The 57,671-nt window shown below is 35.5% G+C and carries 57 protein-coding genes and 3 pseudogenes (2 of these 60 only partly in view); 20 read left to right on the plus strand and 40 right to left on the minus strand.

Annotated features, from left to right (window positions below):
- Window positions 1-1,896 carry the 5' portion of an aconitate hydratase AcnA gene (gene acnA / locus NST76_RS11785; RefSeq protein ID WP_036120887.1) on the minus strand. It extends 810 nt beyond the left edge of the window, so 1,896 of the gene's 2,706 nt are visible here — the first part of the coding sequence; it begins with the start codon at window positions 1,894-1,896; the stop codon falls past the left edge of the window.
- A 668-nt stretch (window positions 1,897-2,564) separates the two neighbouring features.
- Here acnA and NST76_RS11790 point away from each other — a divergent pair.
- Window positions 2,565-2,750 (plus strand): hypothetical protein, encoded by a 186-nt coding sequence (locus tag NST76_RS11790; RefSeq protein WP_342543896.1) that lies wholly within the window; start codon window positions 2,565-2,567, stop codon window positions 2,748-2,750.
- Window positions 2,751-2,861: 111 nt separating this feature from the next.
- Here NST76_RS11790 and NST76_RS11795 read toward each other — a convergent pair whose 3' ends face one another.
- The 7 genes from NST76_RS11795 to NST76_RS11825 all read right to left on the minus strand — a co-directional run bounded on the left by NST76_RS11795 (window position 2,862) and on the right by NST76_RS11825 (window position 8,544).
- The gene (locus tag NST76_RS11795; RefSeq protein WP_036116903.1) at window positions 2,862-3,284 is read right to left on the minus strand and encodes a hypothetical protein; all 423 of its coding nucleotides are present in this window, start codon (window positions 3,282-3,284) and stop codon (window positions 2,862-2,864) included.
- Between the two features lie 9 nt (window positions 3,285-3,293).
- Window positions 3,294-3,947, minus strand: a complete 654-nt coding sequence (locus tag NST76_RS11800; RefSeq protein ID WP_089932753.1) for a DUF4258 domain-containing protein — start codon at window positions 3,945-3,947, stop codon at window positions 3,294-3,296.
- Window positions 3,948-4,347: 400 nt separating this feature from the next.
- On the minus strand, window positions 4,348-4,902 hold the full coding sequence (locus tag NST76_RS11805; protein ID WP_342543899.1) for a M15 family metallopeptidase: 555 nt from the start codon (window positions 4,900-4,902) through the stop codon (window positions 4,348-4,350).
- 2 nt (window positions 4,903-4,904) lie between these two features.
- A complete protein-coding gene (locus NST76_RS11810) occupies window positions 4,905-5,270 on the minus strand; it encodes a phage tail tube protein (protein ID WP_170829827.1) in 366 nt (121 codons plus the stop codon).
- Between the two features lie 253 nt (window positions 5,271-5,523).
- Complete coding sequence (locus tag NST76_RS11815) at window positions 5,524-6,291, minus strand: hypothetical protein (RefSeq protein ID WP_058843688.1); 768 nt, start codon at window positions 6,289-6,291, stop codon at window positions 5,524-5,526.
- A gap of 66 nt (window positions 6,292-6,357) precedes the next feature.
- On the minus strand, window positions 6,358-6,594 hold the full coding sequence (locus tag NST76_RS11820) for a hypothetical protein (RefSeq protein WP_036116996.1): 237 nt from the start codon (window positions 6,592-6,594) through the stop codon (window positions 6,358-6,360).
- 1,098 nt (window positions 6,595-7,692) lie between these two features.
- Window positions 7,693-8,544 (minus strand): LysR family transcriptional regulator, encoded by an 852-nt coding sequence (locus tag NST76_RS11825; protein ID WP_036116998.1) that lies wholly within the window; start codon window positions 8,542-8,544, stop codon window positions 7,693-7,695.
- A gap of 134 nt (window positions 8,545-8,678) precedes the next feature.
- On the opposite strand from NST76_RS11825, the gene NST76_RS11830 reads away from it, so the two are divergent.
- The 4 genes from NST76_RS11830 (at window position 8,679) to NST76_RS11845 (ending at window position 10,414) form a co-directional block, all read left to right on the plus strand.
- Entirely contained in the window at window positions 8,679-9,647 is a 969-nt protein-coding gene (locus NST76_RS11830; RefSeq protein ID WP_036117000.1) for a DMT family transporter, read from the plus strand.
- 23 nt (window positions 9,648-9,670) lie between these two features.
- Complete coding sequence (locus NST76_RS11835) at window positions 9,671-9,805, plus strand: YrzO family protein (protein WP_080717008.1); 135 nt, start codon at window positions 9,671-9,673, stop codon at window positions 9,803-9,805.
- Between the two features lie 230 nt (window positions 9,806-10,035).
- Window positions 10,036-10,158, plus strand: coding sequence for a hypothetical protein (locus tag NST76_RS11840; protein ID WP_256375530.1), 123 nt, complete (start codon window positions 10,036-10,038; stop codon window positions 10,156-10,158).
- Window positions 10,159-10,297: 139 nt separating this feature from the next.
- Window positions 10,298-10,414 carry a YjcZ family sporulation protein gene (locus NST76_RS11845; RefSeq protein ID WP_080717009.1) on the plus strand — a complete coding sequence of 39 codons (117 nt, stop codon included), beginning with the start codon at window positions 10,298-10,300 and terminating at the stop codon, window positions 10,412-10,414.
- Window positions 10,415-11,429: 1,015 nt separating this feature from the next.
- On the opposite strand, the gene NST76_RS11850 is transcribed toward NST76_RS11845, so the two are convergent.
- The 6 genes and pseudogenes from NST76_RS11850 to NST76_RS11875 form a co-directional block, all read right to left on the minus strand.
- Window positions 11,430-12,305 (minus strand): cation diffusion facilitator family transporter, encoded by an 876-nt coding sequence (locus tag NST76_RS11850; RefSeq protein ID WP_058843684.1) that lies wholly within the window; start codon window positions 12,303-12,305, stop codon window positions 11,430-11,432.
- Window positions 12,306-12,659: 354 nt separating this feature from the next.
- Window positions 12,660-13,407: pseudogene (locus tag NST76_RS11855) on the minus strand (SDR family oxidoreductase).
- 238 nt (window positions 13,408-13,645) lie between these two features.
- Entirely contained in the window at window positions 13,646-13,852 is a 207-nt protein-coding gene (locus NST76_RS11860; RefSeq protein ID WP_342543901.1) for a hypothetical protein, read from the minus strand.
- Window positions 13,853-13,935: 83 nt separating this feature from the next.
- Window positions 13,936-14,301, minus strand: a complete 366-nt coding sequence (locus tag NST76_RS11865; protein ID WP_342543902.1) for a hypothetical protein — start codon at window positions 14,299-14,301, stop codon at window positions 13,936-13,938.
- A 46-nt stretch (window positions 14,302-14,347) separates the two neighbouring features.
- Window positions 14,348-14,821: a GNAT family N-acetyltransferase gene (locus NST76_RS11870; RefSeq protein ID WP_036117011.1), complete on the minus strand. Its 474-nt coding sequence runs from the start codon at window positions 14,819-14,821 to the stop codon at window positions 14,348-14,350.
- 331 nt (window positions 14,822-15,152) lie between these two features.
- Window positions 15,153-16,628, minus strand: a complete 1,476-nt coding sequence (locus NST76_RS11875) for a methyl-accepting chemotaxis protein (protein ID WP_036117013.1) — start codon at window positions 16,626-16,628, stop codon at window positions 15,153-15,155.
- Window positions 16,629-16,765: 137 nt separating this feature from the next.
- Between NST76_RS11875 and NST76_RS11880 the strand changes: the two genes are divergently transcribed.
- The gene (locus NST76_RS11880) at window positions 16,766-17,728 is read left to right on the plus strand and encodes an MBL fold metallo-hydrolase (protein WP_036117015.1); all 963 of its coding nucleotides are present in this window, start codon (window positions 16,766-16,768) and stop codon (window positions 17,726-17,728) included.
- A 245-nt stretch (window positions 17,729-17,973) separates the two neighbouring features.
- Here the strand turns inward: NST76_RS11880 and NST76_RS11885 are convergent, their stop codons facing one another.
- Window positions 17,974-19,791 (minus strand): DNA ligase D, encoded by a 1,818-nt coding sequence (locus NST76_RS11885; RefSeq protein WP_342543903.1) that lies wholly within the window; start codon window positions 19,789-19,791, stop codon window positions 17,974-17,976.
- Between the two features lie 107 nt (window positions 19,792-19,898).
- Between NST76_RS11885 and NST76_RS11890 the strand changes: the two genes are divergently transcribed.
- Window positions 19,899-20,720 carry a Ku protein gene (locus NST76_RS11890; protein WP_058843681.1) on the plus strand — a complete coding sequence of 274 codons (822 nt, stop codon included), beginning with the start codon at window positions 19,899-19,901 and terminating at the stop codon, window positions 20,718-20,720.
- Between the two features lie 30 nt (window positions 20,721-20,750).
- On the opposite strand, the gene NST76_RS11895 is transcribed toward NST76_RS11890, so the two are convergent.
- Together NST76_RS11895 and NST76_RS11900 are read right to left on the minus strand one after the other, a co-directional pair.
- A complete protein-coding gene (locus NST76_RS11895) occupies window positions 20,751-21,272 on the minus strand; it encodes an AAA family ATPase (protein WP_338651274.1) in 522 nt (173 codons plus the stop codon).
- Window positions 21,273-21,447: 175 nt separating this feature from the next.
- Window positions 21,448-21,978 (minus strand): dihydrofolate reductase family protein, encoded by a 531-nt coding sequence (locus NST76_RS11900; RefSeq protein ID WP_342543904.1) that lies wholly within the window; start codon window positions 21,976-21,978, stop codon window positions 21,448-21,450.
- 100 nt (window positions 21,979-22,078) lie between these two features.
- Here NST76_RS11900 and NST76_RS11905 point away from each other — a divergent pair, with 100 nt between their 5' ends.
- The 3 genes from NST76_RS11905 to NST76_RS11915 all read left to right on the plus strand — a co-directional run bounded on the left by NST76_RS11905 (window position 22,079) and on the right by NST76_RS11915 (window position 25,488).
- Window positions 22,079-23,029 (plus strand): YafY family protein, encoded by a 951-nt coding sequence (locus tag NST76_RS11905; protein WP_342543905.1) that lies wholly within the window; start codon window positions 22,079-22,081, stop codon window positions 23,027-23,029.
- A 97-nt stretch (window positions 23,030-23,126) separates the two neighbouring features.
- The gene (locus NST76_RS11910) at window positions 23,127-24,167 is read left to right on the plus strand and encodes a DUF418 domain-containing protein (RefSeq protein WP_342543907.1); all 1,041 of its coding nucleotides are present in this window, start codon (window positions 23,127-23,129) and stop codon (window positions 24,165-24,167) included.
- Window positions 24,168-24,609: 442 nt separating this feature from the next.
- The gene (locus NST76_RS11915; protein ID WP_342534872.1) at window positions 24,610-25,488 is read left to right on the plus strand and encodes a PhzF family phenazine biosynthesis protein; all 879 of its coding nucleotides are present in this window, start codon (window positions 24,610-24,612) and stop codon (window positions 25,486-25,488) included.
- 112 nt (window positions 25,489-25,600) lie between these two features.
- Here NST76_RS11915 and tnpA read toward each other — a convergent pair whose 3' ends face one another.
- Entirely contained in the window at window positions 25,601-26,074 is a 474-nt protein-coding gene (gene tnpA / locus NST76_RS11920) for an IS200/IS605 family transposase (protein WP_036129052.1), read from the minus strand.
- Window positions 26,075-26,356: 282 nt separating this feature from the next.
- Complete coding sequence (locus NST76_RS11925) at window positions 26,357-27,211, minus strand: hypothetical protein (RefSeq protein ID WP_036117030.1); 855 nt, start codon at window positions 27,209-27,211, stop codon at window positions 26,357-26,359.
- Window positions 27,212-28,050: 839 nt separating this feature from the next.
- Between NST76_RS11925 and NST76_RS11930 the strand changes: the two genes are divergently transcribed.
- Window positions 28,051-28,296: a hypothetical protein gene (locus NST76_RS11930; protein WP_036117032.1), complete on the plus strand. Its 246-nt coding sequence runs from the start codon at window positions 28,051-28,053 to the stop codon at window positions 28,294-28,296.
- A 54-nt stretch (window positions 28,297-28,350) separates the two neighbouring features.
- Here the strand turns inward: NST76_RS11930 and NST76_RS11935 are convergent, their stop codons facing one another.
- Both NST76_RS11935 and NST76_RS11940 read right to left on the minus strand, forming a co-directional pair.
- Complete coding sequence (locus NST76_RS11935; protein WP_342543909.1) at window positions 28,351-28,743, minus strand: RidA family protein; 393 nt, start codon at window positions 28,741-28,743, stop codon at window positions 28,351-28,353.
- 680 nt (window positions 28,744-29,423) lie between these two features.
- Window positions 29,424-30,437 (minus strand): alpha/beta fold hydrolase, encoded by a 1,014-nt coding sequence (locus NST76_RS11940; protein WP_342543911.1) that lies wholly within the window; start codon window positions 30,435-30,437, stop codon window positions 29,424-29,426.
- Window positions 30,438-30,566: 129 nt separating this feature from the next.
- Here NST76_RS11940 and NST76_RS11945 point away from each other — a divergent pair, with 129 nt between their 5' ends.
- Window positions 30,567-31,451: a LysR family transcriptional regulator gene (locus tag NST76_RS11945; RefSeq protein ID WP_340834398.1), complete on the plus strand. Its 885-nt coding sequence runs from the start codon at window positions 30,567-30,569 to the stop codon at window positions 31,449-31,451.
- A gap of 201 nt (window positions 31,452-31,652) precedes the next feature.
- Here NST76_RS11945 and NST76_RS11950 read toward each other — a convergent pair whose 3' ends face one another.
- The 8 genes from NST76_RS11950 to NST76_RS11985 form a co-directional block, all read right to left on the minus strand.
- A complete protein-coding gene (locus NST76_RS11950) occupies window positions 31,653-32,210 on the minus strand; it encodes a GNAT family protein (protein WP_342545274.1) in 558 nt (185 codons plus the stop codon).
- A 160-nt stretch (window positions 32,211-32,370) separates the two neighbouring features.
- Window positions 32,371-32,652 carry a hypothetical protein gene (locus NST76_RS11955; RefSeq protein WP_036117048.1) on the minus strand — a complete coding sequence of 94 codons (282 nt, stop codon included), beginning with the start codon at window positions 32,650-32,652 and terminating at the stop codon, window positions 32,371-32,373.
- Window positions 32,653-32,889: 237 nt separating this feature from the next.
- Window positions 32,890-33,075 (minus strand): hypothetical protein, encoded by a 186-nt coding sequence (locus NST76_RS11960; protein WP_036117050.1) that lies wholly within the window; start codon window positions 33,073-33,075, stop codon window positions 32,890-32,892.
- Between the two features lie 558 nt (window positions 33,076-33,633).
- Window positions 33,634-34,839 (minus strand): EAL-associated domain-containing protein, encoded by a 1,206-nt coding sequence (locus NST76_RS11965; protein WP_036117053.1) that lies wholly within the window; start codon window positions 34,837-34,839, stop codon window positions 33,634-33,636.
- 536 nt (window positions 34,840-35,375) lie between these two features.
- A complete protein-coding gene (locus NST76_RS11970) occupies window positions 35,376-36,479 on the minus strand; it encodes a hypothetical protein (RefSeq protein WP_342543912.1) in 1,104 nt (367 codons plus the stop codon).
- Window positions 36,480-36,493: 14 nt separating this feature from the next.
- A complete protein-coding gene (locus tag NST76_RS11975) occupies window positions 36,494-37,810 on the minus strand; it encodes an SPFH domain-containing protein (RefSeq protein ID WP_036117057.1) in 1,317 nt (438 codons plus the stop codon).
- Window positions 37,811-37,972: 162 nt separating this feature from the next.
- A complete protein-coding gene (locus NST76_RS11980) occupies window positions 37,973-38,347 on the minus strand; it encodes a DUF423 domain-containing protein (RefSeq protein WP_089932718.1) in 375 nt (124 codons plus the stop codon).
- An 11-nt stretch (window positions 38,348-38,358) separates the two neighbouring features.
- On the minus strand, window positions 38,359-38,784 hold the full coding sequence (locus NST76_RS11985) for a thioesterase family protein (protein ID WP_338651282.1): 426 nt from the start codon (window positions 38,782-38,784) through the stop codon (window positions 38,359-38,361).
- Between the two features lie 1,558 nt (window positions 38,785-40,342).
- Between NST76_RS11985 and NST76_RS11990 the strand changes: the two genes are divergently transcribed.
- Window positions 40,343-40,969 carry a DUF4352 domain-containing protein gene (locus NST76_RS11990; RefSeq protein WP_089932710.1) on the plus strand — a complete coding sequence of 209 codons (627 nt, stop codon included), beginning with the start codon at window positions 40,343-40,345 and terminating at the stop codon, window positions 40,967-40,969.
- Window positions 40,970-41,758: 789 nt separating this feature from the next.
- On the opposite strand, the gene NST76_RS11995 is transcribed toward NST76_RS11990, so the two are convergent.
- Window positions 41,759-41,992 carry a DUF3953 domain-containing protein gene (locus tag NST76_RS11995; RefSeq protein WP_036117066.1) on the minus strand — a complete coding sequence of 78 codons (234 nt, stop codon included), beginning with the start codon at window positions 41,990-41,992 and terminating at the stop codon, window positions 41,759-41,761.
- Window positions 41,993-42,444: 452 nt separating this feature from the next.
- Between NST76_RS11995 and NST76_RS12000 the strand changes: the two genes are divergently transcribed.
- Window positions 42,445-42,960, plus strand: a complete 516-nt coding sequence (locus NST76_RS12000) for a hypothetical protein (RefSeq protein WP_036117068.1) — start codon at window positions 42,445-42,447, stop codon at window positions 42,958-42,960.
- Window positions 42,961-43,272: 312 nt separating this feature from the next.
- On the opposite strand, the gene NST76_RS12005 is transcribed toward NST76_RS12000, so the two are convergent.
- The 3 genes from NST76_RS12005 to NST76_RS12015 all read right to left on the minus strand — a co-directional run bounded on the left by NST76_RS12005 (window position 43,273) and on the right by NST76_RS12015 (window position 45,659).
- A complete protein-coding gene (locus tag NST76_RS12005; RefSeq protein WP_308302777.1) occupies window positions 43,273-43,617 on the minus strand; it encodes an N-acetylmuramoyl-L-alanine amidase in 345 nt (114 codons plus the stop codon).
- A 605-nt stretch (window positions 43,618-44,222) separates the two neighbouring features.
- Window positions 44,223-44,732, minus strand: a complete 510-nt coding sequence (locus NST76_RS12010; protein WP_036117070.1) for a ClbS/DfsB family four-helix bundle protein — start codon at window positions 44,730-44,732, stop codon at window positions 44,223-44,225.
- A 207-nt stretch (window positions 44,733-44,939) separates the two neighbouring features.
- A complete protein-coding gene (locus NST76_RS12015) occupies window positions 44,940-45,659 on the minus strand; it encodes a hypothetical protein (RefSeq protein ID WP_340809108.1) in 720 nt (239 codons plus the stop codon).
- Between the two features lie 398 nt (window positions 45,660-46,057).
- On the opposite strand from NST76_RS12015, the gene NST76_RS12020 reads away from it, so the two are divergent.
- Together NST76_RS12020 and NST76_RS12025 are read left to right on the plus strand one after the other, a co-directional pair.
- Window positions 46,058-46,861, plus strand: coding sequence for a MerR family transcriptional regulator (locus NST76_RS12020; RefSeq protein WP_036117073.1), 804 nt, complete (start codon window positions 46,058-46,060; stop codon window positions 46,859-46,861).
- Between the two features lie 17 nt (window positions 46,862-46,878).
- Window positions 46,879-47,523, plus strand: coding sequence for a DUF1295 domain-containing protein (locus tag NST76_RS12025; protein WP_058843659.1), 645 nt, complete (start codon window positions 46,879-46,881; stop codon window positions 47,521-47,523).
- Window positions 47,524-48,086: 563 nt separating this feature from the next.
- Here the strand turns inward: NST76_RS12025 and NST76_RS12030 are convergent.
- On the minus strand, window positions 48,087-48,962 hold the full coding sequence (locus NST76_RS12030) for an aminoglycoside phosphotransferase family protein (protein WP_342543913.1): 876 nt from the start codon (window positions 48,960-48,962) through the stop codon (window positions 48,087-48,089).
- A gap of 630 nt (window positions 48,963-49,592) precedes the next feature.
- On the opposite strand from NST76_RS12030, the gene NST76_RS12035 reads away from it, so the two are divergent.
- Entirely contained in the window at window positions 49,593-49,928 is a 336-nt protein-coding gene (locus NST76_RS12035; RefSeq protein ID WP_036117079.1) for a helix-turn-helix transcriptional regulator, read from the plus strand.
- Window positions 49,929-50,122: 194 nt separating this feature from the next.
- Here NST76_RS12035 and NST76_RS12040 read toward each other — a convergent pair.
- The 6 genes and pseudogenes from NST76_RS12040 to NST76_RS12065 form a co-directional block, all read right to left on the minus strand.
- Window positions 50,123-50,403, minus strand: a pseudogene (locus NST76_RS12040) (hypothetical protein).
- 293 nt (window positions 50,404-50,696) lie between these two features.
- On the minus strand, window positions 50,697-51,065 hold the full coding sequence (locus NST76_RS12045; protein WP_342543914.1) for a hypothetical protein: 369 nt from the start codon (window positions 51,063-51,065) through the stop codon (window positions 50,697-50,699).
- Window positions 51,066-51,322: 257 nt separating this feature from the next.
- A complete protein-coding gene (locus NST76_RS12050) occupies window positions 51,323-51,802 on the minus strand; it encodes a GNAT family N-acetyltransferase (protein ID WP_342543915.1) in 480 nt (159 codons plus the stop codon).
- Window positions 51,803-52,381: 579 nt separating this feature from the next.
- Window positions 52,382-52,582: a cold-shock protein gene (locus NST76_RS12055; RefSeq protein ID WP_004225195.1), complete on the minus strand. Its 201-nt coding sequence runs from the start codon at window positions 52,580-52,582 to the stop codon at window positions 52,382-52,384.
- A 274-nt stretch (window positions 52,583-52,856) separates the two neighbouring features.
- Window positions 52,857-52,970, minus strand: a pseudogene (locus tag NST76_RS12060) (short-chain dehydrogenase); the annotation flags it as partial.
- Window positions 52,971-53,010: 40 nt separating this feature from the next.
- Entirely contained in the window at window positions 53,011-53,733 is a 723-nt protein-coding gene (locus NST76_RS12065) for an SDR family NAD(P)-dependent oxidoreductase (protein WP_101966723.1), read from the minus strand.
- A 296-nt stretch (window positions 53,734-54,029) separates the two neighbouring features.
- Here NST76_RS12065 and NST76_RS12070 point away from each other — a divergent pair, with 296 nt between their 5' ends.
- The 3 genes from NST76_RS12070 to NST76_RS12080 form a co-directional block, all read left to right on the plus strand.
- Window positions 54,030-55,451: a VanZ family protein gene (locus NST76_RS12070; protein WP_101966724.1), complete on the plus strand. Its 1,422-nt coding sequence runs from the start codon at window positions 54,030-54,032 to the stop codon at window positions 55,449-55,451.
- A 129-nt stretch (window positions 55,452-55,580) separates the two neighbouring features.
- Entirely contained in the window at window positions 55,581-56,093 is a 513-nt protein-coding gene (locus NST76_RS12075) for a hypothetical protein (protein WP_101966725.1), read from the plus strand.
- Window positions 56,094-56,976: 883 nt separating this feature from the next.
- Window positions 56,977-57,671, plus strand: partial view of a Ger(x)C family spore germination protein gene (locus NST76_RS12080; protein ID WP_036117094.1) — the 5' portion only. The gene runs 469 nt beyond the window's last position; the window shows 695 of its 1,164 coding nt (coding positions 1-695); the start codon lies at window positions 56,977-56,979; its stop codon lies beyond the right edge, outside the window.

Genomic DNA, 57,671 nt, shown 5'->3' on the forward strand with positions numbered 1-57,671 from the left:
AATTGCATTCCATTTTTCGTTCGCTGTGAATACTGTTTCGTATTCTTTTTGGAATAACTCACGGTTAACAACAGTACTTAATACTGCATTAACTTCTTCTGTTGATGGCCAAATATCCGCGAAGAATACTTCATTCCCATCTTTGTCTTTACCGAATGAATCTTTTTGTAGATCGATATCCACTGTACCAGCAAGTGCATAAGCAACAACAAGTGGTGGAGAAGCTAAGTAGTTAGCTTTTACAAGTGGGTGTACACGACCTTCAAAGTTACGGTTACCAGAAAGTACAGAAGTTACGAATAAGTCATTTGCTTTAATTGCATCTTCGATTTCAGGAAGTAATGGACCTGAGTTACCGATACATGTTGTACAACCATAACCTACAGTGTTGAAGCCGATTGTATCAAGGTACGTTTGTAAACCTGAATCTTCAAGGTAACCAGTTACAACTTTAGAACCTGGTGCTAAAGAAGTTTTTACCCATTTAGGCACTGTTAGACCTTTTTCTACAGCTTTTTTCGCCACTAAGCCCGCAGCAATTAATACGTATGGGTTAGATGTATTTGTACAAGAAGTGATCGCTGCAATTGCAACAGCACCTGTTGGAATTTCTACATCGCCTTCAGCGAATTTCGCTACAGAAGTTTTTGCGAATTCATCTTCTGTTAAACCGAAACCTTGTGTACCTTGTGGTGCCACCACTGCTTCTTTGTAACGAGAACGCATTTGAGATAGTGGAATTAAGTCTTGTGGACGTTTTGGACCAGAAAGGTTTGGTTCGATTTCAGCTAAGTTTACTTCTAAAACATCAGTGTAAACTGGCTCTAATGCTGGATCGAAGAACATGTGGTTTGCTTTAAGGTAAGCTTCAACAACCGCGATGTGCTCTTCGTCACGACCAGTTAAACGCATGTAGTTTAATGATTCTTCGTCGATTGCGAAGTAACCACATGTAGCACCATATTCAGGAGCCATGTTTGAGATTGTCGCACGGTCAGCTAGTGGTAATTTAGATACGCCAGGTCCGAAGAACTCAACGAATTTACCAACTACGCCACGTTGACGTAATACTTGTGTTACTTTTAATGCTAAGTCAGTGGCAGTTGTTCCGTTTGGAAGATCGCCAACTAATTTAACACCGATAACTTCTGGAATTGGGAAGTATGAAGGCTGACCAAGCATACCTGCTTCAGCTTCAATACCACCTACGCCCCATCCAAGAACGCCGATACCGTTGATCATTGTTGTATGAGAGTCAGTACCTACTACTGAATCTGGGAAAGTTTCGAATGTGCCGTCAGCATTTTCGTTTACGTGTACAACTGGAGCTAAGTACTCTAGGTTTACTTGGTGAACGATACCTGTTGCTGGTGGTACAGCACGGAAGTTATTGTAAGCAGTTTGAGCCCATTTTAAGAAGTTATAACGCTCAGCGTTACGTTCAAACTCAAGGTCCATGTTTGCTTGCAGTGCAGATGCATTACCGTATTTGTCAACTTGTACTGAGTGGTCAATTACAAGGTCAACTGGAATAGCAGGGTTGATTTTGCTTGGGTCGCCGCCCATTTCCTTCATTGCAGAACGAAGTGATGCAAGGTCAACAACTACTGGTACACCAGTAAAGTCTTGTAATACAACGCGAGATGGTTTGAATGGTACTTCTGCTTCAGGGTCAGCACCATTGCCCCATTTTGCTAATTCGTTTACATGTTCTTCTTTAATTACATACGCATCATATTGACGTAAAACAGATTCTAATAACACTTTAATTGAGTAAGGAAGGTTTGAAACTTTTGCAACGCCAGCTTTTTCAATCGCAGCTAAGTCATAGTAATTGTAAGTTTTACCATTCACTTCGAATGATGCACGGCTGTTGTGTAAATTACCTTGTGCCATTTGCGGATCCCCCTAAATATATCTTTTTGAAAAGGCTTTAAAAATGTGTAGCATCTTTTCTCCAATACCCATGATAGCGCATTTATATTCATAAGTAAATTACATTAATATTATCTTTTTTGATAAGCATAACTTATGACCTTGGTTTCTACCCTGATGTTTTTAATTTTTTAATGTGCATAATATCAAGGGTTTGTATTAATGTGGGTTTCTATACCTATCTAACGAAGCATATCTAAATGTATTTAACTGTGGTACAGATTGCGGTACGAGCTGCGGTACACGAACTTTTTGTAAAAAGTGTACCGCAGGAATAAATAGTAAATAAAAATTCATCCGGACACGTATGAGTAGTAGAAAAAATCAATACAACAACTTTTACTTTTAGATTATTAACTTCTTTATAATTAAACATTAAAGAAATGATGCAACTATTTTAATAACTATATAATATACATATACACATATGACAATACCTTACAATTTGTTTCTTTTTGGATAATCAGTTCTGCTTTAATAAAAAACAAACCAGGTGCACATTTGAGCGTCTGGTACCATTCATATGATTAACCAACAGTTTTTCAACTTGTGTTTTTTAAATGTAAATTGGGGAAAAATTTAGGTACTTCTTTTTAAAGACATCGTACTATATTAAAGAGGAGGATTTAATGAAGAAAAATCCGCAGACTGAGGCGAAGAATAAAGAACGTGCTAAATATCTTAGTGCACGATCTGGAGCACGTAGCTTTATAAGAGACCACGCCTTAGAGGAAGATTTAGACGAGCTCATGGAATTAATATTAGAACGTAAACAAGTATTATTAGAAATGAAAATAAACCAAGATGGCATGTAGCTGTCTTGGTTTATTTATTTTGGTTTGTATTTTATTAAGTAATTAATTTGTGGAAATAAAAAAAAACCAGGTACTCATTTTTGAATGAGCGCCTGGCCTTTGCTTTAAATCCTAATCAAATTCTTTTTTTATCTGTAATGCAAATTGTTCAATAGATTTTCTATCTTGATAAATTGTAATACCAATACCGGAACGAGTAGCTCTATGAGAGTTATATTCTCCTGCATCAATCCAAAATTGGAATTGATAAATCTGTTCATCAATTAGGTCACTATTATTCGCTAAAATAGCAAATGAAAAAGATGGATCCGTTGAGTCCCATACTTCTGCTTCCAATAATTCGTCCCAATTATTTAATATCAGCGTATGCAGCATTATAAGATCACTTCGTAAAACCAAAAACTTAAAATCTAAATGATGTTCACCACAATTAAATTTAATCAAAATATTACTGGAAACAGTATCACTCTCTATATTAACCACTTCTAAACTTGTCTTTGATGCATCAAATGATCTATCGTATAAGGTTGCCATAATTAAATCTTACCATCCCCAGTTACTACTAATAAATTTCTTAGCGATTTCCCCACTATCAGGTTTGTAAACCGTTACAACCTCTTTTGAATTCCCTATAAACACTACATTAATATTTTGATCTTTATCATAAATAGCTCTAGCACGTGTATGTTTATCCATGAATTTTTTTCCATTTACAATTGCATCAGCAACTTGTTTGGAAGAAAGTTGACGTGCATTAGCCTGTATAACTGCGTGTGAAGAAAATTTCACTGTTGCTTTTGGAATTTGTTTTACAACTAGTTTAACACATGTAGCTGCAACGAACCATACAATCGGAGCGACCCTCGGAGCAACAATAAATTGTTCAGATTCCAGTGAATTCATAAAAGGAGTTCGTGCAGTGTTAATAGAATCCCAAAAATATTGTCTTTCAACATCGGTAAATGATTCATATAGTTCTTTAAATTCTGGATGCTCATTTATATAATTTTCAGTATCTAAAATGTATTTATTATATTCCTCTGTATCTAGTTGAGGAACTAATAATTCAGTTTCCGAATATAAACTTTCATTTTGATCATTATCTGTGAATTCCATTGCTGAGGCAGCTGATGGAAATACAATGCTAATTAATAAAGTAAATGTTAGTAAAATACTAATAATTTTTGTATGTTTCATGATTTATCCCTTCAAACTTGTATTTGATTCACTAGCAAATCCTTACCTCGAGTTAATTATTATCCTATCATTGGTAACTTCCCCAATTCAATATTATGTTCACGCCACTTTTTTGACGGTGTGAACGCCATTAATTTGGCGCTACTCAAAGGAAATTCGTCAAGTCCGCCAAATCACGCCACTTATTCCCATCTTTTTTTAGTGGTATCGATATTTTTTTAGTGCTATATATACATTTATAGCGTTAACTCCATTTTATGCTTGATATTTTCAATAAAAACAAAAAAATATTGCTAATAACAAGTTCACTAATTTGACTATTGACATATTATTCACATTACTATTCTTATAATATTTTTATGAAATGCCCATTACCGATTAAGGTAACAGGCATTTGCTGTTAAACGCTACGTTGTGCAATGATAATCTTCAATCCTTCAAAATCACCACTTGTCATAGTTCCATTATCGAATTTTTCAAGCCATGACTTATCAATCACCTTTTTGTCTACGGCTTGTTGAATGTAATCACGTACTGCAGCTTTTGCGGTTGTGCTTGTGAATTTCATAGTATCATCCTCCTTTTGTTTTTGTGTATCCTCTACAATGAGTTGTACCTTTATGGCACTACTTGAGGGCACGATTACTTGTCCTTCAAATTTATAACCTGCAGGCATCTTCCATGTTGTAGGAATTTCAAAATGAGGTGCATCATACTGACCTACAGGCCAATAGCCTCCCCTAGTGATTCCTAGTTTTTTAGCTATTACCCCAACCTTTGAAAGAGTAGAAATATCATATAAATTTCTTGGCGGTGCTACAGCAATATCCCAAGCTCTACGCGATGTATGATTACTATTTCGTGTCCAGGTAACTACTTGCCCTGGTCTTGTTCTACCTTGCTCATATAGATAGTTTTGGCGAGCTTGGCTACGATATTTCTGTGATGAAAACAAAGTCAATACCTGCCTTGTAGCACTCTTGAAAGAGTAGTCGGCAGGCTGTTTGTGCCATCTTCTCCAGTGTCTTTATAACGCTTCAATAATTTACGGAAAATAGATGTATTGAAATAGAATGTGGCACTTTCTGGATACTCTGCACCTGTTGATCTATTCCCTTTAGCTACACGACCCATAATAGGGACTTGTGTTTTGGTTTTGTCCATACGTGCCTCTAGGTTGATTAGCTGTGCAAATAAATAACGTTTTCCTTCAACCCTCACATACGCTTTCCCTTGTGCACCATGAATAGCATCACGAGCATGCATGGTTGTGTCTGCAAAGTACTGAAGATTCAACGGAATCACTGGTTTCTTTTGTTCCAATTTATTGCCCTCCCCTCTGCTACTACCGTTGTGATATAGAGCTGAGATATAGCCCTGTTACGTTTACAACTTCGCTCGTAACAACAGATTTCAGACAACAGTAAAGTTGACGAATTTAATGTTTTGTTAAATGATTCTGTATTAAAATAGAAAAATAACCAGGTACTCATTCGAGCGCCTGGTTTTTTACGATAAGATGATACATTAAACAGTCATATTCAGTTAGTGCAGAGCTCTTAAAAATAAATGTTTCTTATCTCATAGGTTTATCTTGGAACCACCAATCGCCAACATTATCAACAGCAAAATCTATTTTCCAAGGTCCAATTGTTAGCGATGAATTAATATCTTGATAACGAAACTTGTATTGATATTGATTTATAGAACCTGGGTACCCAGTATTAAATTTATCTTTTGTTCTGACCAAATCCGCTTTCCATGTGCCGCTCACCTGTCTTTCTACTATTAGAGCTGTAACACCAATTGCGCCTAATGCTTTTGATACTTTATCAGATACTAATTTATTAGGAAGCTTTACTCCTAACCATGCACCTATAACAATTACACCTGTCATTAAAGTGGCTACATCACTAAATGATGTAGCTACACCTTTAAAAGAAAGACTGGCTGGAGCTACATAAACATAATCAGTAGCATAAACTGACATATCTGAATTTGTATCTGCATTAAAGTCAGGTTCAGTTATCTCAAGATTAATATCTTTACCATTTAAAGTAGCAATACCAGTAGAACTATTATAAATCAAAGTACTTTTTTCATTTCCGTTATTGAGTGAGTTTACTACAAAACCATCGTCAGTATATTCAACATTAATATCAATATTATTTAAAGAATTAACTAGATTAAAATTAAGCGAACTATCCGTAGTTACAGAATCTACTACCCTATACTCTGTTGGAGCAATTTCTGAGGCATATGCATTAGGAATACATACACTGCTACTTGCAAATAACATAGTTGAACAAAGAGCACTAGCAATTATTTTTTTTGAATTTAACATTTCATCACCTCATAATAGTATTTTTGGTACTATTTTACACCAACTTAATTAGGTATTTATGTAAAGTTATAATTTTCCGTCTCCTTTTTTTTCCTTTCTACTATAATAACTTCTAACAATTAAATTAAAGACAAAAGTCATGATTATCAAATATGCTGGAACTCCCCAATGACCTGTCGTAAATCTATCATAAAACCCCCAAACTAGGACGGATGTAAATAAAAAGACTACTGTTAGTCTTTCTGATTTTGGATAGATTTTATATTTATGCTTTTTTTCCACATCTTTAATATTGTTATTCATTTTTTCGTCACCCCTTTAAATTTTCTTATTAGTATTATATTCTCCAATTAGGGAAAAAATCCCTCTTTCATTTGTTTCTTAGTACTTGGATTCTTGTAGAAAAGCTTCACCCCGTGGATTTGCAACTAGTTATTCATTTATGCATTTTTAATTCAAATGGGGACATACTCATTCAACAAAGGTAGCCCTTCATGTAATACATTTTGTAAGACTACGAATTGAGCTGAAACTCCCCCACCCCTTTGATATCATAGAGTAAATATTTAATAAATACACATACCGATGATGGCTATAGACCCTTTTCAGAAGGGGCATATCAATTAAATTGGAAAGAGCCCAATACATTGGTCATAAGGTACGCGTTTGATTATACGTCTCTACACAGGTAGTTTCACTAAAATATAATTAGTACTTTTGAAGTTTGCACTAGAACTATGCTAGTAAAGGGTCACTACTCGCAGCGTGACCCTTTATTATTTTCTAACCCCACCATGAAACCCATTTAATGTACAATTTCTTTCAAAAACGATGCCGTTCATGCAATAATTCGATTTCATTATTAATTTTCATTCACATAGCCTGTTTTATCCTCAAAATGTGAAGTAACATAAAAGCTCTTAAATCGGAGAATATATTCAGTCCTTTGGGATGAATAATAAAAAAATTTGTAACATTAACATTCGTAACACCAATCATTTCAACTCGTTATCACGTTGATATAACTATTTTTTATCTACGGGGCTTGAAAATGGAAATTTATATGCGTTTAGAATTGTTTGTACAAAATTTGAAAAGGTCTATTGACTTTTATAAAAATACAATTCAATTAGAGTTATATCCACAAAATGAGACTAGCTTTAAATAGAAAAACCTTAATGTACTTTTAACGCAATAAAATATTCTTTCAAAGGACCATTATTTCAGCAATATTAATACCTGGCGAAAAGGATATACGCGCTCTTTATATTTATTCTTTCCCAATTGCTCCTGTATCTTTTAAATCTTGCGATTCACTTTGGATTCAATGCCCTTAAAATCGCTAATACTCTAAGGACACTATTTAAATCAGTATCGGGACGTCAAAACAAACCGTGAAAGTTATTGGTGCTCAACAATTTTTTTCAAAAAATATTCCATCGATTTTGTCATATATGCATCTTTCCGTCGTATAAAGACGGTTGAAATAATGCCGTATTTATCTGGGATTGGATGACAATAAACCTTGCCTGTAGTAGAAAGATGTTCAACAGTTGATCGCGGAACAATCGTAACTCCTAGACCAATTGCAACACTTTTTAAAATGGTTTCTAATATGTTAAATTCAATGATCCTTTTAGGGAGTAAGCCCTCGTCTTTAAGCCACTGCTCTAGCTTCGCTCGATAACCGCAACCTTGATTTGACATAAGAATTGGTGTAGTCATAAATTCCTCTATATGAAAAGTTTTTTTGGGGGTTATAAGAACGAGTTCTTCATTACATACATCGTATTGTTCTAAAAGTGGATGTTTAATGGGCCCGGTAATAAAAGCCCCGTCTAATTGGTGATCTGTAACTTCTTTAATGAGTTCTTCAGTTAAACCAGCTTGCAGTGTTAAATCGACATTGGGACACTCTTTGTAATAAGAAGCAAGAATATTTGGCAATATATTCACCGTTTCAACTGTACCAATTTTTAAAGTACCTGCTGGTGAATCACTATCTAAAAATACTTGTTTCAATTCTTCGACATCCTGCAAAATTTTATTAACATATACTAGCATTTTTCTTCCTTCTGCATTTAATGTCATCCCCTTTTTATGGCGGTAAAAAAGCGATGTTTTGAGCTCCTTTTCTAATAGCTTTATACGCGCTGTTACATTAGATTGAACATAATTTAATTCCTTTGCTGCATGGCTCACACTTCCGTGATTTGCGACGCTCTTAAAAATCAACAAGTCTCGTAGTTCCATTAAGTGCTCCTCTTGTAAAATATCATTTTAAATGATGTTATTAATCGTTTTCAATCATTATACATGATGCATATTCTTTTTTATAATGGCTATTGCGGAATTTAAAAAGAATTGGGATATACGGAGTGATAAATGTGAAAAATGTTCAATTATTAAAAGGCGCAGTGGCATGTTTAATAGCAAGTATGTCATGGGGAGCAATGTTTCCAGTCGCAGATCATGCTTTGGCCTACATAGATCCATTCTATTTTTCAACTATACGATATGGAGCAGTAGCTATTATACTAGTCATTTTCTTATGGATAAAAGAAGGAAGACAGGCATTTCGTTTTGAAGGAAAAGGAAAGCTGCTAGTCTTCTACGGAACGATGGCTTTTACTGTATATAATGTGCTAATTTTCTATGGCCAAATGTTAATGGGAAAATCAGGTATTATGGTAGCTTCTATTATGGAGGCGCTCATGCCGATGATTTCAATTGGCGTTTTATGGGGATTTAAACATGTGAAACCGAAGAAATACATGATGATCAGTATGGCTATTGCTTTTATTGGTGCAATTTTTGTCATTACAAAAGGTGATATAAGCTTCTTACTTACACTTAAGCATAATCTGTTTTCACTCGCATTTATCCTCATTGGTGTTGTTGGATGGGTGATTTATACGATGGGTGGAGCATCATTTAGTGATTGGTCTACCCTTCGCTATTCAACATTGACATGTGTTTTTGGAACAATTGTAACAGGTTTCTTAACAGTGTTATTTACAATCCAAGGGCATGTGTCTATGCCAAACATAGGAACGATTTCTGTAGTTAAGTATGATTTATTATTCATGATGATATTACCAGGTTTTGTGGCATTACTTAGTTGGAACTATGGCGTAAAAATTTTATCGTCCGTAAATGCAATTTTATTCATTAACTTCGTCCCAATCACAACATTAGTCATTATGATGATCCAAGGATATAAAATAACAATTTTTGATGTTGCAGGGACATTGCTTGTTATTATCGCCCTCATGCGAAACAATGTATATCAGCGTAAAGAAGAAAACGAGCATCAGAAGAATTTACTAAAGGAACAGTTGAGTAAGGTTATTTGATTTAAACGTTTGGAGGTTTTTATATGTATGAAAGTTTATTATTCTTCTTTGCTGCTGCAATTGGCTTAGAGCTTGCTGCAATTAATCGAAATGGTCGTAAAAAAATAGAACAGCAGGCTGAAATGATACAGCTATTAAAAGATGTACTTAGAAAATAATTAAGTTTAATAAAGGCATTATTAAGAATAGTGATTACTATGTATCTTCAATGTGTTATAGTGCGTATCTGACTAAGCCATCGACGGGCATAAACCAATTCGAGCTGTGGCGTATACAAACGCTGCGGCTTTTTCTTTATTCATCGCCTTTAAACTATTTGAAACCTTTGCCAGTTTCATCCGTAAATTAATGCAGACAGTTTTCCTTTATCATTATTAGGAGGTTTCCGATGAATACTTTTGCTTTAATAGCTTTTCTATTTGCAGCAGCTTCTTTTGCCTTTGCTTCATCAGCTGATGCTAAGATTAAAAAGCTAGAAAAACGTATCGAAGAACTTGAAAAACACAAGTAATTACTTTAATACATAAATAGGTTAATAGAGTGATTAAATTATTTTTTTACGAAAGGAAGGAATGATTAATTAGATGAATAGCATCTCTCCTATCTATAACTCTACATATTCTAGATTATAGAAGGGGGGGAGATTTAATATGGGAAATGAAGTTTATCATACAGACTATGGCAAACATGATAATTTATCATTTGCACTAATCGTTGTCCTATTTATTCTTTTAATTATTGTTGGCGCTCGTTTTATGCATAAGTAACACCTTTATTATTGGCTACATCCATAAACGCCTTCTTTAAGCTACCATAATCTAATGCTATCTAACATCCTTCTACACACTTATTATGATCAAAGGGTCTTCCCCCACCCCAGTGACCCTTTTATTAATTTCTTTTCTTCACCTGCATATATTGTCACAACTCGTTTACTGAACACTTCTTTCAACTATTTCCTTATCTCATTCCTATAGGCTTAACTTCCCTTTTGTCAGCACTGGCTTAGATAATACTTTCACTGTATTCAGCTTCCATGCATAACAACCACCCTTTAAATCACCAAAGTGCAGTTCATCGACCTCTAATTACTTCTGAATTCAATGACCATTTAACTGATTTAGAAGTTAAATGACAACACCCATTGGTAAATTTACATTTCCAATTCCATGCTTTTGAAGCGCTTTTTTAATTGGAGGGACATTCACAATATCCTATGTCCATTGTTTTACCAGCTTGGATAGCAATTGGATCAAGGTGTTGCCCTACTACATGTTTCAATTTTTTCTCACCAAGAGTGATTAAGCTCACTCAAGGTTGCTTAATTGTGGTAGCCTTCATCAGACAATCCCCTTCTAAAGCAAGCTCAACTGCTCATATATTTTTTGACAGGTATGTCTCCAACATGCTATGCACTGTTTCTACCATTTCAAGCAGAACGAACAACTACTTCTGCTACTCCAAAGTGTTCTAACAGCTCTTTACACTACATTAACCTTCATCATTTCGACAGTCTTTTATTTAAAAGATATCCATTAGCTTATGAATATCATTTAGACTGTCTCCAAAACAACATGCTACTACGCAAAAGAATGAAGAGTAAGATATCAAAAGAAAAAACTGTGACAAACATTGTATTTGCCACAGTCTAAAAGCCGCGAATTGAATTGTAGGTGCTATTATAAAATTTTATCCTTACAAATTTAATTATTATTGAATTGGACAGGAATGTACCAAAATTCCTCAAACTTGATGAATGTTCATCGTAACTGCTATACCCGACTATGCTTCCTTGGGTTCAACATGTACATGCACTTCATAAACGCCTTGTTCTTCAACCATATTTTTTTCAACAACAGACGCGACATCGTGAGCTTCCGTTATATCTAAGTTTGCATCTACAAGAATGACGACGTCTATCACCTCGTTGTTACCATAATTTCTTCCTCTGATTTCTTTTAGCCCTTTGACTCCCTCTATTTTTAAAATAATATCTTTGTATGTTTGAAGAATTTTCTCATCAAATCCATCAGAAAGTTCATGAGAAGCTTCTTTAAAGATGTCCCAAGCTGTTTTACAAATGATGAAACCTACCACTATAGCAGTTACTGTATCCAACCAAGGCATATGTAGTTGTGATCCCAAAATCCCTACAGCAGTGCCAATACTTACCCAAGCGTCTGACAAATTATCTTTAGCGGCAGCCATGACTGCTTTACTGTTTATCTTGTCAGCCAATTTTTTATTGTAACGATAGACAGCATACATAACCACTGCTGATCCTAACCCAACATAGGCTGCGATCATATCTGGAGATTCTTTTCCACCTTGAAAAATGGACGTAAAAGCACCCACTAATACTTGAATACCAACGGCCATCATAATAAATGAAGCTACCATCGATGCAATGGTTTCACTTTTCCAATGACCGTATCGATGATCATGGTCTGCAGGTTTTTGAGAAAGCTTTAGCCCTATAAGTACTGCAATAGAAGCAATAATATCGGTCGTATTATTTAGCCCATCTGCCTTCAAAGCTTCTGAACCCGTCATGTATCCCATTGCAACTTTTATGATGGACAAAACTATATAGGCAATAATACTGATGATTGCGCCACGCTCACCTAATTTAAGATTATTATATCTTTCTGCTTCCAATTCACTTACCTCCCACTTACGTACATTTTTATAATAACAACTCAACATCGAGTGGGTCTACAGCAACCTTTTTGCCTTACTATACATAAGTAGGAGGAGTATAAAAGTGTTGATTATGGGAAAAAATACAGCCTTGAGGAAGAAGCTTAGTCACTGGTTGAAAACCTAGAAATTATTATTTTAAACGAATAAAATAATATAGAATCTGTTCTTTAAGATTTTTTCCTCCAACGAACACACCTTACAAAACTTGGTCATTTCCATATTTGGGAGTGACCCTTTTTATGTTAGGTCATTTGTTGACATACAAAGAGCCTGCCCCAATGCCTAAGCAAGACTCTTAATCTCAACTTTCTATCCTCGCAAAAACCCACCTTCTGAATGAATGATTTGTCCAGTTATCCATGTAGCCTCTTCACTTGCAAGAAAGCTAATGGTTTTCGCCACGTCATCCGGCGTACCAATCCGACCCAGTGGAAATTTCGGTAACAGATGGGTTCTAATGCCGTCATTCATCCAAGTAGAATCTGTTGGCCCTGGATTGACAGCATTTACGGTAATATCTAAGGGAGCGAGTTCTTGAGCTAACTAAGGACCTTGTAAACGCTGAAATAGCTCCTTTCGTCGAGACATAGGCTAATTCCCCAACCATCGGACCTAAATCCTGACCTGATGTCATATTAATAATTCTGCCTGCTTTTAAATTGGCCTTTTTCCACAGTCGGGCAAATTCAACAGAAAGAAGAAAGGTTGACCTCATATTGACTGCGTAATGTTGGTCGAGTGTTAGCGCATCTAACTTTAAATAGCCATCTTGTGCTGAATGAGCTGCATTATTTACTAGAATGGAAGGTACGCCTAGTTTTTCAACAACCTTCTGACATATCGTTTGTGCTGCCAGTGGATTTGATAAATCAATCGTCATATCTTCACAAGAGACCCTCATACTCTCTATCTCCATTTGGAATTCATCAATCCAAGCAGGATCAGCTTGCCAGTGTGTGAAAAAAATATTTACCCCATCCGCAGCCAATCTTCTGCAAATAGCTGTACCTATATCTCTTGGATGACTTGCACCTGTAACGATAGCTATTTTATTCATCATTCTTAACCTCCATTTTATAGGATATAGAGGTGTTCATTGATATAAAAAAGGAGCATAACCAAACTGGTCTGCTCAGTCTTTAGTATTAACGTACAACCTCACCCTAAATAGGCTCTCCTCTCTATATAAGAGGGATGTGCTACTATTTATTTCATAGATTGTTTATGCCAGAGTTTTTCTATACAGCTCTTTCCTAATCAATGATCTGCATTTAAAAAACTTTTGTCATAACCCTTTAATCTAAAATTTTGATGTTATTTTGAACATCGATAGAAAATTGCTCTACATCATAATGATGTTTCTTAATCATGTCTTCCGCTAGCTGATAAACCTGCTTTTGTATCCTGTTATTTTTCTCTTGTGTTAAATTAATCCTTATCTGAATTTCCTCAGATGTAATACTATGATCGATACTGAAGATGCCATAATTTTGGTCAATCATTTCTTCAAATAGATTGGCTAGGACATCATTATAGCTTAGTCGCGTTGAGCTAGGCTCTGCTGGTTCGTAAAGATTTTTTAACGTTAATTGAAAAAAACGGGATTTAAATTATTTTCTTTCAACACGTTCAACATAATTTCTTCTATTTTTTGTTTGGTGCTAGTATCAGCCTTGTCTGGTAATGACACGAGAAGTTCGATTTTGTCATTAGGCAGAACCCCGTAATCTAATTGAAAGCTATAATTTTCTTTGCGCAGGGCATGGGAAATCTCACTGATTAAAAATTGATATTGCTGAATATAACCCAATAATTCATTATTGCTGGGCTGTGGCACTGAAACATTGGATTTTTCAGCATATTGAATAGGTGCATTCGCCAAAAGGAAAAATCCACTACAAACAATAACAGCTAGTAGAAACCATAACGTAAATACCTTTTTGATAAACATTTATAGCCCCCTTATTCGGGACTATATGCAAGTTCTGTAAAGCTAATTACGGTAGAATCTTATAAAACAACACACGATCTTGATTTTCGCCACCGTAATTGCTGTGGACGGACACCTTATCCATCTCTTTGTCACCCTTTTCCATTCTAAAGCCCATATTCGTATGAAAGGCTATCGAAATTTCATTTATAGGTGACGTGACACATTTCACAATATTTCGATGATATTGCTTCACTACATGAAAGAATACGTCGTATAACCTTTTTGCAATATTCTGTTTTCTGTAATCAGGATGGACCCCAACAAAATGGATAAATGCTTCATTTGAGTTGGCCTGCGATAAAAACCCTACAAGAAAGCCAATAATTTCGCCATCCTTTTCCATGATTAGGCTAGTATTCGTAAAATGATCAAAAAATAATTTGGGCAGCTTATCTGACATATTCCTATCTCCCCACCACTCATTAATCAATGGAGATAAAATATAGTAATCTGAACTTTTTAAGCTACGAATGTTCATGGAATCCCTCCTCTATTTTCAACTCATCCTGTAACATTTGGCAACGGATCAGGTGCTACTACAATTAAATAAAACGTTACAATCACCCTGGCAAACACGCTACCAATACGTATGAATTTGATTTACAAATCAGATAACGTTGGCGTTTCTTTGTAGCGCCAACGTTCAAAAAATAAAACTTTCCTCTGGATCATATAAGCACCATATATAATAACCATAAACAGGTATGGATAAAACAATGCTGATGAATAACATCTATATACCCTCCATCTACAATGTTAAATCATATTCTCATTTTACCCTACCATTTATTTCAATTTCAATGATTCAATCAAACCTTTGCCATCACTAATGATTTTAACGTATCACTTAACGTCTGAATGCGATTGGTCGTATCGGTCATCCTCACCAGTAGCTGATTTTCATCTTCCACTGAATGTAAAATATCGCCAGTGGACTCAGCATTTTGCTCGGTCATTTTATTAAGTCTTTCAATTTGCACTTGGATTGTCTCGAACTGTGAAATCGCACTGCTTAATTCATGCATTCCCCTAGTTAAATCTGTATTGGTTTGAGCAAATGAATCCTTCAAGACATTTAAGAAATGACTGACTTCCTGCAACAATTGTTCCCCATGCTGTAAGGCTTTCTCACCATCGTCAGAACGTTGATGTGCTGCTGTTGATTTTTCAAACAAGGTTTTCGTCACATTTGTAATACTTACGGTAATCGCCGCGCTTTCCTCTGCTAGCTTGCGTACCTCATCTGCCACTACGGCAAATCCTTTACCATGCTCCCCTGCTCTGGCCGCCTCTATGGCCGCGTTCAATGCCAATAAATTGGTCTGCTCTGCAATATGCGTAATTCCCTTTAATAGGCTATCTACCGTTTGCAAGCTGTGCTGTAGCTCATTTACAGTTTCTGCAGTTGAGCTCATCGCATCACTCATCACGCTCATCTGGGCCATCGCCTCCTGCATTTTGTTCCAACCTGCCAAAACCTCCTGCTGCAGCTCAGTTGATTTTCCTACGGTATCCTTTGATATGGTCAAAGTTTCATTCACGAAATGGACGGAATCGCCCATTGTGCCATGAATCACTTGCAGACTAGAGGCTTCCTGCTGAATACTTGCCGAAATAGCCTCTGTCGCTAGCAATATTTGTTTACTAGAGCCTGAAATCCTTTGCATCGTTTGCTGGAATTGCGTGACATGCTCATCCAAGGCCTGACTGCTTTTTTCGATTTCAAGAAAGGTATTTTGTAACTGATTGAAGGATGCTTGTACCTCATTTTGCTGCGCCTTTGCATGTTCAATCAGCTCATTCCCCCATTTGGCCAGCAAATAAAAGACAATAATCACGCCATTCATAATCGCTAGAAGTGTTACAAAGACGATGATATCATCAAATGGGCCCAACAAGGATGACGAGTTGACCATATATAAAATGAAAAAGCTAAGATTTGTTAGAATACCAAAGAAGACAATTAATTCTTTTTTAAAATACAAGGCAATAATGGCCACCGTGCATAGTAAAATATAGTGCTTATTTAATGAAAAGCTATCAAGCAAAAATAGTGTAAAAACAACACTTGATGGAATTAAGCCAAAGATAAAACCTTTGACATACGTTTTGATGGGTAATAAATAATTACAAACTGCCAATGAAATGACAGCAAGCCCAATAAATAAAAAATGTATTCCTTTCGATAGAATCATTGGTCCGCAAATTAAAATGGCTAAGATTGAGATGATAGCCAAATTGACACGGTGGACTTTCCGTGTGTCGTAACGAATTTTATTCTCCATTTTTATCCCCCTAAAAAATGAATGGACATTCAGTTTGATTTTCTATTATTATATAGTATAACTACTACTTTTTGTAGCTAAATATTGCATTCAAAAGCATATTTTAGTCATTTTTGAAATAAAAGGGGGAAATACATTTGACTAATGTCCAACAAATCGCACCAAATTTCTATTGTATTGACACACATGATTTAAATCGTGAGCAGCGAACGAGCTCCTATTTATTAATGGATGAAAAAATTGCCTTGATCGAAACTTCTGCAAGCCCTTCCGTTCCTTATATTATGGCAGGATTAAAGGAATTAAATATTGCATTAGAGGATATTCACTATGTAATCGTGACACATATCCATTTAGATCATGCTGGCGGCGCAGGTTTATTTTTACAAAGCTGTCCTAATGCCAAATTAGTAGTCCATCCACGAGGGTCGGCTCACATGATTGATCCAAGTCGCCTTATTTCCAGTGCAAAGAGCGTTTATGGTGCTGAATTTGATAAACTCTTTGATCCAATTGTGCCTATCGATGCTACGCGAATTATTGAGGTTAGCCATGAACAGCGTCTATCTTTAGGACAACATCATTTAACGTTCTTTCATACAGAAGGTCATGCTAAACATCATGTTTCAATGCTTTATTCTGCTACAAATGGCTTGTTTGTCGGGGATACAACAGGCGTTCGTTACCCAGAAATGGATGGTGAAGCGATTGATTTAATCATTCCGTCGACTTCTCCAAACCAGTACGACCCAGAAACAATGGAGCTATCTCTTCAATTGTATGAAAAGCTCCATGCAAGTGAACTATATTTTGGCCATTACGGTGCGTATAAAAATCCAACAGAGGCTTATCGTCAGGTGCGCTATTGGACGCCTCTCTTTCTAGCAGAGGGCAGAAACGCACAAGCGGCATCAAGTGACTTCCAGCAGCAAGTTCGCTATCTAGATGATCGCTTAAAGGCTCTTTTATTCAGCTATTTACAGGAAAACGACATTCCCACAGATCATCCAGTCTATCAAACAATCCCGTTCGATACGATTGTGTCATCAATGGGCATACTGGATTACTTAGAAAAAGTAAATACCCAGGCGTCACGCTAACAGTAAAAAGAGGTGTCTCTAGTGATTTTGGAGACACCTCTTTTCTGCAAGATAGTGGGGGCGAAATGCTCAGCTTCAAGTAAAGGCTCTCCACTTGCATCCCTATAAAGGGGACTGCTGCTAATGTAGTCAAAACTAGCCTGTTTTTCAGTAGGATTGCTTTTTTCCTACTAGCTGATGCTTGCTTATTCTTTTTACTAGGTTTAGAAGGGCCATGTATTCACCTAGATAAATTTGAAAAGGAATCATTCTTTTAAACGATCCAAAGCAGCTTGAAAATCCTGTTGTTCCCCCACCTCACGAAATGATTGAAAGGGGTTACTCCCTTTTTTCATACGTTCCATGACAGCAGGAATCGTGAAGAACTCTGGTGATAGACTCTCATGAACTTCCCCCCAATGCAGAGGTGTTGCGACTAAGCCCTGTACATTGCCACGAGTGGAATAGGGAGCAATAATGGTTTTACCCTCAGCATGCTGTAAATAATCTAAATATAATTTTTCATGACGATTCTTTTTTAAACGCTCCATTGTATATAAATTCGGTTTTTGCTGACATAAAAAACGACAAACAAATTCAGTAAACACACGCACCTCTTCATAGCTAAAAGTATTTTCGGGTAATGGAATATAAAGCTGTAAGCCTTTCCCGCCCGATGTTTTGACAAAAGATTGTAGATTAAAAAAGTCAATAATGTCCTTTAAATCAAGTGCACCTGTAATAGCTAATGAAAAATGCTGTGCTGAGGGAGGATCCAAATCGAAAACAATTTCTGTTGGATAAATGGAATGCTGTGTCTGAAATGGAATGTGCAGCTCTACAGCCAGTTGATTTCCTAACCACAAAAGGGTTTCCATATTGTTACATATTATAGTATCAATATGATCCATCACCGTCGTTGCCACAAAATCAGGCAGTTTTTCTGGTCTACTTTTTTGATAAAAGCTTTCTCCTGGAACACCATGTGGAAATCGTATTAATGTTAGTGGACGATCCTTTAGAAAAGGTAATAAATAGGGCGCGATGCTTTGTAAATAGGATAAATAATAATCCTTTGTTATACCCATTGCAGGCCACACTGGTTTCTCTGGATGGGTAATGGGTACTGATTCGGGGATTGGAAAAAGCTGCCGCTGCATATGCTGCCATTGACAATCTTCTGGTGATAGCTCTAATCGGAAAGCATGAAATCTAGGCTCTCGAAGCTTACTGCCGTCGAAATCTATACATGCGATATCGACACAAATAGAGGGCTCTAACTGCCATAGTCCTTTATGGCGCTGCCCATTTGCCTGAAAGAATGCGACAAGTGTTTGCTGTTCTTCTTCAGCCATGCCATGCTTAAATGTAACGACTTCTCGTACTTGTCCCTCATCATAAATTGAGCCATGAAAATAGCCATTGACCTGATCATACTGCGTTACTATGACCGTCACATAACGCCAATTTTTAATTTTTAACCAATGACTAGAACGGGTGTTATCCAGCCATTTACTTGTTTTCTTCTTCGCCACCATGCCCTCACCATTGTAAACCTTGATGGCTTGCCATACATTCTCTCTGTCCTCACCACCTTGGATCATTTGTATAGACCTTGGATCCTCATAGTCGACGCTTGGCAGTTTTAATCTTGTTGCAAGCTTGGACAATTGCTCTTTACGTGTTTTTAAATAGCGGTTTTGCAGTGACACCCCTTTGAAAACTAGCACGTCAAACACAAGATAGCGAAAAGGAAAAGCTTTTGCATGTGTCTCAATGGCATCTTGATTTTGCATTCTCCCTCTTTTTTGAACAATGGCAAATTCGCTTTTGTATTGATTGCGTAAATAAACTAACTCCCCATCTAAGGTTAGTGGTAAAAATGCTTGAATGGACGCATGTATTTGCTGACAAAAAGCCAAAATTTCAGGAAACAAGTGGTTTAAATTTCGACCATTACGGCTAATGAGCAGCGGCTCTTCATCCCAAACTAATATACAGCGAAAACCGTCATATTTCGTTTCAAATAACCATTCACTGCCACTAGGAATAGCATTTGTTTCCGTTAAAAGCATTGGTTTCATTTCACCATACCTACTTTGCTTTTTATTTTCAGTGTTTGATGATTTCAATTTAAGATACATAAAAAGCATCAAAATATATCATAGTAAGAAAAACGAGGTGACAAACAATGCATACAGTGTGGAAAGGCAGCATTTCCTTTGGACTGGTTAATATCCCTGTGAAACTACATGCCGCTACTGAAAATAAAGATGTTAAATTGCGACAGCTTCACAAGGAGTGCCATACGCCGATTAGCTACAAAAAGGTTTGCGAGGGCTGTAACCAAGAAGTAAAAGATGAAGAGATCGTCAAAGCTTATGAATATGCCAAAAATAAATTTGTCGTGTTGGATCAAGAGGATTTAGAAAACTTGCGTAAGGAAAATGAAGATAAAGCTGTGGAAATTATTGATTTTGTGCAATTAACTGAAATTGACCCCATTTATTTTGAGCGCACTTATTTCCTCTCTCCTGATGCAACCGGAGCTAAGGCCTATTCCTTATTACTTAAAACATTAGAGCAATCAGGAAAAATTGGCATTGCTAAAATTATTATTCGATCTAAGGAACAGCTTGCCATCGTGCGCGTCTATCAAAATGCCCTCGTGATGGAAACCATTCACTATCCAGATGAAGTGAGAAGTGTTGGGGATGTTCCAAATATTCCAAGTGAACAGGATGTTGTACCAAAGGAGCTTGAAACAGCTCTATTGCTGGTAGACCAATTGACGACTACATTCAACCCTGAAAAATATACGGACGATTACCGCAATGCTTTACTAGAATTAATCGAGGAAAAGAAAGGTACGAATACGATAGCGACCAGTGATAAACAACGTCCAATTCCTGATAATGTCACAGATTTAATGACAGCACTACAGGCTTCCTTAGATAAAACAAAAAAGCCAGCTACAAGAAAGCGTACTACACGCACAAAGAAAAATGCTTAAAAAAAGCGTATCCTTTTATCGGGATACGCTTTAGAATTGTTGAAGGAAGTGATCCAAATCCTTTTTATGCTGAACTACTAAAATTTTATTTAACAGATCGCTTTGTTGTTTAAAAAATTTAGGTTTCCCCTTCTGCTCAAAGCGTTTATTCCAACGAAACATTTTAAAGAAAATCGAAAATGTTGGCTGATAATGGGCTTTTTCGATACCGATTTTTTGTTTCATAAACCGCTTCATAATACGGAAGACACGAATAGGATAAGGCGTATTGAGAAAGATGATGCAATCAGCTTGTTGGAAGCTTTCAACAACCCACTCCTCTTGATGAATTCCTTCAATAATCCAAGTGTTCGTTTGGAGAATGCTTTGTAAGTGCTCCTTTTTTTCTTCATCTGTTCGCCTAATATCCCCTGAATCCTTTCGAATCCATGCCACATTATCTAATTCATAAAAAGGAATCTGATAGGTTTTAGATAATTCCCTCGCTAATGTCGTTTTCCCACTGCCAACGGATCCAATAATATGTATTCTTTGTGGAAATCCTATCGTCACCGAATCATCTCCCATCTTATGTATCTTTGTAGAAATATTCCCTTTATTATACAATAATTTCAACAATGGTAAAGAGGAGGTTCCTATTTCTTACCTCCATTTAGAAAGAGACTTTATCATCATATTTGATACAGTCGAATGTAAATTCTCGCATCTTCGGATAAAGAGGCTCGATTTAAGCCTCTTTTCTCACCTGATAATGCATTTGCACCATTTGACCGTATCGCTTTGTCTCCAGTAGCCTTAAATTTTCGAACGGACGTGGAGATTTAAACAAAGATATCCCTGCACCTAGCAAATGGGGAGTAATGGTAATAATCCATTCATCAATTAACTGTTCCTGTAAAAAGGCGTCTAGAATCCCCGCACCACCAACCATCCAAATTTTTGCACCTTGTTGTTCTTTTAATTGCTTAGTAAATGCGACAACATCCTCTTGAACAAACGTCACATGTTTATCTTTCCCAGATTGAGATGTTGTAAACACATAGCACCTTTTATCAGGATATGGGAACGTATCGCTATACGCTAAAATATAATCGTATGTTCGTTTGCCCATAATAACAGTATCAATAGTTTGATACATATCGGAGTAGCCATTATCTCCTTCCCCTTCCGTTTCTTCAAGCCACTGTAAATCATCATTTTCCTTGGCAATAAATCCATCTACACTTAATCCGATAAATACCACTATTTCTCGTGACATCTCGTCAACTCCTGTTCTTTTGAAAATCTCTTGTACAATCTCTATACTAGATATAAAACATGACAACTATTGGCATGATTAAATAAAAAGGTGAAAAAATATGTCCAAAGCCAAACGATTAATTGATATTTTGTTATTTGTCAGTGCTAAAAAGAAATTTACAGCTCAGGAAATTGCCGACACATTCGATATTTCGGTGCGAACGGTGCATCGTTACCTTTTAGATTTAAGTGACATGGGGCTACCTATCTATGCGGAGCAGGGCAGACATGGCGGCTATACAGTATTGTCAAATGCGATTCTCCCCCCTATCTTATTTACCGAGGAAGAAGCGGTCTCTATTTTCTTTGCGTTCCAATCTTTGCATTATTATCGTGACTTACCTTTTAATACTCAAATCAAGTCTGTTTCTCAAAAGCTTTATGATTCCTTACAGAAGGAGGCCAAGAAAAAGGTGGATACGCTGCAATCCTATATGGCCTTTTGGAATCCTAAAAGAGCCATTACAACACCACTCTTAACAGACGTTTTAGAGGCAATCATCAAGCAATCACAATTGCATATCCAATATGAATCAAAGTCTGGTATCACTTCAAAGCATGTCCAGCCTATTGGTGTGTACGCTCATGATGGCTTATGGTATATGCCTGCGTTACTATTATCAAACGAAAAAATTTTACTCTTTCGTGTTGATCGTATCCATGCCATTGAAGCCAGCGATGAAAGCCATAAGACGACTATGAATTTGCAGCAATGGCTCGAAAGTGCCTATGAACCTCAACATCCTATTCGCTTATATGTAGAATTATCAAGTGAAGGGGTTCGTCAATGTTTAAGTGAGCCACATCTTGAAAAAGCTGTTGTCCTACTTAGTGATGGTACAGGCTATATCGATATAATGATCGATCAAGGTGAACTTCAATTTAATAGCTCCCTTTTCTTTCGCCTCGGTCCACATGCGATTGTCAAAGAACCTCAAGCATTAATTCAACTATTGCGTCAGCATGCACACGAGCTATTAGAGATATATCCAGAGCCAAATGAAAGCTAATCTGTTAGATGACAATTTCGTCAGATTCGTGTAACCTTCATCGTTACTACTTTTTAGTAAACTATCTTATACTTGGCTTTGAAGGAGGAGATGACCGTTGCAACCAACCGACAACAACAAACGAATTGATACATTAGACTATTTAAGAGGATTCGCTCTACTTGGCATTATTTTAGTTAATATTCCCGCATTAATGTGGATTGAACCCCCTACATTAACGAGCGATATTGCCTATAGTCGCTTTTTAACTCTTTTTATAGAGGGTAAATTTTTCATCATTTTTTCATTTTTATTTGGTATAGGATTCTATCTTTTTATTTCTCGTGCCCTTGCAAGAAATGAAAAAGCTTATTCCTTATTTAGTCGCAGACTTTTGATGTTATTACTTATGGGGATTGTCCATTTCTATTTCCAACCAGGTGAAGCCTTAACGGTCTATGCCATTTTTGGCTTTTTAGCCTTGCCATTTTATAAAATACGCAAACAATTCAATCTAATCATTGGATTAATCCTATTAGCTATTACTGCTTATTGGGGCCTTAAAATTTTGATGCCCTTTCCACTTATTTTGCTAGGTCTAACTGCTGGTCAATATCGCTTATTTGAAAATATCTCAATTCATCGAAATAAAATCATACTAGTAACGATTGTTATGGGCTGTATAAGTATTGCTAGCTGGATTTATCAATGGCAGTATGTCCCTGATGCAATCGATACGATGGATCAGCTGTCCAAGGATCAGCTAGACGTCCATATTACAAATATCGAGCAATTTGCATTAATCGGATTACAGTTTAGCCCATTCGCTTCGGCATTTTACATGGGGACAATCATTCTATTACTACAAAACTCTTTATTTCAACAACTGTTATCACCATTAAAGGCATATGGACGAATGGCCTTAACCAATTACTTGGGGCAAACCGCGCTTATTCTAGTAATCGGTCATGCCTTCCAGCTCATTGGACAGCTTCGTTACATTGAGTCTTTGTGGATTTGTCTAGGTATTTATGTTTGTCAATTGCTCTTTAGCAAGCTATGGTTACATTTTTTCCGCTTTGGTCCTATGGAATGGCTGTGGCGAATGGGCACCTATTGGACAGCCCCTCCCCTACGCCAAAGCAAAAAAGGGCACTAATTATTTATCGTCAATGATAAACACCTATCAGTAGTGGATTAAACGTCATATATTGGTAATGTACCCTACTCGCTTTCCATCTTTGCTCATATCTTCAGCAAGAAACACATCCCCATTTTATTTGGTCACTTATTGCATACATACGATTACGGTCAGAAATATGCAGATGTGACTAATTTAAAAACAGCGTAAGCCCAGTGCTGACGCTGTTTTTTTATTTTTATAAAATAGCTATTAAGAACCGAAAGTAAACATTTGGGACACTTTATAGGAAACAAAAGAAAATAAATCTAGTGACTCAAACTGTAGATAAACTATTTCTGGAGAGTTCAGATGCTAAAAATAGTTTGTCTCTTGCTTTATAGCAAATTTATCCAACATCATTTATACCTAGTGCTTTCTATGCTACAATTTACTATAAGTGAGGAAAGAAGGGTGTCTTATGAAAATATCTGTTTATGTTGCAAGTGCATTTAGCAAGGATCATAAAGGCGGAAATAAAGCAGGAGTGGTATTGAATGAAAATACATTGACCACTACTCAAAAAATGGCCATAGCCAAACAACTGGGCTATGCGGAAACCGCATTTATATCAGAATCTGACATGGCTGATTATAAATTTGAGTATTTTACACCAAAAGAAGAGGTTGATTTATGTGGCCATGCCACAATTGGCTCTTTCACGATACTGATGCATTTAAATAAACTTTTCAAGGATCGCTACACGATTGAAACAAACAGCGGTGTCCTTACTATTACCATAAAAGATGACATCATATTCATGGAACAAAACAAACCGAAATTCTATGATATTGTATCACCAAACGAGTTTATCGACTGTATTGATAGTAAAGCTATAGACAATCAATACCCAATTCAAATTGTCTCCACGGGCTTAAAAGATATTTTAATTCCTATAACAAGTGAAACACAATTACATGCACTGCAACCTAATTTTGAAAAGATTAAAGAAATTAGCGAGTATTATGATGTTGTTGGGATGCATGTATATACGTTTAATGACGATCGAATGATATGCAGAAATTTTGCTCCACTATATGACATTAATGAAGAAGCGGCAACTGGAACTTCAAACGGTGCATTAGCTAGCTACCTTTATGAACAGCATCAATTGCAAAAAGAAATCTATGTATTTGAACAAGGTTATTCTTTACATTCGCCTTCCGAAATATTAGTGAAATTAGCAACCAATAGCAAGAATGAAATAGAAAAAGTTTATGTTGGCGGCAAAGGCTATTATTGTGAAACTAAGTGTTTAAATGTAGAAAATATTGAGTGTAAATCAGAACCACCAGTATAACTGGTGGTTTGCTCTGCGCGTGAAACGCTGGGGTACTGGCCCATGTCTAAAGACATTCCGAATGGTCTGCCAACCGCACTCCGTTTTCACACAAACCGCTAAAGCGGCTTACTTATTTTTTCTTTCTCTTGATTTCTTCTCCTGTGAATGGATCAATGAATTCTTTCATCGTCATTTGATCTTGCAGGATATCTTCTTGTAATTGATTTTTTATATACTCTTGTATCTTTTTCTTATTTCGGCCGACTGTGTCCACATAGTATCCTCGACACCAGAATTGACGATTACCGTATTTATACTTTAAATTCGCATGTCGGTCGAAAATCATTAGACTACTCTTCCCTTTTAAATAACCCATGAACGCAGATACACTCAATTTCGGTGGAATACTTACCAACATATGAATGTGGTCAGGACAGGCTGTTGCCTCTATGATTTCTACATCTTTTCTTTCACATAATTGGCGCAATATTCTTCCAACATCTGCTTTAATTTGACCATAAATAATCTGCCTTCTATACTTTGGCGCAAAGACGATATGATACTTACAATTCCACGTTGTATGTGCTAAACTTTTATTATCCATTTATGGTGGCTCCTTTCGTACGAAGTCGGTTGACTAGACCTGACTTTATTGTACGTTTGGAGTTTTTTTATTGTCCATAGCTAAAAGCTTTCCGGAACCCCCTGCATAGCAGGGGGTTTTCAAAGCACACAATAAAAAGGTTGAGAAAATAATTTCTCAACCTCAGACTGTAGACAAAGTATCTGATTATTCGATGCTTTGTCTTTTCTTCTTAGTAAAATGCAATCAAATATACCGCTAAAAAATAGTTGTTCGTCATTCTTATAATCCTTGGACTAACATCTATATACGCGTTAATGCGCCATTAGGCTTTGGTAACTCTTGGGCTGTTATTTGATTCATTTTACAAAAATGTTTAAAAAATTGTTGTGCCAGCTCTCGTTCATCTGTGTCACTTTTTAATGAAACTATATCAAGCAAAATTTGAGCCATCCATAAATTTTCAAAATAACGATATTTACCTGTATTCCATGTCATTTTTTCAGGGAATTTTTCATTGATATAATAGTGCCAGAAAAGCAGCTGATCCGATTCCTGTTCTGTAAGTTGAATTCTGTATTTTGAATGAGCTGGAATATATCCATCTTCACAAAGCTTGCCGACAAAGTTTTCATTCACCATATAGACACCTAAGATACGTCTGTCTTTTTCAAGCATGCTGGAATCTTTTGCTGTTAAGAGGACAGCGCTATTTTGGTGCAAACGGCTCGGTTTGTTTGGCTTTCCTTTGTTATTACCACTTTTTAATATGCCCGAAAAAACTTTCCACTCTGAAAAAGAACTATCCTGTTCTTCTGTGTCACACCAAAAAACCATTTGTGATGCAGGATGAAGTTTATGGTTATGCATAAGTTTTTCATGTTCCAAACGAAGTACCAGTTTTTTTCTTTGTAGTATTTTTTCCTCTTCCTTCTTCCATTCTTCCTCTTTTCGCTCAATTTCCTTTTTTTGTATAATTTCTTCAAGTAACTTAGCATCACTTTTATCATGTATTTTTAGGTGCTTTCCAAATACATCAGGGAAAACAAACCTTTTATTTTCCGATCCGAAATGTATTTCAATACTAGAATCATTATGCTTAACTATACTACCTATGCCAAAACGCTTGTGTGTAACTTTCTTATTGATTAGATTCATTATTCTAGTCCTCCTTAAGGAATAAAAACTCGGTTACTATTAGATAGTAAATTAATCATTTTATTCAACTAACTTCCTTTAAAGCACACATAACTGTTTTGATTTTTTCTTCGGCTTAAAAAAGGATATTAAAAAAACGTACCCAAATTCTATCTGTAAAAAAGGACATCTGAATTCGAAATACGATTTTAAAAAAGTAATTGTAAGACTATTATAACATTTTTTAAAAAAATTACAAATTTATTATTGACATCATATTTTACCATAAGGTAAAATGATTATTTATTCTTTGAATTACCTTGAAATAGCTATGTAATAAAAGCCTCCAAAAATCGCAAAATTTCTGGAAAACACCTCTTTAAATAACCACTTGATTATTGGTACTAAACATAGGAGGGCTTCATGAAATCAATGATGTTCCCTATAAAGAGACTCCCCTGTTGCAAAAGTTTTTTGTAAGAAAATCAAGTTAGGGGTTTGGTTCTAACAAGCTTCTTACCTTCCTCTGTTTTAGATAGCAGCTTATTTAATTGTGGTCGGTCTGCTTTCGCTCCAGTGAATTTCTCTTTGTTAATAACCGTTGCCCTTCACTCACCACTATTATTCAAAACCTGTCATTTAAAAAAAATGCATTTTATACGCCTATTTGCTTGCAGGATCAACAACCACTCCAATCAGAGCTAAAAAACGAGCCCAGTGTATATTGTTGTAGGTGGTTTTCTATTGCCTCTTTGCCAACATCAGTAACCTTTTAGGCTATGTATGCCAAATGATTTTTCACCTGTCACTTATCCTAAACATATAATGCAAATAATACCCTTTTTTGTAGGGAGGATTTTATGAAAAATAACAAGGGCTATAGGAATAGCGAGGGGATCGAATCAGTTAGCCAAGCAGCTAAGCTGGCGGTCATTGCAGGAGCCATTACAACACTCGGTGACGCAATAGCAACTATTGCGGCTGGTCTTGCTTTAGAGGATGAGTTGAAGGAAAATGAAAGCAATAGCAATGATATTGACAAACTACAAAAGCAAATTGACGAATTAAATTATGAATTGAAGCAATTAAAAAGGATGTTACGTTAGAACAGTATTTATACAAAAAACGACAATATCTTTTGGATATTGTCGTTTTTTAGGCTATTTAGCAGCCCAAAGATCAATCTCTATTTTAATATCTGGTAGCCCTAAAGCCGTAACATAAGCAACAGTCATAGAGGGATAGGAATCACCAAACATGGCTTTCCATTGCTGATCGAAATAAGCCCAATCAATCTCCTCTGTTGCCCAAATGTTAGCCTTGACTACATGACTAGCATCCAATTCCTCAGCTGCTAAAATCGTTTCTATATTATTAAATGTATTGGTTATTTGTTCCTCGAATCCTTGAGGCAATTGATCATCTTGACCGATACCTATTTGTCCTGAAAATGCATACATTGTTGCATCTTTCGGGATGATTGTTACATGGCTATATTTTCCGACTGGGTAAGGCACCTGCATTGGATTTTTACGCACTATTTTTACTGTCATCTTCCATACTCCTTTAGGTTCTTATTTTTCTAAAAAAGGGCAAACTTATCCCTTGTTCAACGATTTTAGAAAAAAACAGCCGTGGAGAACCCTATACCCATGCTTAAAAAACGAATAGATCTTTTTTTCATGTAAATTCTCCTCCTGTTCCCTAAAGTTATTTTCACTTTACCATTTCTATCCTAGCTAATCAAGGAAGCGTAGAGACGATTTATGAGTTTCTTTATTATTATTTCTCAGGCAATTAACTATATAACCATAACGAATACAGCATATAAATAATAGTGTAAAGCGAAATTAGCCTTACACCTCCGAAATTGTTACCAGGGTCACACCATCCCAAGTGACTCTTCTCATCTTAAAAAACTAGGCTCTCCTAATCGGAGCACCTAGTTTTTTTGTTCCTATGCGTGTTCATTACTAAAATAGCATAGCATCCTCAACAAATTCTGAACAGACTATCTAAAATTGTTATATTCATAAATGCCATAATGGTTCTATACTGCACTTCATTCAATTTTTAACTTACTCATTACTGGATAGGCATAGATAGTCACTTCTTTTTTGGAGGGTGTTTTTCGAATTAGGTTCTATTAAAGGTGAATTGATTTTATACGTTTAGCCCTCTTCGCAATATGAATGCCAAATAAAAATTCACTTTTACTCCATACATAAATTTGCTATACCAATTGTAAAAACTGTTTCAATTGGTTGTCTATCTCAAGAGAATCCTGTTCGTTTTGTCCAATTCCGAAGCAATGTCCCCACTTAGATTCGATTGGTCGATAAACTGCATTAGGCATGTGCTTTACTTCATAAGTATTATCCTCTGGCGGAAAAAAAAGATCGGTCGACCCTGGCATAACAAGGGCTTGAGCAGTGATACAGTTTAACGCTTTTTCAAAATTTCTGTTGTCTTGAGGATTAGCACTTATATCTCCGTTAATACCTGTTCGTAGCATGGCAATCAAGTCGTTTGCATCAAAGGAAAGAAACACTTTATCCCAATAATCTTCTAGATATGCCTTTAATGTTGTGTACCCTTCTTCTTGATAGAGCTGTTCTAAATAGTAGGCTTGAGAAAATCCCCATGGCGCATAGGCACGTCCCATCGCAGCAAGTCCTGCTGTAGGCTGATTAGTGTAGAAGCCTCGCTTCCAGTTGGCGTCTGCTTGCAATGCTGTGATAAGGCTCTCAAAAACAACTTGTGCATGTGGTCTGGTCTTTGCTGTTCCGCCAAACGGTGCAATCCGTTCGACCATCTCAGGATAACTTCTTCCCCATTGAAAGGTTTGCAGCGCACCGAGTGACCATCCAACGACTAGAGCAATTTTCTTAATACCAAATTTTTCAGTTATGAGTCGATGTTGTAACTGAACATTATCATAAATCGTTACAAGTGGAAAATTACCTTTATCCATAGGAGCCTGTGTATTGCTTGGCGAGGAGGATAGTCCATTCCCAAACATATTAGGCACGATTATAAAATATTTGTCTGGATCAAGTGCTTTGCCAGAACCAATTAACCACTCATTATCCGTATGCTGGCCAGCAAACCAAGTAGGATAAACAATCACATTTGATTTTGCAGAATTTAAAGTTCCATAGGTTTTATAAGCAAGAAAAGCTTGAGGCAATTTTTGTCCCGATTGTAGCAAGACATCTCCAAGTGAATAAATTTCGTAATCTTTCATAATTCAAATCCCCTTTTATAAAATTTTGCGTGTAGCTTGATTTTTACTCTACGATACTGTTACCATCAAATCAACGAAACGTTTTTGAATATAACGTTCATTTTTTTTGAATTAAGAGGTGCTGTATCAATGGAAATCCGTCAGCTTAAAACATTTTGGACGCTTGCTTCCACTCGCAGTTTTAGTCGCACTGCCGAAGTGTTGAACTATGTTCCGTCTACTGTAACCATGCAAATCAAGGCGTTAGAAGAAGAATTGGGCGTTAGGTTATTGGATCGCTTGGGCAAGAGTGTCGTATTAACAGATGCTGGCCACCAGTTATTGCCCTATGCTACCAAAATATTAAACGATATAGAGGAAGCCCGTTGTGTCTCCAGTCAGAACGGAGAATTAACTGGCACAATTATCATTGGTGCAGACGAAGTACTCTGTACATACCGTTTACCAGCATTACTCAGAGATTATCGTCAACAATATCCCCATGTTCGTCTGCTTTTTAAACCTTTGTCTGGTCAAAATTTGAAACAAAGTCTAAGAGAAGGAGATGTTGATGTGGTCTTTATGCTAGATGAACCGATCGTATCATCAGATCTTCATACAGAAATTTTATTGGACGAACCGTTTCTTATGGTCGTTTCCCCCGACCATCCATTAGCTTCTCGTGCTACATTAAGCATAGAAGATTTTAATAGAGAGCATATTCTATTAAGTGAAAAAGGTTGCTCTTATCGGACTTTCTTTTATCGTACTTTGGTAAAGAATGGGGCAGACAGCTTGACCGAACTTGAGTTTAATAGTGTAGAAGCCATTAAACAATGTACAATGGCGGGACTCGGTATTGCCTTATTACCAGAAATGGCGCTAAAGGGAGAAATGGAGCGAGGTGAGCTGATCCCTCTACCTTGGGATTTATCTGAAATACAATTTGCCACTCAAATGTTGTGGCATCAAGAAAAATGGATTTCTCCATCGATAAAAGCCTTTACAGATTTAGCAAGAAATTTACTACAGTAATATTCTTAGGAGGAAGGGGCGGATTCAGAAGTTAATGATACTGAATCGACCTTTTTCTAAAGAAAGGAAACAGACTCAAATTAGTGCACAACGGACTTAAAAAATGTGACTACAACATCAAATTAAGGCTGCTTGAGGCTATGTTCAAAGCAATAGAAAAAGCCACCTCCCATTACGGGACATGACTTCTTCCTAAATCTCTTAATATTCACTTTTCAATATTGAAAAAATGGCAAGATCAACATACTTCCCTTTTTCAAGTTCGTGTTGTCTCAAAACACCCTCTTGACTAAAATTTAATTTTTCCAACAATCTTATAGATGAATTGTTTTCTGGCTCTATTTTCGCTTCAATTTTATTTATTCCCATCGACGTAAAAGCAAAATGTATGATCTTACTTAAAGCCTCTTGCATAATACCCTTTCCCCAATGTTCAGGGTTTAAATCATAGCCAATTTCTATGCGGTTATGTTCTTTTTCATAATTCAAATAACCACAAGTGCCAATCACTTTTTTGGTCTTAGCTTCTTCAATTACCCATCTTAAGCCAGTTTGTTCTTTGAAAATTTTATCATACCAGTTTAATTCATGTAATGCATCATCAACTGAAGCAAATAATGTTAATGGCAAATACTTGACCACTTTTTCATCAGAATAAAGTGCAAAAATATCTTTGCAATCATCAACTATACCTTTTCGTAAGATGAAGCGTTCCGTTTCCAATTTAGGAAAATCTTTAAATTCGAAATTTATACTCATCATAACTCCTTTTTTCACCATCATTAGCATTATTCATAAATAAATAGTAACACATTATATTCAGAAAATTATCATAACTATTCAATTTGTACATGCAACTCTTTTTATCATTACAAAAACAAAAGCCACATCTATTGGATGTGACTCAATAATTGATTATTTATAACAAAGTTCGAGACTTAGCACTATTGCCAGATACAATAAATTTATCTGTTTCTTCGTCAAAAGCTATAGTGAAACTAAATTCATTCATTAAGCTTCCTGTATAATCACTAAGACTTAGTGTAGGACTAACCCAAAACACAACTTCATTTCCATCAACCTTCCAGCCGCTCTCAAAGCCTTTGTGCTTATCTTCAAGACGCTTTCCGATAGTTTGTCCGTTATTACTAATGGTATTTTTCACTAAATCAATAAATTTATTTTGTGTTTTTATTTCCATTTAATTCCTCCATTCATACTAATAATAGCTTTAATAGTATTATATGGTTATGAATAGCAAATTAAAACATTTTTGATGCCTAATCTCTAAAAAAAGCAAAGGAAGCTCTCTCTGACACACTTAATATCTCTTTCTAAAATTAAAGAGCATCATTCCTTATTTGAATGATGCTCCACTAAATTAAACTAAGGATCTCCCCTTATTTTCCCAACCACTTGTTAGTGGTACTATGATTTATTATAATCGCTCTAAATCCTGGTATTCTTTCATGTAAGGACCATCTTCTGCAACAAATGAATGATACAATGCCTTTACTGCGAAGTTTTTCTCTAAACCCATTTCAGATTTTAGCTTTTTTAATTCATCATGCAACGCTCGATGTTCATTGATAAGCTTTAGCATTGTTGTTTTATTATATTTCATTACATCCGTCCTTTTTGTTTATAACTTGAATAATAACTTTAAAATAGTTAAATTCAGGGGAATTATGTGGAACTGCAAAATCCTCGGGCATCTGATGAAGTTCTATTATTTTTTGACGTATATCTGGCCATTTAAATGCTTTATCAATAAACGTTTTAAATTTTTTCATGTCAAAGCTCGGGTTATTTGTTGAAGTTATATTACACCATTATCACTCATAATCGCAAGAACAACTTTAAAGATGCAACAGATACTTTAGTACAACATTACTTTATCACGAATACTTCATTTTCTACACTTCCCATTAATCTACCCCTATTTTCACTTGATCTGACCATTTAAAATGACATAGGATATATTTCCACATAAAAAGCCTCCATCCTAAGATGAAAGCTTTGTAAGTTAACAAAAGTCTATGGCATAAATTCATGAAAACCTTCTTTAAGAGAACTACTCGTAAAGGTTAAGTTCAATTCGGATAAATCACTTTAATCTTCAACTTTGGGGTACAATCATAAGTTACGCCCCATAACCCTTGATAGGTAAGCATTTCTAGGCTTACCTAAAAATACTGTGCTCATAAAGATAGTCATAGGAAAGGTCAACAAACAAATATTCATGTTCGTTGATGGCGATGGAGAATGTTCTAGTAATTTCCCCTGTTTCAATATCACGGTATAATTCTGAGATTTCCCCACTTTGATCATTCCGCATTTTAATAATTGTTTGGAGGAAGTATGGGCGCCAGCTCCAGTTTTTATTAATGGCTCTTGGCTGTACTTCCCAGTTACCATCAATTCGCATAATATTAGGTGTTAATTGGAAACCATCCTCATTACATATATAGAGTCGGAAAGAGTAATTATCCAATAACTCGGCAAGATATTCTAGCTGGGATACATTGTCGCTCGTTGGTTTCACACGGTGAACAATTGCCTCTAATTCCTCTCTTAATTTTTTCAACTGCACATATTGCGCCTCTAGCATTTTCTTTTCAGAAGTAATGAATTGCTGGCATTCCTTTTTAAAGCGTTCCTTTAACACATCTTTATCGACAAAGGTCATTGCTGGATTCGCTAGGTACGGACCTTGATAAAATCTACCGCCGTTTTTCCAGGCGAATTGTAGCTGGTACACCGTTTCGATATCTTCAAATAAAAGATTGGCACCAATTTTATAGGCAAGGCTACCAATAGCGGAAATCATGTCCGATTGAGCTGACCAAGAATCATAATTTAAATCACGTGTATTAACCTTTAAAATATGAGGTGCCAATAAAGCAATATGCTCTAAATGACTTTCTGCTCCAACTTCCTGCACAGCGGTTTTCACCCCAAAAGTCGTAAAATAACGCAGGGCGTGGTGTAATTTATTTATATCTCCTAAAAAACGGTGCTCTGATACAACCAGTACGATACGGCGTAAATCCTCTTCAGCTATATATTGTTGGATAATATTAAAATGACTTTCACCAAAATCTTGCATTAGTAAATTTGGATTACTTGGAATGTAAATATCTATATCAGATGCAATCTCATCAATTTTGGCTAATGCCGCATGTAAAATTTTATGCTCCATATCAATTCGATATTCTTCTGGAATATCTTCATTATTGACGAAATCCTTTAAATTAATTTGTTGCCCTTCAATTTGGAGATGTCCGGAAATTTCGTAGGCAATCACCGTATGCGCGTCTGCGCTAAATATCGGTTGATAATACCCATGTATTTGATCTAAATTTGTTAACACTTCAATTGCGTCCATCATCGAAACCTCCATTATGAATAACTTCTTATTGTTATTCAAAAATAACATTATATAGTGCATTAATAGCTTAAAAAATGCTCTCTGACTGTATAATAAGTGGTTTAAAGTAAAATCGCAACTTCACTTATCATAATTAATGGAAAATCTAACCTAAATTTTTGCCTTTTCTTCGCTTTAACCAGTGTTTGATTTTCACCATTTCTAACGACTTTCAGACAGAATAGGTTGCTTTCTCTACTATCTGATCATTTTTAAACCAGTAAAACATTTTTTCAAGGCTGTACTCTCACTATAACGTATGCAGCATACCGCGGAAACAGCCATGACAATACATGATAATAACCCTATCTATACTAAATAAATCAGTCATTTACCCAGCAATTCAGGACAATTTTATGTTATTTCAACCTTCAATACTTATTGTAAAAAAATCTATGTCCAATAGCCCATCTGCTCGAAAAATCTAAACAGTCTGTCGCCCAGAAGTCAGGGATGAAAAAAAGCAGCATTCCAAATTGGAGTGCTGCTCATCATTATTCAGACAGGAAGAAATACCAAATGATTGCTAGTACCATTAACGATAACAGAACAGCTATGGTTACGCGAAGTGGTGAAATTGGCGCATTACCGCCTACTCGCCCCGTTTGTCCGTTCACCATAAAGCGATAAATCTTTTCCTTATAGCGGAAGGAGGATAGCCAAATCGGTAACATTAAATATTTGTATGTAATATCATCATGATTTGTGGAAAAGCGTAAATTTGATACTACATCCGCACGATTTTCCCAACGAATTTTGGACGTAATTTGTGCATGGAGATGATCATGGATTTCATTTTTTGCTTGGCTCCATCCATCCTGCAAGCCGATACTGTAACGCTCTGATAAAAATCCAGCTACATATTCTGGTTTATAGGCTTTATTATTTAAAAGGTTAAAAGGTTCAATCTTGCGCATCATGTCGCGATCATATCGGGTCGTTGCACTGACTAAGTGATCATCGATAAACTCCTGATAAAAGCCACTTGTTGAATACCAATCGGTTTCCGTGTGCGTTTTCCCATCTTTATCAGTAACCGTTCGATGACGTCCATATCTAGCAGAATATCTAGAGCTTGTTTTGGAGTCAAATGTCCAATATGGAAGATATACTCCTTTAAAAGCATCGGGTCTTGCACTAGTTTTAGCAGCTTTCGGTGTAAACCATCTGCCTTTAATCCATTTTTGAAAATGTTCTCCTGCTTGCTTATCTGTTACTTCAAAAGCACATACCCCATTCGGTGCAAGTGTATTTTCAGCGCTAGCGTCCATAACCTGATTGGAACCACAGTAAGGGCAACTATCTGCAACCTGTAGAGCATCATATATCGTTTCAGCAGCACAGGCTTTACAAATGACCGTTTTTTTCTCCACGCCCCAATTGAAATTTCCACGTTCTTCTGCGTTGAAGAAGTCCATTTCCTGGGCAACTTTTTGTTCCTCCTGATCAGGCGTTGCTATTTCAGTCTCAAAGCCACAATACGGACAAGTCAGTTTACCCGTGGAAGGATTAAATTCAATTGATGCGCTACATGACGGACATTCCGCATCAAAGTCAAGCTGCACTTGTTTGACATTTTCAACATCTTGCGTTGACATCAGTCTTCATCTCCTTACTTGACGTCATTCTCATCAAAAACATCGCCACATTCTGGACAGAATTTAGGCGGATTCACTGGGTCCTCTGGTGTCCATCCACATTTATCACATACATAAAGTAAAGCGCCAGCTGGTTTTTTTGCCCCACACTCACTACAGAATTTACCTTTATTGACCGCACCACAAGTACATGCCCAGCCTTCTTCCGCTGGTTTTGCCGCACCACACTCTGAACAGAATTTCCCCGTGTTTTCATGACCACATGCACAAGTCCATGTATCAGTTGCTTTCGTTGCTTGATTTTGCATCGCAGCTTGCTTATTTTGCTCATTTATTTGATAAAGCTGACTAGCATTGACGCCACCAGCTTGTGCGGCCATATTCATGCCCATAAATCCTGCCATCGCACCGCCCTCATTGTTAGCAGCTGCAATCATAGCCTCTGCCTGCGCACCCGTTAAATGGGCAGCTGCCATGCCTGGATCACGCATAACGGCACTACGTTGTAGCTGTTTAATCATGGCTTCATCTTCATCAGAAGCCTTGAGCGTACTGATACCAAATGACACAACAGCCAAGCCACGTGTTGCAAGCCATTTTTCTGATAATACCTTATTGAGTGCATCTGCTAAAGCAACTGTATGAGCAGGTATTTCACTATAACGAACGCCACTTGCTGAAATTTGCGCGAAAGCAGGCTGTAATGCTGTCATTAATTCCGATTTTAACTGGCTATCAATTGCTACTCTTGTGAATTCATGCTCTACATTGCCACAAACATTTGTATAGAATAATAATGGATCAATAATTTTATATGAATATTCCCCGTGACAGCGAATTGCAATGTCAATATCTAAACCAATATTGCGATCGATGACACGGAATGGAATGGGTGCAGGTGTTCCATATTTGTTCCCTACAATTTCCTTCTTATTAAAATAGTAAACTCGCTGATCTTTCGCAGGCTCTCCTCCAAAAGTGAAACGCTTGCCTATTTGCTTAAACGTTTCCAGAATACCTTGCGACAAATCTGAATCAAACATTATCGATGGTTCTGTTGATGTATCATAAACATATTCTCCAGCCTCTGAAGAAAATTCAACAACTTTCCCCTGCTCAACAATCATCATACATTGCCCTTCATTGATGGCAATAATCGAGCCATTGCTAATGATATTGTCATTGCCTTTATTTGAACCTCGTTTAGAAGTACGTTTCACACCCTTTGTTACAAGAACATCTGCAGATAATGCCTCACAATAGAAATACTCACGCCATTGATCCTCTAAGACGCCTGTTAATGCCCCAACTCCTGCTTTTAATAAACCCATAATTTTTCCCACCTTCATATTAATGTTTAGCTTATTTTATCATCTATCAATACTATGTAATACGCAAAATCAGACAAATTGTTTCATTTTCTTCGTATAATTAAAAAAACGAGCAGCCTCTATGAAATGAATCATAATAGCTGTCTCGTTACATTTTCTTTATTAGGATAAGGCAGCTATTATAACAAGCACCCATGCGACGATAAATAACATTCCGCCAATTGGTGTAATCGCCCCTAGCTTTTTCACACCTGTCACGGCAAGCACATATAAGCTACCAGAAAAGAAAACAATCCCTGTAAACATCAAATATACTGCCCAAGAAAGCAGACTAGAGCTTCCTAAAAGTGCCTCATTAGAGAGAATACCTAGCCCCATAATCCCTAAAGCATGATACATCTGATATTGCACAGCCGTTTCCCAAATCGCTGCATAATGCGGTGAAGCAAACTTATCCTTCAGTGCATGTGCCCCGAAAGCACCTAAAATAACACCAAGACCTGCCAAAATCGCACCTAACACTAAAAACATTTCCATCTGTTGCTCTCCTATTTTGCCTCAACAGCAATTTCTTTATATTTGGCATCCCAAGCAGGATCAATTTTACTTAAAGAGACCGGGCGCAATGTATCCTTATGCGCAAGAATATGTACGGATTGAGCTGTGGCTGCCACCGTGCCATCCTCATGTAAAATTTCATAGCCATAGGTTGTTCGTAAACGATCATGCTTCTCCACCCAAGTACGTACTGTCGCTACTTGTCCATAATGCATGGCGGCCTTATACGAAATCGACAAATCCATTACTGGCGAAACATAGCCATCTTTTTCTAAAGCAGCATACTCAAAACCTACATCATTCACCAGCTGCGAACGCCCAATCTCCATCCAAATGATGTAGTTTGCATGGTACACCACGCCCATTTGGTCGGTCTCCGCATATCGAATCTCAATCTGTTTTTCACTCACAAACATTTTCTTCACCTCGTCCTACATTATAGCGTAAAAATGTTGGTTTGGCGGGGTTTTTGCTCTATGGAAATTGGAACGTTGAAAAATAGAGGGAAGCATTTCTTAAATATCTAAAATAAATATAGATTTTTCTAATGTGAAATATAATTCATATAAACACTGCGGTACCTCTTTATGATTTATAAATAAACATGCACAAGCAGGTACACTAATCTGTATTTACACACAGTGTGTCACTCATTTCATTCAAATGAGTGACCTATTTATTATTTATAACGTACTGACAACACCAAACAGGATTGATATAGTTTTCTTGTATTACCAACATTCTATATGGAATGACGAAGTCAATTTGAATATACAAGAACAAATAAGAGTTTATTTATAGCCAGCTGGTAAACAGGTTATTTCGTTTGTTGAAGAAGATATAAATATTTTGTCAACTCATATTGAGCATGATGAACAGATAATATCTGCGACAACCGCTTCAAAAAAGTTAACTTATTTTTTATTCTTGTTAACTACTAAAAGATTGCTTACATTGGAAAAAGATAAAAAAGGAAAATTATTTGTTTCTTACAATGTAATTGCTATTAGTAACTAAATCGTCAACAGAAAAATATTAGCTGTAGAAGTTGATTTCACCTATTTAAAGAATGAGATTAAACTCAAACTAACTAATGATAATGCAACCAAACCTTTCGCGAATGAATTTGAAAATATCTTCAGCATTCCAGAAAAAACAATACCTCAAAAGAAAGAAAAAGCACCTAAAGCAATCAAGCTAAACATGACCATCTAGAATGGAAAAGAACAGATAAAAGAAAGTTGTTTTAATACAAACCAAACAAGGCTATGTAAATATTGCTGTCGACTACAAAGAACCAGAAACCTTCAAGTTAATTAAATGGGAACGTGTAGAAAATGTCCAAAAGAGTACTTCAAGTATAGTTGGCTGGACAGTAATCGGAAGTAAATTCGGTAATGCGGGAGCTATAGCTGGAGCAATGGGAGCTAATATCGGGAAAGATAAATCGGTAGCTACCCTATTTTTAAAACGAGAAAACGGAGAGAAAGTGCCTTTAGAGATGGTGATGGATTAGCTTGTGATAAATAACAAAAGAAAGTCACTCATTATTTTAAATGGGTGACTTCTTATCTTGTTTATATAAAACTGTTCTGTTCTTGGCCACTTTAGTTTCAGTTCCATGATACTTTTAAACTCTTATCCCCTGTTTGTGAAACAGTTAAATTAAAATCAGTATTTCCTTTATTAATTGACATAAATAATTTCCTCCTTGTGTTGTTTAATTGGTACATCTCAATAATAGGCTTCCCACGATGTTCAAAACTCTGTAAAATATACATAATTATTCTAGTGAATATCTATCAAAACTCTATATAAACAAATAAAAAACCAGGTACTCTGTTGAGCACCTGGCTATTTCTTTGAGTGATTTACTAAGCTTGAACCATATTCTAGTATAATAAGTTTACATAACATGGTAATATTGATATAATTTAATAGTACTAACAACATATACAAAGGAGACTATTTTACATGAAAAAACCTTTCTACAAAAAATGGTGGTTTATTTTAATTGTTGCCATCATTGTAATCGGCGCCATTGGTAATATGGCAGGAGGCAATGATACAACAAAGGAGAAGGATTCTAAAGATAAAGTTGAGACTTCTGCAAAAGCGCCAGAAAATAAAGATTCATCAAAAGATGATGAAAAAGCTAAAGAAAAAGAAGAGATTGCCGTAATTGATACTCCTTTAGAAGTTGGAGATGCAGTGTTTACTCTAAATGGAGTTAGTTTAACAGATCAAGTAGGGCCTTCTGTATTACCTACAAAAGCAAGTGGTACATATGTTGTGTTAGATGTTACTTACAAAAACAATGGAAATAAAGCTGTAACAATTGATGCTAGTTTCTTCAAATTAAAACGTGGTGAAAAAACATATGAATCCGATAGTGTTGCTAGCATGTCAGCAAACCAAGGTGAAGATGGTAACATTCAAAATAGCTTCTTCTTACAAGAAGTAAACCCTGACATGGAGATTAAAGGTAAAGTTGTATTTGACCTTGCTTCAGAAGTAGCAGAAGCAACTGATTTACAACTGCAAGTACAAACGGGTATTTTCGGTACTGAAACAGGTATGATTAATCTAAGACATTATTAAAGTCACTCAAATGAGTGGCTTTTCATATTTAGCTTTTATCTACAATTCTTCCACTAGCAGTCCATTCGTACTCACCTTCACCAGACATTATATGTCGTAATTTTAATAATTCTTCAATTACTATATCTAAACTCTCGACTTTATTAAAACCAAGTGTAACAGGAGCATCATTTAAATTTAATATTTTAGTAGCTTCTAATTTCGTTCAAACAGGTTCTAGGTCAATTTTAGTAAACTGAATAGCTCCAGAATCTCTCTCCTTAACCCTCAAACAAGAGTGCTTTTCTATAAAAATTATAGAATATCTTTTGATATTATTACGCGATTACCCTTACAATATTTTTTGTTTACTTCTGAAATTCAGTTAACATTAAATAGTCCATTAATTATATCTGTAATACTATAAAAAATAATTGCAGACATAGTTAAAGAGCAGAGCATAACATATTGGATATTGGTGGGTTCATAAGTTGATAAAAAATACCTGCTACCAATCATTGATTATTGGCTAACTACACATCGGCGTATTGTTCTAGCTCTTGTATGTTGTTTAATTCCATCTTTCCTCATCCTTTCGAATACATAATAAAAAGCCTCCATCCTAAGATGAAAGCTTTGACATTGTGATAACCCTATTGTCGAGAGCTCATTTGCGACTCGTGGTAGAACACACCACATTATTTTGTAGCAAATTGTATTGGGTGCTTTTCCGGGCATTTTGTTGCTGTAGTAAGTTTAACTGAAATAAATGGAAAGTGGAGGAAGTTCATTTATAAACCATTCCTTTATTTATCTCCATATGAAACTTTGAATTGATGCATATGTTGAAAAGAAAAATACTCCTATTAGAAACAAACCATAAGCTTTTCTCTTACTTTGAAATTCTCTAATTCCTAAGGTTAACATAGATAAACCCAAAAAGAATATCATTAGGAAATTCAGCTGGTAATCACGTGTAATAAGTCCATAAGTTGAAAGAGATATTGCTATGATAGCAAAGGCAATTGGTAAAATTTTCAGCATAACCTTCTACACCTCTTTAAATTTCATATTTATTTATCATACTACAAAAAAGAGTAAATGTAAATAAATGTAAATAAATTACCTTTTATATTAATTAATAAACCTAATCTCTTAAAAATATAGATCGACCGTGTATGTCATGCTCCGACAAGTTTGCTCAGCGCTGATCGATCCTCTATCTGTTTTTCCCTAATATTTAGGTTTTGATAAATACCAAGGGAGGAAAACCTTACCTCACCGACCTACCTCCGATTGTACATTATTATTTTCAACTCCCCTAATGTCGAGGAGATTTATGGAAATAAAAAAAGACTAGGTACTCATGTGAGCGCCTGAACTTGATTAATAACTTGCTGTTGATAATTATGTTGGTTATTTGATGGGTATTAATTCAAATCATTTTAAGAGATTAGAATATAATACTAAACAAACTATAAAGGAGGAATCTAGAAATGTTTAGTAGGCATACACAAACGAGCTGTTGTCAAAGTGAAGCGAACTACTTCCCTAAAATTGTTGCTACTCCTGGCCCCGTTGCACCTGTCACTCCTGGCGTATTAGGTTATGGGTCCCTGCGAGGAGATACATTAGATTTTTTATCGCCTGTATCGACACCCGTTACATTTGAGCAAGTGGGCCCTTTATCTAATGTAACTGTCAGCCCATCTGGAAATGAATTAGTAGTGCAAAACAATGGCGTATATCAAATTACTATTTCAATAAATGCACAAGCAACAGCATTACCCGATCCAGATCAACCGTATTTCACTGTCAGCATTACCGTAAATGGACTACCTATTTTTTTAGAAGGAATAGCTATTTTTAATGTACTAAATAGAAGTAGTTCAAGCTACATTGTCCAAGCTACTTTATCTGCCGGAGACTTAGTAGGAGTAAGTGCCTCGTCGGATTCTCTAGTCGCTGGTTACGCCAGTCGTTCTTTAACCGTTATTCAAATAGGTGGTTAAAAAACATTAAGGTAATTGACCTTTGCTGTTAAACACTACGATGTGCAATGTTAATTCCCTTCAAAATCACTTCTGGTAAGTGTACCAACAGCGAATTTATCTAGATGTGATTTATCGTTGGGCTTTTTATCTACTGCGATTTTAGTTAGCTTGTTTGTGAATTGCATTATGTCATCATCCTTTTCTGTTGGTATTTCAGATTTCTGCTGGCTTCATCGATGCCTTAATTCATTTCAAAAAACGATTCCAACGATCTTCATTTAAAATTCATTGCGGACAATACGTGCCGTTCCAACCCTGGTGCTTCTTCACTTACTTAATACCCCAACCGAATTGTTTTAAATGCTTCGCAATGTGTTGAACAGCGTTTTCCTCTGCAACTCGATAACGTAATCCACTACTTTTGCTGTGACAAATTTTGATATCAATAGAAAGCCAGTTTCCTTTCTTTATCGCATTAGGATCAGTACTACCCCCACAATGCCAAACATTTCGATTAAAAGGTATAGCCTGAATGCTTTCTTTATCATCCACAGTAACATGATAAGACACCTGATTGTTGTTGCTAATCCTATATGAAATCTCATTAGCTGTGTGGCCTTGTTGCGTATAGTGATAAATTGAGGCGCCATTGTGTATGGTGCCTTGATTGGATATTTGTTTATTGGTAGCAAGGACTGCTTAAAGCATATGTCATTTCGCTTTTTTCTTCTTTGTATTGAATATCTCTAATGCTCTCTTAACTGGTACATACATATTCACACCGAGTTTTGCTGAAATTTCGCCTAAGCTAACTAGTTCGTTTAAGATAAACATTACTACAACAGCATCTGGAATAATCTGTCCAATTGTAAATCCTTGATCTTGCAGCACTAAATAGATGAGATTAGCTACGATTCAAACCAACATCATGCTTTTTTTGATGATGCCTTGATACCGACGCTTACTGTTAATCGTTCCCCAGTTAGCTGCCATTCCAGATAAAATCGATTGCATTTAAAATAAAATGTACTGTCATAAACCTCAGCCGCCTACTGTGCTAAGTAAACTTAAATGTTTGTTCCATTTATCTACAATCTTTGCCCTTTTTGAAAGTAAAAAGCCATGAGGCAAATCGAGAATATTGTGTACCGTTGCCCATCTCCATTAATAATCATAGCGCATAATAAAAGCCCTCCATGTTTGTGGAAGGCTAAAGAATATCCATACCGCCTGTTACTAATCAATATGTACAAAAAACATCACTTCTTTTTCAAAAATATTTAAAGGTTAATCTTCTTCCATTTACGAATTTTGGTTCTAAAGTTTGTAAATGGGGCAACTGAATTAATGTGAACCCATTTCCAAACAGGCCAATTAGCTTGTGTTTTTGCCCATCGCCTTTGATCAACTTCAAATAATTCCTTCTCAGATAGAATATTTAACCACTCACATAAATTAGTGACCGCCTCATCAAGCATTGATTGTTGTTCTTTCAAAGAGTACGCTCCATATTGTTCATAAAAAGAATTGTACAATCCACCTAGATTATTCCACTTATAGCCTTCTGCTGGCGTGTGTACTTCTTCTCCCTGTTGTTCTTTTTGCTCCCAGTGAAGCAAAAGATTTATCCATCCAAGTTGATAAGAAAGGTTTTCAGATGGAGTTTTATCCACTTCCTCAATCCGTTTGTTTTTCAAGACTTCTGGTATATCATTAAATTCTGCAATATATTTTTTATACTTGTCGTTAATCGTACTAATCAATTCTTCCTTGTTTGCATACTGCCTCACTTTACTCCCCTCTCTTCCATTTATTAGTTCAGCAAAATTGAATGATTTCCTTCTAAAAAATGAAATTTAAAATAATGCTTACCTATCTGTTTGAGTGGCAGATAATGACAGTACACTCAATTATGTTGTGTTTATTCAATGATAGCCCCACTATATTCACAAAATTAGTGATCATTGGTCTACAATCTATAATTGCTAATGCGCTCTTTAAAGACTTGTAAATCTTCTTTCGTTATTGGAGAGATTGTAATAATTTGAATTAAATAAATTTGCATTAGGTTCATTCGTGACTTCCATAGATATATATTTTATTTCACCATTCTTTTCATAAGCAAAAATTAAATACTTCTCTATGATTGTGCTCGTTTTTTCCTTTGCCTCTCCACCAATTATAGCACCTAATGAACCAAAAAGATTATTCCCTGCTATAGCTTTACCAGCATCACTTACCCAACTTTTTTGAATTTCAACATCTGTTTTTATTAGAATATCAATCACTTTATTTATATTTAATTCAATTGTGGCTTGACTTCTTTCAAACACGATTTTATCTTTGCATCTGTAAACAAATATCTCAGCACCTTCGGCAACTGGTAATCCAGCCATATGTTTTACTTTAATACATAGATCTGCATTGAATAGCTGTTGTCGAGATTTAGAACCAAGTACTTTACTCTCTGCCTCGAACTGTTGTTTCTTTTTCGCAGCTTCTCTTTGTTTACGTGCTTCTATAGCTTCAGCGCTATAGGCTCGTTTATAAAGTTTAATTAGAAATCCCTCAAATAAAACAATAAGTACCAATAAAATGATAGAAACTAGATAATCAGCACCTTCATATCCTTTGCTATTTAAAAACATGTTAGTTAAGCCGTACAAGAAATAAAATCCAACTAATGCAATAGCTATTAGATGAAGAACTTTTTTCACCAATATCCCTCCTCCTATATAAATATACATATATAATGAATGGGATTCTATTACAATTTTTAAAATGCTACTTTTATCGACTCATGCACCGTATTATCATGGCTAAAGCTTTTCAGTGCCAATAGCTTTTGACTATAAACTTGTGGTATGTGGTGGTGTGAGAATCATAGATATTTTAATAAAGAAACTCATCTTAGGTTCAAACTATTTAATACTAGAATGCTTAGGCCAACCTGGCTAGGCTCTTAGATTTCTTATTAACTTCTAAAATATTTTTTCGATGCAGTCATGTTGCCCATGTTGAATGCCAAAAACTTTAAGAAAGCTTAGTTTATTGATTTGACCCTCCCCTTACAGGATGCTTTATATTTAAAGTAATTTATAAGGAGGTGATTGTTATGCTGACCATTGGTGAATTTTCGAAAATATCTCATCTTACACTGAAAACGCTTCGCTACTACGATGAAATCGGACTTTTAAAGCCTGCTTTTGTTGATGCTAGAAATAACTATCGTTATTACAATGTTCCTCAATTAGAAACTGCTTTATCCATCTCGCGATTGAAAAACTATTTATTTTCTTTAGAAGAAATCAAATTTATTTTAACTAATTGGGATGATACCGAACTTCTTAGTTCTAAATTGAAAACAAAACAAGAAATTCTTACACAACAACTTACATTTTATGCTTCATTGTTAAATGAATTAAAACTTGATATTCATGAGCTTGATAAAAAGGGAAGTATCATGGGCTATTTAAATGAGATTGAGATTAAACTTGTGGATCACTTACCATATGATATCTTATCTCAGCGAAAGACAATAAATACCGATGATTTTCTAAAACACTTTAATGAGTTGTTTAGTAAAATTATGTTCAATAATTTATTACCTAGTGCAAAACCACTTGCTATTTTCCATAGTGCCGAATATGAACCTGATAATTATGATGTAGAAATGGCCATACCACTTACAACCGCCACGAATGAAACAAGATTATTTAATCCTGGTCTTTGTGCAATGGCTACGCTTATTGGTTCTTATGATAAACTACCTTCCATCCATACAAAACTACATGTTTGGATAACCGAACATAACTATAAACTAAATGGTGCACCGTTCGAAGTTTATCAAACAGATCCCTATAGTACACAAGAGGATAATAATATCACAGACGTATTTTTTCCTATTAAATATAAATAACAAAGGAGTGCCTTACTTTGTACGGTATAAATAATTCTACGATAAAAGAAAAAATCTTCATTTTAGTTGCTGAGATTATCTATTTAGTTATTGCATATTATTTACTTTTCAATACATATGGAAAATCTGCCATTTCTCTAGGGCTTTATATTGCTTTAATTATTACAGCTTTGCGATTAACAGCTATGATGTTTATTTGGTTACCTAGAGGTATTGCAATGCAGGAAGCTATCATGAACAGTATAGCTTTTGGGATTTATTATTTGGGCTTTCCCATTTTAATGATTACGAGCAAACAGGATCCAAACATAACAATGCTAATTGTAGGCTGGCTATTATTTTTAGGAGGAAGTATATTAAACACAGTTTCAGAATTACTTAGAAAACCTTTCAAAGACAATCCTGAAAACAAAGGTAAGCTCTATACGGGAGGTTTATTTAAATATGCGATTCATATTAATTACCTCGGAGACTGCCTTTGGGTACTAGGCTTAGCACTAATCTCTAACAATATTTATAGTTTGCTTATCCCTCTTAGTTTATTCTTCGTATTTGTTTTTGGCTATATCCCAAAATCAGATAATTACTTACAAAATAAGTACGGAGAACAATTTACAATATATAAACAGAAAACTAAAAAGCTAATCCCTTTCATTTGGTAAATAAAAAAACATCAGGTTCACCTATTATAGAATGGTCCCAGACTGTCGACTTAAGGAATCGAAAAGTTCACTCTCGATTCCTTTTATCTTTTTTTCTTCTTTCATTATGTTTAAATATGATAATGTACTACCCAATAAAATAGACTCTTCAAGCAAAACTCTTTTAAACAACTTGCCTAGCCAATTTCTTTAAATTCATGGCAGCAAAAATAAGCATCGCCTACCTGGACAATTTATTAAGACCTCTTAAGCTTGTCCATCATATTCCACACTTTTCCTTTGCATCCACAAAGACACGCTTAATCGTTTTTTTATTGGATGTCATAGGAAAAGGGCGTACATTTGGAACATGTGGTTGAGCGATAAAATAAATGGCTTGATCACAAACTTAGCATTAACTTCTCGTGCTATAAATTTGTAATAAACCTTAATATGAGAACAATAAAGAGCGTGTTTTGAAAATAACAATTGGGGTGCAGTTCATTGTCCAAAACACGCTCTTACTATATGTAGAAGTTTGAAGTCCATATTGTACGAAAGCACCTATTAGTTGAGCAAGCAATCTATCTATAATCTTTAATACCATCTTCAAAAGCCTGTCTATCTCCATTCTCAATTCCGTGCAATGCCTCTTGTAAAGCAAATGTACTTTTATAAAATTTAACCCGTTCAAATATTTCATCACCGTTAGGATATAGGTTAATACACATATCCAAAAAATCTTCGCCATAGCTAGAGAGTATTCCAGCAAAGTCATACGCTGGATCTCCTAAACCCGAACCACCAAAGTCTATTATCCCTGAAATCATACTTGTTTCTGGATTCCATAATATGTTAGATGCTCCGAAATCTCCGTGTATAAGTGTTATATCTAAATTTGAGAATGCCTTCCCTTTTAGAAACGTTTCAAAAGATTGTGAAATTTCCTTTTGAGCGTCGCTTCTGATAAAAGGAAATACATTATTTTGAATCTTATCATACAGGCTATACACCTCTTCAAGTGGGTTACTAACCTTTAGTTTCAAATCTCGACTTGCTTTTTCCCCTGAAATAGAGTGGAGTTCTACAAGAAAAGAAACAAGTTGTTTGGCCAACCCCTTAACCAATTCAACACTATTAACACCTGTTAAGCTCTCCTTCCACAAAGGAACACCATCTATTAGGTTATAGCCGGTGAAGACTTTACCTGGTTTTAACTCTTCAAAAGACTGATAAATTGGATTCGGAATAGGGGTTGAGATGATACCTTGAATGTATTTTAAAATTTCCGTCTCTCTTCTTAATTGATTGATTCCATTTTTATATTTTGGAAATCTAAAAACCAAAGATTTGTTTACAATGAACACATCATTATTCTGTCCAATTTCATTAGGATAAAAGTCTTCAATGGAAAGGTCAGAATAAAGCGACTGAATGGTTTCAATAAAGTTATTATTCATTTAGTAATCCCCCTTTCGGTCTCTTTCTATTGTGTTGATTCCCAAATTCTTGTTGAACTAATTACCCGTTTGTTTAAGTACATGAAGCGTTCCTAAATGTAATTACCAATACTCATTGTTTTTATGATTTTTTAAATAAATATATTTTTCATTTTTACTTATCAATCACACAATTCCCCCCTATCAATCGATTTTTCATCATAATTTATATGGTTTATTTTACCATGTTTTTAATTTTTACACAAAGCCAATTTAGCATACATACTCAACAACAAGATCACCTCTAAGAAAAACTAACGAGATGATTTTATCAGCTTTATTTCGAAAGCCTTAATTAATTTTTTATATAATACTTATAATTCCTACCTGTATTAATATAATTATATAGAATTACTACCATAGATACAGATCCCTACTAATAACCTATTATCGAATTTACAATTTAGGTATAAATACTTTTTAATCCAATCTTTACAAAACAATATATAGAAATATTATAAATGAATGGATATAATTTTTTTAGTAATCCTTTTACTATAAAGAATTACTAAAATTTATTTATTAGACGAGCTAAAATGTCTAATATTAACCACTCTATAAATAGTAGAGATTAATAAAGAGGTGTAGCAATTGGAAAATTACTCAATGAGAATAATACCAAGAATTTTTCTTCGCTATTATGAATTAATAGAAGATGAAATGATTTCTCAAGATGAAAAACAGCTAATTAAATTGGCTTTTACTTTATTAAATAAAAGAATAGAAAAAAATATTAGTCAAGATGAAATGGCTGAGAGAACTGGTCTATCCAAAAGTGTTATTTCGAGAATGGAAACCTTTAGCTCTATTCCATCCTCTTTAACCTTAACTAAATATGCAAGTGAATTAGGTATGGAACTAGTCCTTGTTGATAGAGAGCTTTATAAAATGTGGAATACAAAAAATAAATCGATAATGGAAAAGTGAGTTAATGTTAACCTTTTAAATAGTGAGCACTCCGCAAGTCCCTTACAGAAAGGTTGCAATTTTACTGATTACCATTATTCCTTATAAAATCAATACATCATTAAACATGCCCAGGTACTCATTTAAACTATCCTCAATTGCTAGACACTACCTAACAATTACGGTACGTTAACTGAATATCTGGGCTTTATAATTTATTCTGATGAACTTAATAAAATTGTGAGCACAGTACCCCACAAGAAAATCACACCATAATAAAGTCTTTGTAATAGACCTGCTGGCAATGGAAAGAAAAACAAAAGAATGTTGAATATGTATACTTCCCACATGATGTTACTCCTAGATCACTCATAGCTTGTTGCATAAAATTATAGGGTACAAGTGCAGTCATAATAAAAATAGGCTCTATCACAAAATATAAAATGGTCACAACCCAACTTACTATTCCTATTTTTTTAGATATATGTAACAATATTTTTCCTCCTTTCTCTATTTATATATTTGATTTCAAAATAAATTACTTCGTTAAACGATAATGAGTTTTAATCCTGCAAAATCTCCATGTATCATTATTCCAAAAGCAAATCTTTCTATTCATTTCTCATATTTAGCTCCTGCATTTGCTGCTCAATGTTACTGGGTAGGTAAAAGCATAGACATGTGATTACTTAATAATAAAATTATATTTTGCTTTATCTCCCTACGACAATATACTAATTGCTTTGCAAAATAAAAGGACATCCCTCTGTGTAAGGAATGTCTAAGTATTTATCTATACAAATCCAACAGATTTAACAGATATCTTTCTAATTCATTGATTGCAAACAATACTTCCTTATGAAGTCTATCTTCAACTACGCTATTATCAGTAAAAACCTCTAAGTATTTATTTACTTCTACAAAGAATTTTTCATATTTCTCTAAAAACTCATCAATTGTTTGATCACCAGGTGTTACAGATAAGTAAATAGTTTTGAATAAATTAAAGTCACTATATGCATTACTTAAAAAATAGATTGCCAGTGTTCTATCGCTATTAATATACAATTTTACAAAAGATAGGTTTTGTTTTATTTTATTCAATGCATCGATAAGATTTGTCGTCTGTTTAAGCATATTTGCCGTATTACTATACATTTCATACTCACCTCCATCATAAGCAGCAAATCGGTACATTTCAATATTTTTCCATAATCCCAGAAACACAGCAACTCTGGGTCGGCCATGTTGTCATTTCTTCGCTGAAAGTTTACCTATGTAGACAATCGTCTGTCTTTCCCTACTATTAAAGTCATGAAAAATATCAAAGGAGGGAAATCTTTTCGCAAACTTTAAAAAATTTAATCCTAAAATATAAAATCAGCTCTAGTGACGATTTTATTTGTGATCTAACTTTATTTTATGAATTGTCTCATGATGATTTCTTCGCCGATTCGTCCTATTAGTCTCTCATTTGTATCTTCAAATCCTACTTTAAAATATAGTTTTTGTGCTGGTATATTATCTTTGTCTACAACTAAAACAATTTCATCGCAATTAGGGAATTCTGCTTTCACAAACTCAACAAGTAAGGTCATTCCTTGTTTTGCGTAACCTTTTCCTTGCTCTGTATGGTTAATTGATAATGCAGTTAATAACATAGCATTCAAATTAGTAGAGTATTTCTTTACTCTTTCATTTGCATTGAGAAGGAAGAAACCCACTGGTGTATTATCACTTAAAATGACAATACGATACTGTCCTTCATTAATTTCTCCAAATTTGCTTGGAAGAGCAGAAAATTGTTTTTGTTCTTCTGTAAGTACAAAAGAGTTCAATTCTTTCATATATTCACTTGAAAAATGCTTTAATTCAACCCTTTTCCATTTTTCCATAAGATCATTCTCCATTCATTTTTCTATACTTTACCACTTAATTAGGTTTTGGTCATTCATTTATTTGAAATTTCCGAAATATAATAACGACGTAAAAATTTTCTTATTTAACAGTGGATTGTTTCGCCTGCTGGATTCTGTGATGGGACACGTCTCAGAATATGATATTGCTTAATTTAGAGAAGGTTCAGTACTGGAGAAATGCGAGTATTGTAACATGTTTAAAGAAAACGGCATTGTACGAGATATGAGTACTAATTCAAGACATCGATTCAACCTGAAAAAAAGACGATTTTCCATTTTTATTTCATTAATTATTTATTTTATTCTTTTGTTAATTGTCCTGAATTCATAAACTTTTAAGAATTTGTGTGTTTCAACTTTAGAAGAAATAGCGAAATTACATAAAAAGGAATTTTTGATTGAAGAGGTGTATTTAGCAGAGGTAAGATAGTTGATAAAAGATAGCTGCTTCACGATTTTAGTTTCGTTTATAAAAAAGACTGCTGACAAACATCAAATTTGAGTTTGTCAGCAGTCTGATACTACTCAATTAAGAGTGGTATGTTTCATTAAAAATTAAAGTTTTACGATGTTAGCAGCTTGTGGTCCGCGTTGACCTTCTTCTACTGTGAATTCAACTTTTTGACCTTCTTCAAGTGATTTGAAACCTTCACCTTGAATAGCTGAGAAGTGAGCGAATACGTCTTGTCCGCCTTCAACTTCGATGAAACCAAAACCTTTTTCTGCGTTAAACCATTTTACTGTACCTTGTGTCATGTAAATGACCTCCATTAATCAAATTAAATAAAATCACATTCATAAAAAAACACATATCACAAAAAGCATCTATCAAAACACGATTACTTTTTGTAATATGTGAATTCATTGCATCTTTTTTTTCGGATGATTCTATTGAATACAATATACCATGTAAAATCACCTTTGTCTAGTCCTAAACTGTTTAAATTTTGGAATATCCATTTTTTCTTGAGGTTAGGCATGAAAAGCAATGTTTTTTCCCCTTATCGGAACTTCACAGTATTATTGCGTTTTATAAACGAAAATCATCAGAAACATTTATTATCCAGCTGCTATCAGTGGAAGCCAGAAACGTTACTGCATCGGCAATATCCTCTATTCGCCCTATTCGATTGCAAATAGAAGATTAACTCCCGCTACAATGCTTTCTGAGCAACAGGCGATCATCAAGCATTCAAATCCGTTATTGCAGGAATAGTAATTTCCTTTACACATGAAACAGGTGATAAATGGATGACACATTGCACAATTGATACAATATCTTGTACAGGAATACGAGTCCCTTCATATAAATGAATTGCTTTCTCTGCCCCTTCTTCATAAGGTACTTCTGCTGCTAGCTCCCCTGGGTTAATACATGTGACAGAAATTTTATCCTTTCTTAAATGTTCACGAAGGGCATTGGTAATGCCACGTAAGCCGAATTTAGATGTAACAAATGAAACTTGTGCATTGTTCGTGTGATCTAAGCCCGCTGTTGAGCCAATTAAAATCACTTTTCCATTTTCCGCTTGTCTTAAATTTGGTAAAAGCGCTTGGATATATGTAATTGTAGAAGTTAAATTTATATTGATTATGTTTGAAATATCTACGACCTCATCCAAATCAAATGTATAGTCATCCTCGAATCCACGCTTTTCCCATACGCCAACATTGTAAATTAATACATCGAAAGGAATGTCTTTTACCTTCTCTTTTAAAGTTGGAATTGATTGCTGATTGGACAAATCAATAGCGAGCCAATGACGATTGACACCATCGTTGAGATTTAAGCTTTTAGGTCGAGAACGTGACACGATCCATACAGAGTCTCCCATGACGGGTAAACCTTTGACAAATGCATCACCCAGTCCTTGACTCGCTCCAAATATAATGAAATTCTTACTCATTCCACCATCTCCTTACCAGTTATTGCTATTCATTATAATAATTACAGAGTTATACAGCAATGAAAGTGGTTTATTGCTATGACAAACGTAATTTGACTTCTGCCTTTTTTGCTCTTATATTAACGACGCCACACTAGGGGATTAAAATCAGCACCCTAAGCCTGTATAGCTGATGCAAAATCTTAAGAAATCTTCATAAATATTCTCAATAATTATTAATAATTTCCATTTACAATAAGGAAAGTCGACAATATTACATCAAGAAAAGCTAAATCATCAGTTAGGAGCGTTTTAAATTGGGCGTAACAGAAATTATCAATAACATTCAATCTTTAATGCTGCCAGTAATGATTATTATTGGTGTTGAGTTTTTACTCATTGCATTCTATTATTTCTTTTATAATAAAAAGGAACCATCCGTTCGGAAACGAAACCACGTAAAAAAACTTATGCTTGGAGCACTCTTCATCGGCTATATTGTTTTTGTTTGTGAGTTAACAATTATTGGCCGAGGCTCTTCTCATTTTCTGCAGATGAATCTCCAACCATTTAGTGGTTATATCGATGCATGGAAAAAATATTCGTTACGAGATCTTCAAAATTGTATTTTTAATATTTTAATGTTTGTACCATTAGGCGTTTTCTTGCCCCTGCTTTTCCCTAAATTTAAACTATTCAAGTGGCTTTTTCTCGTAGTCGTCAGTGCTACATTATCCATTGAAACATATCAAACACTTACAGGAGCGGGAATTTTCGAGCTTGATGACTTAATCAACAACTCAATTGGTGGGATTATCGGATACCAGTTATATAGACTTGTGGCTTCCATTGTTCAGCATAAAAAAGTAAAAATAAAAAGTCTAATTGGCAATCTGGCCATCCCACTCATAATGGGTTTGATTTTTGTTGGGATGATGATTGTCTACAACCAACAAGAGTTTGGTCATCTTGCAATAAATGCCTATACAAAATCGAATATGTCAGGTGTTGATGTCTCCACTTCATTGGACTTAAGTACAGCACCCACAGTTGCCCCCGTGTATAAGAAAATAATGAAGAATGACGAAGTTGAAACCTTGCTGCAAAAAAAACTAGGTTTATCCGTAACGAGTACAACGGAAAATAGAGGGGATCGCGAAATTTTATTGGCAGACAACACAGGTAATCCTTATACATTATTTATCAGTTCACAGGGCAATTGGTCATTAACAGAGAATCTGTATACACCTGACCAAACTACAGCAGCAGGACAAGATTCTGTTAACAAGGCGAAGGCAATAATGGACGAACTTGCTCTCCTCCCTCAAGAGGCAGAGTTTACTGTATGGGAGAATGGTGAATTAGAATGGACACTTCCAGATCGCGCTAATATCAACAAAGATTATTGGCTTGGGGAAGTAAGTCTTGGGCTGAAACCAGATGGCGATGTATATTCCTTATCATCTAATCTACGTAACCATCAATTTATAACGGAAGTAAACATTTTGTCCCCTACAGAAGTGTATGAACGTATTAAGAATGGCGAATTTCCGCAAATAAAATATAATGCACTCGTAACAGACGAAGAACTTACAATAAAAAAAGGCGATCAACTGTCTATAGAATTAATAGAGCTTACGCATATGTATGATACAAAAGGTTTCTATCAGCCTGTTTACAATGTTTCCGGAACATTGAATGGCAAAAGCTGGTTCACCTTGATTCAGGCAAGAAAATAGCTTTTTATATTCTCCAAACATGAGAAAAGCCCAGGCTCGAATATGAGTAACTGGGCTTTAGGTGTTCGTCCAATTACTGAATTAAGTGTCGAATATACTACCTTTAGTAAATAAAAAGGAGGGTAGTTAATGTCTTATAAACATATAAATATGGGCTGTTGTCAAAAAGAAACAAACTCTTTCCCCAAAATTATTGCTATTCCTGGTCCTGTTCCCACACCCAATATTGGTGTCTTAAGTTATGGATCCATAAGAGGTGACACCTTAGAAATTATATCCCCTATTGCGGCACCTATTCCATTTCAGCAAGTGGGCCCTTTATCTAATGTAACAGTAAGTCCATCTGGAAATGAATTAGTAGTGCAAAGCAATGGCGTCTATCAAATTGCGATATCGATAAATGCTCAAACGACAGTAGAACCTGATCCATTACAATCCTATTTTACAGTTAGTATTACCGTCAACGGACAACCCATTTTTCTAGATGGTCTCGCTATTTTTAATGTGTTAAATAGAAGCAGTTCTACCTATGTTGTTCAAGCTTCATTATCCGCAGGCGATCTAGTAGGAGTAAGTGCCTCATCGGCCAATCCAATCGCTAACTACGCGAATCGTTCCTTGTCCATTATTCAATTGAGTTAGTTGGAGCGTTCATAATATCTCTTGAATTTTTCAAATAGCCATAACTTAACTGGGTTACAACTGCTGCGATACCATAGGAATTTAGCTCTCATATCTACCTTTTTAGAGATGGGAGCTATTTTACTGGGTTTGTAGTGTATAAAAAATTTGTACTAGCTGAGGATCTTTCTGAAAAATGCTGCAAAAGGTTCAGGAAAAACGAATGTTCCTCTGTGATAATGTGTCGTGAAGTTACCGAAAATATCATCTTACACTGTCCATGCATTCCACTGCTTACTTCAGACAGTATTAATAATCAGTTTCATGGAAGAACCAGAGGACATACTAATATATTCTTGCAATGTAGGATAAACTAATGGAGACCCATGTTTTTAATCATATTAGTAGAGAATAAATAAGTAAACGATGTGTGTTAATGCGACTTACATTAACACATTCTCTTATATTGTACCGCGCTATAAGTTATTTACTCCGTTCGTGAGAATCCACTCCTCTTCGCGAGTATTTCACCCCTCTTCGCGAGTATTTCACTCCTCTTCGCGAGTATTTCACCCCTCTTCGCGAGTATTTCACCCCTCTTCGCGAGTATTTCACCCCTCTTCGCGAGTATTTCACCCCTCTCCGCGAGTATTTCACTCCTCTCCGCGAGTATTTCACTCCTCTCCGCGAGTATTTCACTCCTCTCCGCGAGTATTTCACTCCTCTTCGCGAGTATTTCACCCCTCTTCGCGAGTATTTCACTCCTCTCCGCGAGTATTTCACTTCTCTTCGCGAATATTCATATCCTTCATAGCCTATTCTCTATTCAACATTCATACTTATAAATCTTTATATTTTTGTCAAAACTATTTGATAACTAACCAAATATAAAAGTAGGGACATGATGACAAAAAAACATATCGTATTTCTCCTATTCATTTTAACGTCTGCCTTTTTTATGACCGGTTGTTGGGATGTGACGGAGCCTCAAAGAATGTATTATGTCAATGCCGTTGGGGTAGATTATGAGGATAATCAGTACAAGGTTTATTTACAAATTATTAATTTTGCTGATGTAGCGAAATCCGATCAGCCTAGTGGCAATGTTGCACCTGCTGAAGTAGGCTTTGCTGAAGGTAAAACCGTGGAAGAAGCAATTTATAAATTGTATCGTTCCTCTGACCAGGAGATTTTTTGGGGGCATATGAGGTATTTGCTCTTTACAGAACGAGCCATGGAAAATGAACGAAGTATCCCTGTGATTGATACGTTCATTCGTTTTCGAGAGACTCGTTATCATATTTGGGTCTACAGTACAACGGACCCCATTAAAGATGTCATGCTTATCACACCGATTTTAAGAAATTCTCTGACTTCTTCAAAATTAAGTAATCCTGTCAATACAACGCAACAAGAATCCTTTATTGAGCCTCAAAACTTAAGAAATTTAATTATTGGTTTAAATGAACCGAGCCATGAGGTCAGTATCCCCTACGTGTCCATCATGAAAGATTGGGAAACGATGGATGAAGAAGTTGAAGAAACAACGTTCTCAGGTGTAGGAATTCTCTCAAAGGATGGCTTTAAAGGCTTTATTAA

Origin of the sequence: Lysinibacillus sp. FSL W7-1291 (assembly GCF_038593415.1) — a bacterium.
GTDB lineage: Bacteria > Bacillota > Bacilli > Bacillales_A > Planococcaceae > Lysinibacillus > Lysinibacillus fusiformis_D.

Coding starts and splice junctions, on each gene's coding strand:
- NST76_RS11790 (WP_342543896.1), top strand. CDS start 2,565: ATGAAGAAAAATCCGCAGACTGAGGCGAAGAATAAAGAACGTGCTAAA.
- NST76_RS12050 (WP_342543915.1), bottom strand. CDS start 51,802: ATGGAAAAATGGAAAAGGGTTGAATTAAAGCATTTTTCAAGTGAATAT.
- NST76_RS12055 (WP_004225195.1), bottom strand. CDS start 52,582: ATGACACAAGGTACAGTAAAATGGTTTAACGCAGAAAAAGGTTTTGGT.
- NST76_RS11865 (WP_342543902.1), bottom strand. CDS start 14,301: ATGTTTATCAAAAAGGTATTTACGTTATGGTTTCTACTAGCTGTTATT.
- NST76_RS11940 (WP_342543911.1), bottom strand. CDS start 30,437: ATGAAAGATTACGAAATTTATTCACTTGGAGATGTCTTGCTACAATCG.
- NST76_RS12020 (WP_036117073.1), top strand. CDS start 46,058: ATGCTGACCATTGGTGAATTTTCGAAAATATCTCATCTTACACTGAAA.
- NST76_RS11795 (WP_036116903.1), bottom strand. CDS start 3,284: ATGGCAACCTTATACGATAGATCATTTGATGCATCAAAGACAAGTTTA.
- NST76_RS11800 (WP_089932753.1), bottom strand. CDS start 3,947: ATGAAACATACAAAAATTATTAGTATTTTACTAACATTTACTTTATTA.
- NST76_RS11985 (WP_338651282.1), bottom strand. CDS start 38,784: ATGTTTGTGAGTGAAAAACAGATTGAGATTCGATATGCGGAGACCGAC.
- NST76_RS11990 (WP_089932710.1), top strand. CDS start 40,343: ATGAAAAAACCTTTCTACAAAAAATGGTGGTTTATTTTAATTGTTGCC.
- NST76_RS11915 (WP_342534872.1), top strand. CDS start 24,610: ATGAAAATATCTGTTTATGTTGCAAGTGCATTTAGCAAGGATCATAAA.
- NST76_RS11885 (WP_342543903.1), bottom strand. CDS start 19,791: ATGAAACCAATGCTTTTAACGGAAACAAATGCTATTCCTAGTGGCAGT.
- NST76_RS11975 (WP_036117057.1), bottom strand. CDS start 37,810: ATGGGTTTATTAAAAGCAGGAGTTGGGGCATTAACAGGCGTCTTAGAG.
- NST76_RS11965 (WP_036117053.1), bottom strand. CDS start 34,839: ATGGACGCAATTGAAGTGTTAACAAATTTAGATCAAATACATGGGTAT.
- NST76_RS11870 (WP_036117011.1), bottom strand. CDS start 14,821: ATGAACATTCGTAGCTTAAAAAGTTCAGATTACTATATTTTATCTCCA.
- NST76_RS11820 (WP_036116996.1), bottom strand. CDS start 6,594: ATGAATAACAATATTAAAGATGTGGAAAAAAAGCATAAATATAAAATC.
- NST76_RS11815 (WP_058843688.1), bottom strand. CDS start 6,291: ATGTTAAATTCAAAAAAAATAATTGCTAGTGCTCTTTGTTCAACTATG.
- NST76_RS11930 (WP_036117032.1), top strand. CDS start 28,051: ATGAAAAATAACAAGGGCTATAGGAATAGCGAGGGGATCGAATCAGTT.
- NST76_RS11860 (WP_342543901.1), bottom strand. CDS start 13,852: ATGATTGACCAAAATTATGGCATCTTCAGTATCGATCATAGTATTACA.
- NST76_RS12000 (WP_036117068.1), top strand. CDS start 42,445: ATGTTTAGTAGGCATACACAAACGAGCTGTTGTCAAAGTGAAGCGAAC.
- NST76_RS11840 (WP_256375530.1), top strand. CDS start 10,036: ATGAATACTTTTGCTTTAATAGCTTTTCTATTTGCAGCAGCTTCTTTT.
- NST76_RS11825 (WP_036116998.1), bottom strand. CDS start 8,544: ATGGAACTACGAGACTTGTTGATTTTTAAGAGCGTCGCAAATCACGGA.
- NST76_RS11935 (WP_342543909.1), bottom strand. CDS start 28,743: ATGACAGTAAAAATAGTGCGTAAAAATCCAATGCAGGTGCCTTACCCA.
- NST76_RS11945 (WP_340834398.1), top strand. CDS start 30,567: ATGGAAATCCGTCAGCTTAAAACATTTTGGACGCTTGCTTCCACTCGC.
- NST76_RS11955 (WP_036117048.1), bottom strand. CDS start 32,652: ATGGAAATAAAAACACAAAATAAATTTATTGATTTAGTGAAAAATACC.
- NST76_RS11950 (WP_342545274.1), bottom strand. CDS start 32,210: ATGAGTATAAATTTCGAATTTAAAGATTTTCCTAAATTGGAAACGGAA.
- NST76_RS12030 (WP_342543913.1), bottom strand. CDS start 48,962: ATGAATAATAACTTTATTGAAACCATTCAGTCGCTTTATTCTGACCTT.
- NST76_RS12065 (WP_101966723.1), bottom strand. CDS start 53,733: ATGAGTAAGAATTTCATTATATTTGGAGCGAGTCAAGGACTGGGTGAT.
- NST76_RS11960 (WP_036117050.1), bottom strand. CDS start 33,075: ATGAAATATAATAAAACAACAATGCTAAAGCTTATCAATGAACATCGA.
- tnpA (WP_036129052.1), bottom strand. CDS start 26,074: ATGGATAATAAAAGTTTAGCACATACAACGTGGAATTGTAAGTATCAT.
- NST76_RS11890 (WP_058843681.1), top strand. CDS start 19,899: ATGCATACAGTGTGGAAAGGCAGCATTTCCTTTGGACTGGTTAATATC.
- NST76_RS11835 (WP_080717008.1), top strand. CDS start 9,671: ATGTATGAAAGTTTATTATTCTTCTTTGCTGCTGCAATTGGCTTAGAG.
- NST76_RS11980 (WP_089932718.1), bottom strand. CDS start 38,347: ATGGAAATGTTTTTAGTGTTAGGTGCGATTTTGGCAGGTCTTGGTGTT.
- NST76_RS11970 (WP_342543912.1), bottom strand. CDS start 36,479: ATGTCAACGCAAGATGTTGAAAATGTCAAACAAGTGCAGCTTGACTTT.
- NST76_RS11845 (WP_080717009.1), top strand. CDS start 10,298: ATGGGAAATGAAGTTTATCATACAGACTATGGCAAACATGATAATTTA.
- NST76_RS12045 (WP_342543914.1), bottom strand. CDS start 51,065: ATGTATAGTAATACGGCAAATATGCTTAAACAGACGACAAATCTTATC.
- NST76_RS11900 (WP_342543904.1), bottom strand. CDS start 21,978: ATGTCACGAGAAATAGTGGTATTTATCGGATTAAGTGTAGATGGATTT.
- NST76_RS11875 (WP_036117013.1), bottom strand. CDS start 16,628: ATGGAGAATAAAATTCGTTACGACACACGGAAAGTCCACCGTGTCAAT.
- NST76_RS11905 (WP_342543905.1), top strand. CDS start 22,079: ATGTCCAAAGCCAAACGATTAATTGATATTTTGTTATTTGTCAGTGCT.
- NST76_RS11925 (WP_036117030.1), bottom strand. CDS start 27,211: ATGAATCTAATCAATAAGAAAGTTACACACAAGCGTTTTGGCATAGGT.
- NST76_RS12075 (WP_101966725.1), top strand. CDS start 55,581: ATGTCTTATAAACATATAAATATGGGCTGTTGTCAAAAAGAAACAAAC.
- NST76_RS11995 (WP_036117066.1), bottom strand. CDS start 41,992: ATGCTGAAAATTTTACCAATTGCCTTTGCTATCATAGCAATATCTCTT.